This window comes from Sphingomonas sp. BK345 (assembly GCF_014193845.1).
In the GTDB taxonomy this organism is placed as follows: domain Bacteria; phylum Pseudomonadota; class Alphaproteobacteria; order Sphingomonadales; family Sphingomonadaceae; genus Sphingomonas.
Map to the genome: position 1 here is coordinate 277,934 of NZ_JACHZX010000004.1, position 56,211 is coordinate 334,144.

General features: G+C 69.9%; 50 protein-coding genes, 2 tRNA genes and 1 pseudogene (2 of these 53 only partly in view). 23 read left to right on the plus strand and 30 right to left on the minus strand.

What is annotated here, in order from left to right; genetic code table 11:
• The 7 genes from FHY03_RS14750 to FHY03_RS14780 form a co-directional block, all read right to left on the minus strand.
• Positions 1-63, minus strand: partial view of a SapC family protein gene (locus FHY03_RS14750; RefSeq protein ID WP_183919513.1) — the start only. It extends 657 nt beyond the left edge of the window; the window shows 63 of its 720 coding nt (coding positions 1-63); its start codon is at positions 61-63; the stop codon falls past the left edge of the window.
• A gap of 276 nt (positions 64-339) precedes the next feature.
• Positions 340-3,534, minus strand: coding sequence for a TonB-dependent receptor (locus FHY03_RS14755; RefSeq protein WP_409314208.1), 3,195 nt, complete (start codon positions 3,532-3,534; stop codon positions 340-342).
• Positions 3,535-3,878: 344 nt separating this feature from the next.
• On the minus strand, positions 3,879-6,098 hold the full coding sequence (gene paoC, locus FHY03_RS14760; protein ID WP_183931521.1) for an aldehyde oxidoreductase molybdenum-binding subunit PaoC: 2,220 nt from the start codon (positions 6,096-6,098) through the stop codon (positions 3,879-3,881).
• A 4-nt stretch (positions 6,099-6,102) separates the two neighbouring features.
• Complete coding sequence (locus FHY03_RS14765; RefSeq protein WP_183931522.1) at positions 6,103-7,071, minus strand: xanthine dehydrogenase family protein subunit M; 969 nt, start codon at positions 7,069-7,071, stop codon at positions 6,103-6,105.
• Positions 7,068-7,703 carry an aldehyde dehydrogenase iron-sulfur subunit PaoA gene (gene paoA / locus FHY03_RS14770; protein WP_183919505.1) on the minus strand — a complete coding sequence of 212 codons (636 nt, stop codon included), beginning with the start codon at positions 7,701-7,703 and terminating at the stop codon, positions 7,068-7,070. Before paoA ends, FHY03_RS14765 begins: the two co-directional genes overlap by 4 nt.
• 138 nt (positions 7,704-7,841) lie before the next feature.
• A complete protein-coding gene (locus FHY03_RS14775; protein ID WP_183931523.1) occupies positions 7,842-10,340 on the minus strand; it encodes an ABC transporter permease in 2,499 nt (832 codons plus the stop codon).
• Positions 10,337-11,008 (minus strand): ABC transporter ATP-binding protein, encoded by a 672-nt coding sequence (locus FHY03_RS14780; RefSeq protein WP_260159120.1) that lies wholly within the window; start codon positions 11,006-11,008, stop codon positions 10,337-10,339. The genes FHY03_RS14775 and FHY03_RS14780 overlap by 4 nt, the downstream gene beginning before the upstream one ends.
• Positions 11,009-11,028: 20 nt before the next feature.
• Here FHY03_RS14780 and FHY03_RS14785 point away from each other — a divergent pair, with 20 nt between their 5' ends.
• The gene (locus tag FHY03_RS14785; RefSeq protein ID WP_311721813.1) at positions 11,029-11,769 is read left to right on the plus strand and encodes an arylesterase; all 741 of its coding nucleotides are present in this window, start codon (positions 11,029-11,031) and stop codon (positions 11,767-11,769) included.
• A gap of 272 nt (positions 11,770-12,041) precedes the next feature.
• On the opposite strand, the gene FHY03_RS14790 is transcribed toward FHY03_RS14785, so the two are convergent.
• Positions 12,042-12,251: a DUF2945 domain-containing protein gene (locus tag FHY03_RS14790; RefSeq protein WP_183919502.1), complete on the minus strand. Its 210-nt coding sequence runs from the start codon at positions 12,249-12,251 to the stop codon at positions 12,042-12,044.
• Between the two features lie 120 nt (positions 12,252-12,371).
• Here FHY03_RS14790 and FHY03_RS14795 point away from each other — a divergent pair, with 120 nt between their 5' ends.
• Positions 12,372-12,557 (plus strand): hypothetical protein, encoded by a 186-nt coding sequence (locus tag FHY03_RS14795; RefSeq protein WP_183919500.1) that lies wholly within the window; start codon positions 12,372-12,374, stop codon positions 12,555-12,557.
• Positions 12,558-12,648: 91 nt separating this feature from the next.
• On the opposite strand, the gene FHY03_RS14800 is transcribed toward FHY03_RS14795, so the two are convergent.
• Entirely contained in the window at positions 12,649-14,661 is a 2,013-nt protein-coding gene (locus FHY03_RS14800; protein WP_183931524.1) for a TonB-dependent receptor, read from the minus strand.
• A gap of 85 nt (positions 14,662-14,746) precedes the next feature.
• Positions 14,747-15,112: a hypothetical protein gene (locus FHY03_RS14805; RefSeq protein ID WP_183919496.1), complete on the minus strand. Its 366-nt coding sequence runs from the start codon at positions 15,110-15,112 to the stop codon at positions 14,747-14,749.
• Between the two features lie 237 nt (positions 15,113-15,349).
• Between FHY03_RS14805 and FHY03_RS14810 the strand changes: the two genes are divergently transcribed.
• The 3 genes from FHY03_RS14810 to FHY03_RS14820 all read left to right on the plus strand — a co-directional run bounded on the left by FHY03_RS14810 (position 15,350) and on the right by FHY03_RS14820 (position 19,198).
• Positions 15,350-17,221 carry a methyl-accepting chemotaxis protein gene (locus tag FHY03_RS14810; RefSeq protein ID WP_183919494.1) on the plus strand — a complete coding sequence of 624 codons (1,872 nt, stop codon included), beginning with the start codon at positions 15,350-15,352 and terminating at the stop codon, positions 17,219-17,221.
• Between the two features lie 181 nt (positions 17,222-17,402).
• Positions 17,403-18,371 (plus strand): SDR family oxidoreductase, encoded by a 969-nt coding sequence (locus tag FHY03_RS14815; RefSeq protein ID WP_183919492.1) that lies wholly within the window; start codon positions 17,403-17,405, stop codon positions 18,369-18,371.
• Positions 18,368-19,198, plus strand: a complete 831-nt coding sequence (locus FHY03_RS14820; RefSeq protein ID WP_183931525.1) for an aldo/keto reductase — start codon at positions 18,368-18,370, stop codon at positions 19,196-19,198. The genes FHY03_RS14815 and FHY03_RS14820 overlap by 4 nt, the downstream gene beginning before the upstream one ends.
• 19 nt (positions 19,199-19,217) lie before the next feature.
• Here FHY03_RS14820 and FHY03_RS14825 read toward each other — a convergent pair whose 3' ends face one another.
• The 3 genes from FHY03_RS14825 to FHY03_RS14835 form a co-directional block, all read right to left on the minus strand.
• A complete protein-coding gene (locus FHY03_RS14825) occupies positions 19,218-20,210 on the minus strand; it encodes a glycoside hydrolase family 43 protein (protein WP_183919488.1) in 993 nt (330 codons plus the stop codon).
• 67 nt (positions 20,211-20,277) lie between these two features.
• On the minus strand, positions 20,278-21,546 hold the full coding sequence (locus FHY03_RS14830) for a HAMP domain-containing sensor histidine kinase (protein WP_183931526.1): 1,269 nt from the start codon (positions 21,544-21,546) through the stop codon (positions 20,278-20,280).
• 32 nt (positions 21,547-21,578) lie between these two features.
• Positions 21,579-22,238 (minus strand): response regulator transcription factor, encoded by a 660-nt coding sequence (locus FHY03_RS14835; protein ID WP_183931527.1) that lies wholly within the window; start codon positions 22,236-22,238, stop codon positions 21,579-21,581.
• A gap of 108 nt (positions 22,239-22,346) precedes the next feature.
• Between FHY03_RS14835 and FHY03_RS14840 the strand changes: the two genes are divergently transcribed.
• Positions 22,347-22,964, plus strand: a complete 618-nt coding sequence (locus tag FHY03_RS14840) for a hypothetical protein (protein ID WP_183919484.1) — start codon at positions 22,347-22,349, stop codon at positions 22,962-22,964.
• A 147-nt stretch (positions 22,965-23,111) separates the two neighbouring features.
• Here FHY03_RS14840 and FHY03_RS14845 read toward each other — a convergent pair.
• A tRNA-Gln gene (locus FHY03_RS14845) sits at positions 23,112-23,186 on the minus strand.
• Positions 23,187-23,222: 36 nt separating this feature from the next.
• On the minus strand, positions 23,223-24,308 hold the full coding sequence (locus tag FHY03_RS14850) for a branched-chain amino acid aminotransferase (RefSeq protein WP_183921344.1): 1,086 nt from the start codon (positions 24,306-24,308) through the stop codon (positions 23,223-23,225).
• A gap of 99 nt (positions 24,309-24,407) precedes the next feature.
• On the opposite strand from FHY03_RS14850, the gene FHY03_RS14855 reads away from it, so the two are divergent.
• Positions 24,408-24,896, plus strand: a complete 489-nt coding sequence (locus FHY03_RS14855) for a helix-turn-helix domain-containing protein (RefSeq protein ID WP_183919482.1) — start codon at positions 24,408-24,410, stop codon at positions 24,894-24,896.
• A gap of 233 nt (positions 24,897-25,129) precedes the next feature.
• Here the strand turns inward: FHY03_RS14855 and FHY03_RS14860 are convergent, their stop codons facing one another.
• Positions 25,130-26,644 carry a S10 family peptidase gene (locus tag FHY03_RS14860; protein ID WP_260159135.1) on the minus strand — a complete coding sequence of 505 codons (1,515 nt, stop codon included), beginning with the start codon at positions 26,642-26,644 and terminating at the stop codon, positions 25,130-25,132.
• A gap of 389 nt (positions 26,645-27,033) precedes the next feature.
• Here FHY03_RS14860 and FHY03_RS14865 point away from each other — a divergent pair, with 389 nt between their 5' ends.
• The 4 genes from FHY03_RS14865 to FHY03_RS14880 all read left to right on the plus strand — a co-directional run bounded on the left by FHY03_RS14865 (position 27,034) and on the right by FHY03_RS14880 (position 32,554).
• Complete coding sequence (locus FHY03_RS14865) at positions 27,034-29,700, plus strand: sensor histidine kinase KdpD (RefSeq protein WP_183919478.1); 2,667 nt, start codon at positions 27,034-27,036, stop codon at positions 29,698-29,700.
• Positions 29,700-30,383 carry a response regulator transcription factor gene (locus tag FHY03_RS14870; RefSeq protein WP_183919476.1) on the plus strand — a complete coding sequence of 228 codons (684 nt, stop codon included), beginning with the start codon at positions 29,700-29,702 and terminating at the stop codon, positions 30,381-30,383. Before FHY03_RS14865 ends, FHY03_RS14870 begins: the two co-directional genes overlap by 1 nt.
• Positions 30,384-30,522: 139 nt before the next feature.
• On the plus strand, positions 30,523-31,515 hold the full coding sequence (locus tag FHY03_RS14875; RefSeq protein WP_183931529.1) for a ferritin-like domain-containing protein: 993 nt from the start codon (positions 30,523-30,525) through the stop codon (positions 31,513-31,515).
• 10 nt (positions 31,516-31,525) lie between these two features.
• Positions 31,526-32,554, plus strand: coding sequence for a ferritin-like domain-containing protein (locus FHY03_RS14880; protein ID WP_183919472.1), 1,029 nt, complete (start codon positions 31,526-31,528; stop codon positions 32,552-32,554).
• A 57-nt stretch (positions 32,555-32,611) separates the two neighbouring features.
• Here the strand turns inward: FHY03_RS14880 and FHY03_RS14885 are convergent, their stop codons facing one another.
• The gene (locus FHY03_RS14885) at positions 32,612-32,815 is read right to left on the minus strand and encodes a hypothetical protein (protein ID WP_183919469.1); all 204 of its coding nucleotides are present in this window, start codon (positions 32,813-32,815) and stop codon (positions 32,612-32,614) included.
• A gap of 192 nt (positions 32,816-33,007) precedes the next feature.
• Between FHY03_RS14885 and FHY03_RS14890 the strand changes: the two genes are divergently transcribed.
• Positions 33,008-33,790 carry a DUF1080 domain-containing protein gene (locus FHY03_RS14890; RefSeq protein ID WP_221190219.1) on the plus strand — a complete coding sequence of 261 codons (783 nt, stop codon included), beginning with the start codon at positions 33,008-33,010 and terminating at the stop codon, positions 33,788-33,790.
• Between the two features lie 344 nt (positions 33,791-34,134).
• Here FHY03_RS14890 and FHY03_RS14895 read toward each other — a convergent pair whose 3' ends face one another.
• The 6 genes from FHY03_RS14895 to petA form a co-directional block, all read right to left on the minus strand.
• Complete coding sequence (locus FHY03_RS14895) at positions 34,135-35,829, minus strand: GH39 family glycosyl hydrolase (protein WP_260159148.1); 1,695 nt, start codon at positions 35,827-35,829, stop codon at positions 34,135-34,137.
• Between the two features lie 66 nt (positions 35,830-35,895).
• Positions 35,896-35,972, minus strand: a tRNA-Arg gene (locus tag FHY03_RS14900).
• A gap of 43 nt (positions 35,973-36,015) precedes the next feature.
• Complete coding sequence (locus tag FHY03_RS14905; RefSeq protein WP_183931530.1) at positions 36,016-38,454, minus strand: TonB-dependent siderophore receptor; 2,439 nt, start codon at positions 38,452-38,454, stop codon at positions 36,016-36,018.
• 196 nt (positions 38,455-38,650) lie between these two features.
• Entirely contained in the window at positions 38,651-39,493 is an 843-nt protein-coding gene (locus FHY03_RS14910) for a cytochrome c1 (RefSeq protein ID WP_183931531.1), read from the minus strand.
• 30 nt (positions 39,494-39,523) lie between these two features.
• Positions 39,524-40,810 (minus strand): cytochrome b N-terminal domain-containing protein, encoded by a 1,287-nt coding sequence (locus FHY03_RS14915; protein ID WP_183931532.1) that lies wholly within the window; start codon positions 40,808-40,810, stop codon positions 39,524-39,526.
• Positions 40,811-40,823: 13 nt separating this feature from the next.
• Positions 40,824-41,408 carry a ubiquinol-cytochrome c reductase iron-sulfur subunit gene (gene petA, locus FHY03_RS14920; protein ID WP_183919459.1) on the minus strand — a complete coding sequence of 195 codons (585 nt, stop codon included), beginning with the start codon at positions 41,406-41,408 and terminating at the stop codon, positions 40,824-40,826.
• 180 nt (positions 41,409-41,588) lie between these two features.
• Here petA and FHY03_RS14925 point away from each other — a divergent pair, with 180 nt between their 5' ends.
• The 3 genes from FHY03_RS14925 to FHY03_RS14935 are packed head-to-tail and all read left to right on the plus strand — an operon-like array spanning position 41,589 to position 43,505.
• Positions 41,589-42,047 (plus strand): tRNA (cytidine(34)-2'-O)-methyltransferase, encoded by a 459-nt coding sequence (locus FHY03_RS14925; protein WP_183931533.1) that lies wholly within the window; start codon positions 41,589-41,591, stop codon positions 42,045-42,047.
• Positions 42,048-42,081: 34 nt separating this feature from the next.
• A complete protein-coding gene (gene hemF, locus FHY03_RS14930) occupies positions 42,082-42,921 on the plus strand; it encodes an oxygen-dependent coproporphyrinogen oxidase (protein ID WP_183931534.1) in 840 nt (279 codons plus the stop codon).
• Entirely contained in the window at positions 42,912-43,505 is a 594-nt protein-coding gene (locus FHY03_RS14935) for a GNAT family N-acetyltransferase (RefSeq protein WP_183919453.1), read from the plus strand. The genes hemF and FHY03_RS14935 overlap by 10 nt, the downstream gene beginning before the upstream one ends.
• Here the strand turns inward: FHY03_RS14935 and FHY03_RS14940 are convergent.
• A complete protein-coding gene (locus FHY03_RS14940; protein ID WP_183931535.1) occupies positions 43,475-44,221 on the minus strand; it encodes a hypothetical protein in 747 nt (248 codons plus the stop codon). The two genes, FHY03_RS14935 and FHY03_RS14940, sit on opposite strands and share 31 nt — an antisense overlap.
• Positions 44,218-45,021 carry a hypothetical protein gene (locus FHY03_RS14945; RefSeq protein ID WP_183931536.1) on the minus strand — a complete coding sequence of 268 codons (804 nt, stop codon included), beginning with the start codon at positions 45,019-45,021 and terminating at the stop codon, positions 44,218-44,220. Before FHY03_RS14945 ends, FHY03_RS14940 begins: the two co-directional genes overlap by 4 nt.
• A 79-nt stretch (positions 45,022-45,100) precedes the next feature.
• Here FHY03_RS14945 and lipB point away from each other — a divergent pair, with 79 nt between their 5' ends.
• From lipB to FHY03_RS14965, 4 genes and pseudogenes are all read left to right on the plus strand, one after another.
• Entirely contained in the window at positions 45,101-45,778 is a 678-nt protein-coding gene (gene lipB, locus FHY03_RS14950) for a lipoyl(octanoyl) transferase LipB (protein ID WP_183931537.1), read from the plus strand.
• A gap of 90 nt (positions 45,779-45,868) precedes the next feature.
• Positions 45,869-46,117, plus strand: a complete 249-nt coding sequence (locus tag FHY03_RS14955) for a hypothetical protein (protein WP_132909422.1) — start codon at positions 45,869-45,871, stop codon at positions 46,115-46,117.
• 228 nt (positions 46,118-46,345) lie between these two features.
• A complete protein-coding gene (locus tag FHY03_RS14960) occupies positions 46,346-47,029 on the plus strand; it encodes a hypothetical protein (protein WP_183919445.1) in 684 nt (227 codons plus the stop codon).
• A 481-nt stretch (positions 47,030-47,510) separates the two neighbouring features.
• A pseudogene (locus tag FHY03_RS14965) lies at positions 47,511-48,125 on the plus strand (choice-of-anchor K domain-containing protein).
• A 58-nt stretch (positions 48,126-48,183) separates the two neighbouring features.
• Here FHY03_RS14965 and queE read toward each other — a convergent pair.
• The 5 genes from queE to FHY03_RS14995 all read right to left on the minus strand — a co-directional run bounded on the left by queE (position 48,184) and on the right by FHY03_RS14995 (position 53,305).
• Positions 48,184-48,816, minus strand: coding sequence for a 7-carboxy-7-deazaguanine synthase (gene queE, locus FHY03_RS14975; RefSeq protein ID WP_183931539.1), 633 nt, complete (start codon positions 48,814-48,816; stop codon positions 48,184-48,186).
• A 1-nt stretch (position 48,817) separates the two neighbouring features.
• Positions 48,818-49,516, minus strand: coding sequence for a 7-cyano-7-deazaguanine synthase QueC (gene queC / locus FHY03_RS14980; protein ID WP_183931540.1), 699 nt, complete (start codon positions 49,514-49,516; stop codon positions 48,818-48,820).
• 357 nt (positions 49,517-49,873) lie between these two features.
• On the minus strand, positions 49,874-50,785 hold the full coding sequence (locus FHY03_RS14985) for an Hsp33 family molecular chaperone HslO (RefSeq protein WP_183931541.1): 912 nt from the start codon (positions 50,783-50,785) through the stop codon (positions 49,874-49,876).
• Positions 50,786-50,985: 200 nt separating this feature from the next.
• Positions 50,986-51,903: an ornithine carbamoyltransferase gene (gene argF / locus FHY03_RS14990; RefSeq protein ID WP_183919433.1), complete on the minus strand. Its 918-nt coding sequence runs from the start codon at positions 51,901-51,903 to the stop codon at positions 50,986-50,988.
• A 208-nt stretch (positions 51,904-52,111) separates the two neighbouring features.
• The gene (locus tag FHY03_RS14995) at positions 52,112-53,305 is read right to left on the minus strand and encodes an aspartate aminotransferase family protein (RefSeq protein WP_183919431.1); all 1,194 of its coding nucleotides are present in this window, start codon (positions 53,303-53,305) and stop codon (positions 52,112-52,114) included.
• 177 nt (positions 53,306-53,482) lie between these two features.
• Between FHY03_RS14995 and FHY03_RS15000 the strand changes: the two genes are divergently transcribed.
• The 4 genes in view from FHY03_RS15000 to FHY03_RS15015 are tightly spaced (at most 22 nt apart) and all read left to right on the plus strand, a layout consistent with a single transcriptional unit that may run on beyond the window.
• Complete coding sequence (locus FHY03_RS15000; RefSeq protein ID WP_183931542.1) at positions 53,483-54,421, plus strand: DnaJ C-terminal domain-containing protein; 939 nt, start codon at positions 53,483-53,485, stop codon at positions 54,419-54,421.
• Positions 54,421-55,383: a YihY/virulence factor BrkB family protein gene (locus FHY03_RS15005; protein ID WP_183931543.1), complete on the plus strand. Its 963-nt coding sequence runs from the start codon at positions 54,421-54,423 to the stop codon at positions 55,381-55,383. Before FHY03_RS15000 ends, FHY03_RS15005 begins: the two co-directional genes overlap by 1 nt.
• A 22-nt stretch (positions 55,384-55,405) precedes the next feature.
• Positions 55,406-56,197 carry an enoyl-ACP reductase FabI gene (gene fabI / locus FHY03_RS15010; RefSeq protein WP_183921342.1) on the plus strand — a complete coding sequence of 264 codons (792 nt, stop codon included), beginning with the start codon at positions 55,406-55,408 and terminating at the stop codon, positions 56,195-56,197.
• Positions 56,190-56,211, plus strand: partial view of a GNAT family N-acetyltransferase gene (locus FHY03_RS15015; protein WP_183919424.1) — the 5' portion only. 524 nt of this gene lie beyond the right edge of the window; the window shows 22 of its 546 coding nt (coding positions 1-22); its start codon is at positions 56,190-56,192; the stop codon falls past the right edge of the window. Before fabI ends, FHY03_RS15015 begins: the two co-directional genes overlap by 8 nt.

The following is a 56,211-nucleotide window of genomic DNA, read 5'->3' on the forward strand; positions in this document are numbered from 1 at the left end:
ACCGACGCGCGGCGCCACGCGCAGCTCGGCGTGATCGACGTTGTTGAGCAGGACTCGATTCATGCGATTCTCTCGACGCGGCGACGCCGCTCTCTCCCGGGCCGTTGTGCACCAGCGCATTTCAGCACGAAAGCGACGATTTGCACCGTCGTACCGACGTAAAAACGGCCGTCATCCCGAACTCGTCTCGGGATCCACCGTGCCGCCCACTCGAACGGTGAGGCTCTCGTATCACGGTGGATCCTGGAACAAGTCCAGGATGACGGAAGACAGAGGAAGGCGGTCGCTTCCCAAGAAAGAGAAGGGGACCGCCACGGGCGGCGGCCCCTCCCCTCACCGTCAGAACTTGTAGCGCGCGCCCAGAAGGAAGCGCGGCTTCAGCTCTTGCGCCAGCACCAGGTTGCGCTCGGTACGGCCATAGGTCTTGACGCTCTCGCTGGTCAGATTGATCCCCTCCAGCGTCACCGCGATCGTGTCGTTGACGTCGTAGCTGATGTTGACGTCGAGCGTGCCGAACGGCGCCACGAACAGCGGGTTGCGGTTGCCGCCCTGGTTGGTCGCGGCGAGGTACTTGTCGCGCCAGTTATAGGCGAGACGCGCCGAGATGCCGTTCTTGTCGTAGATCGCAGTGGCGTTGGCACTGTTGCCCAGGCCGGTCAGCGCGAAGATGTTGACGGTCGGGTCGGCATAAGGATCGACGTTCACGTCCCCGCTCACCTTGGTGAACGAACCGGCGAAGCCGAAGCCCGTGTTGCCGAAGAAGTTGGTCCACGCCAGCTCGAAGCCGTGGATCTTGCCCTCGCGATTGTTGATCGGCTGCGACACCGAGAAGTTGAACAGCGGATCGTTCGCGTCGGACGAGATGTCGATCTGCGACAGCACCTGGTCGACAAAGGTCTGCTGCAGGCCGCGGCCGGCGACATAATTGGCGTTGAACTGCGTGGTCGCCGCCGTCTGGTTGCCGCCGTTCTGCACGAGCAGCGCGGTGTAGGTGAACAGGTTGACGTCGCTCAGGTCATAGCCGCTGGAACGGAGGAACGCCGCCGCGGTGCCCGACCGCGAACCCGCCGCGCCCGAGCTGGGATCGCGCAGACCGAACAGGTTCTGGTTGATCACGCCGGTGCCGAGGAAGTTGGCGACGCGCTTGTCGAAGAAGCCGACCGACACGAAGCTCGACGGCTTGTAATACCATTCCAGCGACACGTCGAAGTTGTCCGACAGCAGCGGCAGCAGGTTGGCGTTGCCGGTGCTGCCGGTCGGAATACCGCCGAGCAGCGTCGGGCGACCCGGCGCGCCCGCCGAGGCGGTGGCGAACAGGTTGCCGTAATCGGGCCGCGCCAGCGTCCGACTGAACGAGACACGCGCCTTGACGTTCGTGATCGGCTCGATGCTGAAGTCGACCGCGGGCAGCAGGTTCTCGTACTTGCCGCGCTGCCGAATCGCGGTGAACACGCCGCTGGCATCGCCACGGAAGTCGTTATCCGCGGTCCAGACAATGTTGTTGTACGTCTGCACCGCGTCAGAGACGACGCGGGTCTGCTCGTAGCGCGCGCCGATCACGAGGTTGGCGGGACGGTTGGCGACCTCGCCATTCCAGGTGAACTGGCCGAACACCGCCCAGATCTTCTCCTGTACCGTGTCGTCCGCGGGCGCCGAGGGCGCCGGCGGCTGGCCGAGACCCGTATAATAGGGGCTCAGCACGTTATAGAGGTCGATGGCGTTGCCGCGGAAGGCGATCAGCGACGAGCCTTCGGACGCCGGGTTGAAGTGGTCGAACTTGCAGGTCAGGCAATATTGCTGGACCAGATCGGGCGCCAGCTGCTGGATGATGCCCGGGTTCTGCAGGCCCCAGTCGCCCAGCGTCTGCTGGGTCTGTGTCTGCGTCGAGTGCATCTTCGAGTCGGTGTACGACGCGCCCGCGTCGAAGCGGCTGCCGCCGCCGAGATCCCAGCCCAGCCGCGCCTGGATCTGGTCGATCCGCTGCGTCTGGCGCGAGATGATCGTGCGCGCCGGCGCCGCGCCGAGATCGCCGATGTCGAGCACGCCGTTGCAATTGCCCTTCGGCGCGTCGGCCGGGGTGGCGCGGTAGCAGTCGTTGATAATCTGCGCCTGCTGCGGGAAGCCGGTGCTGAAGTCGAGCGAGTGACCCGCGATCACCGGCGCGCCGAGCGCGACCGTGGTGGCGGTGGTGCCGTTGGGATTGTCCGGCGACGACTTAGACTCGGAGTGATGCCCGTCGAGCGTCAGCGTGAAGTTGGGCGCGAAGTCCCACTTCACGTTGAGACCGACTGAGGCCAGCCGCGCCTTGGTAGCCGCCTGCTGCTGCTCGAAGCCCTCGTCCTTCGGGCTGGTGGGCAGATAGTCGCGCAGGAAGATCGCGGTCGCCATGTTCGGGTTGTCGTCGAAGCGGACCTCGCTGAACGGGCGGTTGAACCAGTTGGTCTGCTCGCTGCGCTGCTCGCGCAGGCGGTTCTGCGCGAACAAGCTGTCGACCGTGAACTCGAGTGTGTCGGTCGGGCGGAATTGCAGCACGCCCTGAAAGTTGATGCGCTCGCGGCGGTTCTCGGAGAACTGGTAGCGGCTGTCGTTGGGCACCAGCACGTACGGCGCCGTCGGCTTGTTGCCGTCGAGCACCGTGGTCGAGTTGATGAACGTGCCCGGGTTGAAGAAGTCCGCGGTCGGAATGACGTTCCAATAGTTCGGGTTCGACTGCGCCGATGCCGAGTAGCGCAGCTGGTAGCTGCCGAACACCGCGGCGCCGAACGTGCCCTCCTCATTCTTGTAGTTGAGCACGCCCGAGACCTCGGGCGTGACGCGGTGCTTGTCGCCGACCGCCTTCTCCACCGAGGTGTCGTACAGCGCCTTGGCGCCGATCGAGCCGGTGACGCCGGTCTCGCGTGAGTCGAGCGGCTTGCGCGTGTTGATGTTGATCGTCGCGCCGATGCCGCCGGTCGGCACCGCGGCGCGGCCGGTCTTATAGACCTCCAGCCCGCTTACGCCTTCCGACGCGATGTTCTGGAAGTCGAACGAGCGGCCCGCGCCGCGCGCGAACAGATTGCCGCCGCTGGTGTCGATGTTGGTCGCGGGCAGCTGACGGCCGTTGATCGTCACGAGGTTGAAGCCGCCCGAGAAGCCGCGGACCGAGACCTGCGAGCCCTCACCGTTGACGCGGTTGATCGACACGCCCGTGATACGCTGGAGCGACTCCGCGAGGTTGGTGTCAGGGAATTTGCCGATGTCCTCGGCCGAGATCGCGTCGACGACACCCGGCGAGTCGCGCTTGATCGCGATAGCGCGATCGAGGCTGGCACGGACGCCGGTGACGACGATGTCGTCGACCGCGCCATTCTCCTGATCCGCGACGGTGCCCGACCGCGCAGTGTCGCTGTCAACGGCCTGGCCCCCGCCAGGCTGGGCGTTGGTCGCCGACGGCTCACCGCCGGTGGCCTGCGCGAATGCGGGCGCGGCGGCGATCGCCAGCGCCCCGAGCGACGTGGACAGAGCAAGCTTCGACAAGACGTTAAGGCGCTTCATCATCCCCCCCTGGTGCGCTGCTGCGGAACCTTCCGCAGGCACGGCCGGTGCCCCTGTGAGGTCACCAGATGTGATAACGCTATCAAGTAGAACCGCGCTGTCAACTCGGCCTGCGGTATAATCTCATCGCCGATTGATCAGACAATCTCCTCCGACCAAGCGATTTAATTCAATCATTTTCTTTATTCTTCTGCACTGCTGCTTTCTGTTTTTACCGGCCTCGGACTGTGAACCGTAGGTATTCAAGCCACTTGCGCCTGCGAGACAGGGCGTCGCTTGTAGGATAACGCGAGAACGCGCCCGCTCTTTCGAGCAGACGCGTCCACAGGCGGCGGCATTGCGGGTCAGACGAGCGCGGGCAGCTGCGACAGATGTTTGTCGAGTGTGACCGGATAGTCACGCACGCGGACACCGGTGGCGTTGTAGATCGCGTTCGCCACCGCGGCGCCGACCCCGCACAGGCCGAGTTCGCCGACTCCCTTCGCCTTCATCGGGTTGGCCTTGTCGTCGGCCTCGTCGAGGAAGACGACCTCCTGGTGCGGGATGTCGGCGTGGACCGGCACCTCATAGGTGGCGAGGTCGTGATTGATGAACAGACCGAATCGCGTGTCGACCGCCAGTTCCTCCATTAGCGCCGAGCCGACGCCCATCGTCATCGCGCCGATCACCTGACTGCGCGCCGACTTGGGATTGATGATCCGCCCGGCGGCGCACACCGCCAGCATGCGCCGCAGCCGCGTCGCGCCGGTATAGCCATCGACACCCACCTCGACGAAATGCGCGCCGAAGGTGGAGAGCTGCCAACTCTTGTCGAGCCCGCCATATTCGATCTTGTCCTCGCCGGTCAGCTCGCCCCGCGCCGCCGCCTCCGCGAGCGGCACGGAGCGATTGCCTGAGAACACCTTGCCGTCCGCGAAGCGCGCGTCTGCGGAGTTCACCCCGACGCGCTGCGCCACCGCCTCGCGCAGCTTCACACAGGCGGCGTAGACCCCGGCGGTGGCATTGGCGGCGCCGAACTGGCCACCCGATCCGGCGGAGACCGGGAAAGCGGAATCGCCCAGCTTCACGCTGACATGCTCGATCGGCACGCCCATCATCTCGGCCGCGGTTTGGGCGATGATCGTGTAGCTGCCGGTGCCGATGTCGGTCATGTCGGTCTCAACCGTCACGCGACCGTCGCGCCCGAGCCGCACGCGCGCGCCCGAGGGATAGTTGATGTGGTTGCGGAAGGCCGAGGCCACGCCCATCCCCACCAGCCAGCGGCCGTCGCGCACCTGCGCCGGCGTGGCCTCGCGCCGCGACCAGCCGAAGCGCTGGGCGCCCTCGCGCAGGCAGCGCACCAGCTGACGCTCGGAGAAGCGCCGCTCGGGCTTCTCGGGATCGACCATCGTGTCGTTGCGGACGCGGAAGTCGACGGGGTCGAGCTTGAGCTGCTCGGCCATCTCGTCGATCGCGATCTCCAGCGCCATCATGCCCGGCGCCTCTCCCGGCGCGCGCATCGCATTGCCCTCGGGCAGGTCGAGCACCGCCAGCCGCATCGCCGTCAGCCGGTTCTTGCCGGCGTACAGCAGCTTGGTCTGGTTGACAGCGGTCTCGGGGCCGCCGCCGGGTTGGTCGCCCGAGCCGCTCTCGTGCGCGATCGCGGTGATCGTGCCGTCCGGCGTGGCGCCGATGCGGATACGCTGGCGCGTCGCGGGGCGGTGGGTGGCGTTGTTCGCCATCTGCGGGCGGGTGAGCGCGACCTTGACCGGCCGCCCCGCCGCGCGCGCGCCGAGCGCCGCCAGCACCGCGTCGGCGCGCAGGAACAGCTTCCCGCCGAACCCGCCGCCGACATAGGGCGAGATCAGCCGCACCTTCTCCTTGGGCATGTTGAGCGTGGTCGCGAGATCGCCGCGGCCCCAGTCGATCATCTGGTTGGAGGTGAATACCGTCAGCTCATCGCCCGCCCACATCGCCAGTGAGGCGAAGGGCTCCATCATGGCGTGGCTGTGATCGGGCGTGGTGTAGCGCTGGTCGAGCTTGACCGGCGCCGCGGCGAAGGCCTGCTCGAACGCGCCGGTGCGATCGACCGGCGGGGCGCCGCTGCCCTCATCGCTGTCGCCGCCGGTGAGCGGCGCGGTCTTGAGCGCGCTGTCGAGGTCGAAGCGACCTTTGGTGCGCGCGTAATCGACCCGCACCAGCGCGGCGGCGGCGCGCGCCTGCTCGAACGTCTCGGCCACCACCAGCGCGATCGCCTGATGATAATGGTCGACGTCGGGGCCGCCGAACAGCTTGACCGTGTTGTACTTGCCCTTGCCGAGCTTGCCCGCGTCGGCGGCAGTCACCACCGCGATCACGCCCGGCGCCGCCTTAGCGGCGGCGGTGTCGAGCGTGCGGATTCGGCCCTTTGCCACCGCCGCGCCGACGACATGACCATAGGCTTGATTGGCGGCGACCTCGTGATGCTCATAGGCATAGGGGGCACGGCCACTCGTCTTGAGCGGGCCGTCGATGCGATCGTGCGCGCGGCCCACCACCTTCATCGCGTCGATCGGGTTGGTGCCGGCTGGCGTGTCGAACTTCATGGCCTCAACCCTTCTTCTGCGCGGGCGTGCCCGCCTGGGCGAGCACCGCGGCGAGCGCGCGCGTCGCCAGCGGCAGCTTGAACGCATTGTCCTTCGTCGGCGTGGCGCCCTGGAAGGCGCGTGCGGTCACCGCCGCGGCGCCCTGTGGGAGCAGCGCCTCCGCTTCCTCCACACGCCACGGCTTGGGCGCGACGCCGCCGAACGCGACCCGGCCGCTGCCGTCACGCTGGATCACCGCCGCGACCGACACCAGCGCGTAGGCGTAGGAGGCACGATCGCGCACCTTCTCGTAGAAATGCTGCCCACCGAGTGGCTTGGGCAGCACCACCGCGGTTATCAGCTCGCCGGCGCGCAACGTCGTATCTTGTTCGGGATGATCGCCCCACAGACGGTGGAAGTCGGCGATGGGGATGCTTCTGCGCTGGCCGTTCGCGTCGACCGTCTCCACCACCGCGTCGAGCACGCGCATCGCCACCGCCATGTCGCCGGGGAAGGTGGCGATGCACGACGAGCTCACCCCGATCACGCCGAGCTGGCGCGAGTAGCCGCCGATCGCAGCGCAGCCGTCGCCGGGCTTGCGCTTGTTGCACGCCATGTTGGTGTCGTAGAAGTACGGGCAGCGCGTGCGCTGGAGCAGGTTGCCCGCGGTCGAAGCCTTGTTGCGCAGCTGGCCCGAGGCTCCCGCGAGGATCGCGCGGCTGAGCACGCCATAGTCGCGTCGCACGCGCGCGTCGGCGGCGAGGTCGGTGTTGGTCACCAGCGCGCCGATGCGCAGACCGCCGTCACCGGTCTTTTCGATCTTGTCGAAACCGAGGTCCTGCACGTCGACGAGATGCGTCGGCGTCTCGATCTCCAGCTTCATCAGATCGAGCAGGTTGGTGCCGCCGGCCAGGAACTTGGCGCCGGGCCGCTGCGCCACCGCGCGCGCCGCGGCGACGGCGTCCGTGGCGCGCTCGTACGTGAAGTTCCTCATGCGCGCTCTCCCGCCGCCTCGGCCACCGCCTCGGCGATATTAGAATAGGCACCACAGCGGCAGATGTTGCCGCTCATCCGCTCGCGCAGCTCCATGTTGCTGAAGCGCGCCCTGGCGGTGAGGTCGCCCTGGACATGGCTGGGCACGTCGCGCTTGATCTCGTCGAGCACCGCCACCGCCGAGCAGATCTGCCCGGGCGTGCAATAGCCGCACTGGAAGCCGTCGTGCTTCACGAAGGCGGCCTGCATCGGATGGAGCTTGTCGGGTGTTCCCAGCCCCTCGATGGTGGTGATCTCGTCGCCGTCGTGCTGGAGCGCGAGGCTGAGGCACGAGTTGATGCGCCGGCCCTGTACGATCACCGTGCAGGCGCCGCACTGGCCATGGTCGCAGCCCTTCTTGGTGCCGGTGAGGTGGAGATGCTCGCGCAGCGCGTCGAGGAGCGTCGTGCGCGGGTCGAGCGCCAGCTCGCGCTTCTCCCCGTTGACGGTGAGGCGCACCGGCATGGTTGGGGTAGCGCTCGCGGGCGTCCGCTGCGGCGCGGCGCCGGCGGGCGCGGCGGCGGCGACCGCGCTGGCAGCGCTCCCGGCGAGCACCCCGCGACGCGAGAGCGCGAAATCTGCTGTGTCCGACATCGCCGGCATCCCTCTTCCTGCCCTCCCGGGCGCAGCGTCCAAGTCCCTGTCGACTCAACGTGATCCTAACGCGCGTTGGATCGATGTGGAGCAATCGCTTCGTTCAGGAAGGTGATGAGCCGCGCTCAGCGTCGCGGCTCATAATTCGCGTAGTGCCGCCGCGGGTCGCGCGCGCAGCACCGGCAGGCTGCCGGCCACACCGATCGCCACGGTCGTCGCCACGCCCACCAGCAGCGTCGCCGCTACCGCGCCCCAGTCGGGCAGCCACTCGAAGCCGAACAGCCGGGTGACGACATACCAGCCGCCCGCGACACCGAGCAGCAGCGCCACCGCCGCCGCCACCAGCGCCAGCAGCGCATATTCGAGCAGCTGCATCACCAGTACCTGCCGCCGCGTCGCGCCGAGCACCTTGAGCACCACCGCGTCATAGGTCCGAGTCGCGCGCGCCGCGGCGATCGCGCCGACCAGCACCGCCACGCCGGCGAGCACCGCCACGCCTGCCGCGGCGGCAATCGCGGTCGCCATCTGGCGCACCACCGTCTGCACCTGCGCGAGCACGCCGCCCACCTCGATCACCGACAGCGAGGGGAATCGCGGCAGCAGCGCGCGCGTCACCGCGCCGGTTCGCGCCGCGGGCATGTCGATCGTGGCGGCGAGATTGTGCGGCACGTCGGCCAGCGCACCGGGCGAGAACACCAGCACGAAGTTGAAGCCCAACGTGTCCCAAGCGATACGGCGGAACGAGGCGATCGTGGCGGTGCGCTCCAGCCCCAGCACCGAAACCGTCAGCGGGTCGCCGACCTTGAGCCCGAGCGACTGCGCCAGCCGCTCGTCGACCGACACCAGCGGGCGTCGCGCCTCCGCCGTGCTCCACCAATGGCCGGCGCTGAGGGTACTCCCCGCGGGCAGCGCCGCGGCGAAGGTCAGCCCGCGCTCGCCGCGCAGAGCCCAGGCGCCTTCCGGTATCTCGGCGAGATCGGCGACGCGCGTCTTGGCATAGCCGGTAATCGTGCCGCGCATCAGCGGCACGGTCGCGATCGTCGCCTTCGGCGATGCCGCGACGACGGTGGCGCGGAAGTCGCGCTCGCGCTCGGGCGGCACGTCGAGCACGAACAAGGCCGGCGCGCGCTCGGGCACGCTGCGGGTGATATTGCCGTCGAGGCTGGTGCGGATCGTCGCGAGCAGCACGAACAGCGTCAGACCAAGCCCGAGCGCGACCACCAACGCGACAGTGCGCGCTCCCGGGCGATGAAGCGCGGCGAGCGCGAGCCGCGGCAGCGGTCGGCGCGGCGGCGGCACGCGCGCCGCGAGCCAGCGCACCGCATGACCGAGCGCGACGAGCAACAGCAGCGTCGCCGCGGCGGCGCCGAGGAAGCCGGCGGCGAACAGCGGCCGCTCGCTCGTCGCGAGCACCAGCGCCACCAGCGCGGTGCCCGCCGCCGCCATCCAGGCGGCGGCGACGCGCCCGCCGCGCGCCCGCCGATCATGGACGCCGCGCAGCAGCGCCGCGGCGGGCACGCGCCCCGCCGCCACCAGCGCGGGCGCACAGAAGGCGAGCGCGATCAGCAGGCCGTACAGCGCCGCCAGCGCGAGCGGCAGCGGCGCCACCACGAAGCCGGGTGCCACCGGCAGCACCGCGCCGGCAAGCGCGCCGACCAACGGCACCGCGACCAGCCCGGCGACGAGCCCCAGCGCGATCCCCACCCCCGCCACCGCGAGCACCTGGATGAGGTACACGCGAGTCACCGTCGCCGAGGTCGCGCCGAGCACCTTGAGCATCGCCACGCTCGCGCGCCGCTGCTCGAGATAGGAAGAGACGCCGTTGCCGACGCCGATCCCCGCGATCACCAGCGCGGCGAGCCCGACCAGCGTGAGGAACTCGCCCATGCGCGCGATGAAGCGGCTCGCGCCGGGGGAGGCGCGGTCGCGCGTGCGCGTCTCCCATCCCGCCGCGGCGAAGCGCCTGGCGAAGCTCGCCACCGTCGCCGCGGGATCGCGCGCGCCGATCGCGACGCGGTACTTGGTCTCGTAGAGGCTGCCCGGCTGCACCAGCCCAGTGCGCGCCAGCCCGGCGCTCGACACCAGCACGACCGGGCCGAAGCTGAAGCCCTCGCTCAACCGGTCGGGCTCGTCCGCGATCACGCCGGCGACTCGGAAGGTCGCGGCGCCGAGCCGCAGCGGGTCGCCGACGCGCAGCCCTAGCCGCTCGACCAGTGCGGGCGCGACATAAGCAGTGTCGGCGCCGGTCACGCGCACGGCTCGTTCCGAGGCGAGCGTGAGCCGACCGTAGAGCGGATAGGCCGGGTCGACCGCCTTGAGCTGCACCGGTGCGGTGGCCCCGTCGCGAGCCACCGCCATCGACTGCATCCGCACCGTCTCGGACACGCGCCCGAGCCGCGTGATCGCGGCGCGCTCGTCGGCATCGGCGGCGCGCTGCGAGATCGCGAGCTCGACGTCGCCGCCCAGCAGCACGCGGCCGCGTGCCGCCAGCTCGCCGGTGATCGCCTGCGTCAGGCTCCCGATCGCGGCGAGCGCGCCGACGCCGAGGAAGAGGCACAGCAGCAGCAGGCGCAGGCCCTTGAAGCGGAGCGACAGCTCGCGCCGAGCGAGCCGCCAGGCCAGCGCCCAGCCGCTCATCGGAGCCGCCCGTCGGCGAGCTCGACGATCCGGTCGCAGCGCCGCGCCAGCGCCGCGTCGTGCGTGATGATGACGAGGCTGGCGTCGGTGGCGCGACGCCGCTCGAACAGCAGGTCGACGATACGCGCGCCGGTCGCGGCGTCGAGGTTGCCGGTCGGCTCGTCGGCGAACACCAGCGAAGGGCGCGGCGCCAGCGCGCGCGCGATCGCAACGCGCTGCTGCTCGCCGCCCGAGAGCTGCGCGGGATAATGATCGAGCCGGTGACCGAGCCCGACGGCGGTCAGCTCGGCCTCTGCCCGCTCGCGCACGTCATCGGCGCCCTGCAGCTCGAGCGGCACCATCACGTTCTCGCGCGCGGTCATCGTCGGCAGCAGGTGAAAGGCCTGGAGCACGATGCCGATCCGCCCGCGCCGCGCCACCGCCAACGCGTCCTCGTCGAGCGCGGCGAAGTCGAGCCCCGTCACCTCGACTTTGCCCGACGTCGCGCGCTCCAACCCGGCGAGCACCGCCATCAGCGACGACTTGCCCGACCCCGAGGCGCCGAGCAGCGCCACGCTCTCGCCCGCGGCCACCGCGAGATCGACCCCGCGCAGGATCTCCACCGGCTCGGCGCCGCCAAGCGTGAGCCTTACATCGCGCGCGGCGATGACCATATGCGGCGACGACATTCAGCGGAGCCGGGGCGTAAGTGACGCGATCATATCTGACATATGCGGCGCCGGCGGCGCTTCTCCAAGCCGCGCTGATGGTGGCGGGCTGTTCGCCGCGTGACGAGAGCGCTCCCGATGGGCCGCGGGTCAGCGGCAACGACAGCGAGGCGGTGCCCGCGCCGGTCGCGACCGTGCCGCTTAGCGGACCCGAGCGAGTCGTGCTCGCGCTCGGAGACAGCCTCTACGCCGGCTACGGGCTGAGCCGCGGCCAGAGTCTGCCCGACGCGATCCAGGCGCGGCTGCGCGCCGGCGGGATCAACGCGCGGCTGGTCAATGCCGGGGTCTCGGGCGACACCACCGCCGACGGCCGACGCAGGCTCGCCTACACGCTCGATCGGCTGGGCAAGAGACCCGACCTGGTGCTGCTCGGGCTCGGCGGCAACGACGTGTTGCGCCAGCTCGATCCCAAGGTAACGCGCGACAACCTGGCCGCGATGCTCGACGTGTTGCAGGAGCGGGGCATCCCGGTGGTGCTGACCGGCATGCTCGCGCCGCCCAACCTCGGGCCGGATTACGCGGGGAGGTTCAACGCCATCTATCCGGAGCTGGCGAAGCAGCATCATGCGCCGCTGTACCCGTTCATTCTCGACGGCGTGCTCGGCGACCGGACGCTGATGCTGCCCGATGGCGTTCACCCGAATGCGCGCGGTGTGGCGCGGATCGCTGATCGGGTGACGCCGGTAGTGCGAGAGGCGCTGGCGGAGACGATCGAGGGCTGAGGGAAGGTTGAGCCGTCAGCGCCTTCCGTTGCGGCGGCTCTTGCCGTCATACTCCCCGCTCCTTCGTCCGCCCCGCTTCGTCAGGTTTACCGTTCCGGCACCCTCATTCTTTTCGTCATCCCAACGGAGGCCGGGATCCACCGTTCCGCATAGGCACCGGCCAGCAGGTGCACGGACGGGCGGATCCCGGCCTTCGCCGGTATGGCGGACAGCTGTGAAAGATGCGTGCGACACAAGCCTGCTCGCCACCTCTCCACCGTGCGCCTTACGCCTTACGCCTTCTTCAGCTCGTCCGGCTTGTGAACCGCTTCCTTGCCCGACTTGTCGCTCTTGACGCGATATTGCGGGTCGTCCTTGCTCGCCTTGGCAGTGTGGCCGCCGGCCTTGGTGGTCTTGGTCTCCTTCTTGACCACCTTGCCGCTGGTCTGGCCCTGCGGCGTGTCCCACTTCACCTTGTCGCCGGCCTTGAGGGTCTTCGTCATGGCTGCTCTCCTGTGGCTCGGCGGACTAAAGTGGGTTAACTCTACACTTGTTCCCTCGCCTTGAGGATGCGGCGATTTCCTCACTCGCGTGTTGGAGGACGCGGTTCCGAGGAGAGAGCGATGAGTGAGAGCGAGAAGATCACCACCGGCGCCAACGACCGCGCGGTCGACGAGCCGCTGGCGAGCGGCGCGCCCGGTATCCCCGACGACGCGCTGCTGCCCAGCGAAGACCTGCCCGATCCGCCCAGCGACGAGGAAGTAGCGCGCGTCGCCCGCCAGCTCGGCGCACCGCTGCCCGACGCCTGAGCGGCATCCGGAGCCCAGGGCCGCGAGGATAGCGTACGTGGCACTGGGCTTCTGCATGCGCGGGAGCACGCGCGTGTGTGACAGACGTCTCCTAGAACCGCGCCCGCATCGCCCCCGCCAGGGTGCGCGGATCGGCGGGCGTGTGGAGCCGCTGCGTGCCGTCGAACCAGACATATTCGTGTCGGTCATTCGCGAGGTTGCGCAACTGGATCGACAGCTCCACCGCGCGGGTGAGCTGATAGCCCGCCTCGGCGGTGAGCTGGACATAGCGGCCGTAGCGCCCCTGCGCGTTGGCGGGGGTGAGCTCGTAAGACGACTGCCCATTGCCCCACAGCGACCCGCGCCATCGGCCACCGCGCGGCGCCCATTCCAGCCCGGCGGTGTAGAGGTCGCGCGGGACGTGGTCGATCTCGTTGCCCGCCTGCGACGGTGTCGCCGGATCGGGTACGCGGATCACGGCTCGCTGGTGCGACCAGCTCGCCCAGGCCGACCAGCCACCGCCCGGCTGGACGCTCGCCTCAAGGTCGAAACCGCGCCGCCGGGTCGCGCCGAGATTGTCGAACTCGCCAGCGGGATCGTTGAGCCGGCGGCGCAGCTCGCCGCTCGCGGTCTGCTGCCACAGCGCCGCGCGCGCGGTGAGCCAGCGGCCGCGTGACAGCCGCACGCCGGCCTCATAGCCCTCGTTGATCGAAGGGGCGACGTCGCGCATGCGCGGCGGCACGATGAACGCGCCCGTGCCGGCGCCGATCTGGAAGGTACGGCCGTAATTGCCGTAGGCCGTCACTCCCGCGATCGGCTCGACCGCCACCGACAGCTTGGGCTGGCTGATCGTGCCATAATCGTTGACTGGATAGGCGCGGCCGTTGAGCCGGTTGACATAGTCGCCGCCGACCCGGTCGAGCCGCCACGCCGGCGTCACGCGCAGCCAGCGCAGCGGCGTCAATACCGCCTGGACGTAACCGCCGCCGACGGTCAAGTCGATGTCCTGGTCGCGCGTCGCCGCGACGACGCGACGATTGTCCGTCGTCCAGCGCTGGCTGACATTATGCTGCCACTGCACGTCGCCGCCCGCCTCGGCCATCAGCCAGGACGCGACGTGCCAGTGGAGCGCCCCGACGACACCATATTGCTGCTCCTCGGTGAGCCGCTGCTGCTGCGGCACGCCCGCGGAGAAGCGGACGTAGCGATTGTCGTCGATCGTGTTGGCATAGCCGCTCAGCGAGAGCGCCACATGCTCGCTAGGCGCAGCGTCGAGCGTCACCGCATATTGGCCGAGCTCGCGCGTGCCGCCGTCGCTCGCCGACACCGAATAGGATAGCCGCCGGTCAGTGTAGGCATCGCCGTCGGTGAGATAGCCCGGTTCGTCGGCGGCGGCGCGGCTGTGGCGCGCGATCAGACCGAGCTGCGCGTCGCCGAGATCGAGTCGCCACTTGCCGGAGAGCGTCAGCCGGTCGAACCCGGCATGGTCGCGATAGCCATCCGAGCGGCGGTAGCCGAGCGCGAGATTCTGGCTCAGCCGCCCGGTCTCGGCGCCGGCGGCGAGCTGCGCCTCGGCGGTACCGAACGCGCCCGCGCTCACGCGCGTATCGAGATAGGTGCCGCCGCTGCGCGTGACGATATTCGCGCTGCCCGCGATGGCGTGGAGCCCCCAGCGCGGATCGGAGGTGCCGCGCACGAGCTCGACCGAGCCGATCGCGAGCGGCGACACCAGGTCGATGAAGTCCATGCGCCCCGCGTTGTCGTTCGAAGGGATGCCGTCGATCAGCAGCTTGACCGCGTTGATCTCGCCCTCGCCGTTGAAGCCGCGGATCGAGAAGCGCCCCGAGGTGGTGCCCTGGCCGAAGTCGGTCAGCACCACACCGGGGAGCCGCGCGAACAGCTCCCAGGCGTTGTCGACGTTCTGCCGTTGCGTGACGTCGCCGCCGAGCACGTCGACCGAGGTGAGCACCTCGCTGGTGGCGCGCGTCATCGACCGCGCGGTGACGACCACCTCGCCGATGGTGACGCCGGTCGTGGACGCCGGGTCCGGGGCGTCCTGCGCGCGCGCCACGGCGGGAAGACAGGCGAGCGCGACCGCGCTCGCGGAGAGAAGATGACGGGACATAAAGATTCCGATCGCTCGCGCGCCGAGGGCACGCCGCCGCTGAAAGGCCCGTACGCCGCCGGGCGCCGGGCGTGATGGTGGGAGATCAGGCGAGCGCGGGCGGCGCGTGGCTCGGCGGGCGGAGGCGGTCGGCCGCGGCGATCCGGAGCGCGCGGACGAGCGGCGTCGCGGCGAGCGCGACCGCATCGGTAGGCGGCGATAGCGGCGGCAGGTCGCCCGCGGCGAGCGTGGGGAGGCCTAGGCCGGCGAAGGCGCAGGGCGGTTCGGCGTGGCGATGCGGCTCGCCATGGTCGGTGCCCTGATGCGCCGCGTGGTGCGCCGCCATCGCCGGCGTCGCGCCCCACTCGGGACAGGCGACCAGCGTGATCCCGTGCGCCGAGGCGGCCGGCATGAAGCCCGCGGGCACGACCAGCCGCAGCGCGAGGGCGAGCAGCAGCAGCCAGGCCGTCATCGCCGATCGTCGCGCGATCAGGTGCCGCAATCGCGCCATCGCCGCTCAGCTTCCGGACGCGCGCGAGCCGCCACCACGACGGGGGCGGGTCGGGTCAGGGCGTGCGGCGCGTTCTTTCACCATCGGCTAACCATCCTACGCGCCTAGTCGTAAATGCCCGGTTTAAACAACGATCCACGCTAAGAGATTAGAAACGCATCGGCCCTATCTACATCTCACCACCGTGAGGTCCGTTCCATGAAGAACATGAAGATCAGCGCCAAGCTGCTTACCGCCTTCGGCATCCTCGCCGCCGCTCTCGTCGTCATGGCCGTCATGTCGGTCAGCGCGCAGAGCAAGTTGAACGATGCCGCCGAGACGCTCGGCCGCAGCCGGCGGGAGAAGCTGGTGGCGATCGCGACAATCAACACCGGTACGTCCGATTACCGCGTTGCCGAGGCGACCAGCATACTCTCGACCGAGCCCGACAAGATCGCCGAGGCCGAGAAGGAGGCAGCGGATACCAACGCGCTGATCGATCAGAACATCGCCTATCTCGACAGGAGTCTGAGCAACCCGAAGGCGATCGAGGCCTTCCGCGTCTTCCGGCAGCACTGGGCCACGTACATCGCACAGTCGCGCGCGACGCTGCAGCTCTCGCACGCCAATCAGAACGAGCAGGCGTTAGCTTCCTACCGCCGCAGCAAGCCGCTCTTTGACCGTGGGAACGACGACGCTGCCGAGATGCAGCGTGTTCAGGTCAAGTTGATGGAGACCGAGATGGACGCGGCAAGCGCGCTGTATTTCTGGTCGCGCGATGTCACGATCGCGCTCAGCCTCGCCGCCCTGGCGCTGACCATCGTCCTCCTGATCTCGCTGATCCGCGGCATCGCCACGCCGCTGACGGCGATGACCGCGACGATGCGCCGGCTCGGCGCGGGCGACCTCAACGCCGAGGTCGCGGTCGATCCGCGCCGCGACGAGGTGGGTGAACTCGCCGGCTCGATGGTGGCGTTCCGCGATCAGCTCGTCGCCGCCGAGCGCGCCAAGCAGGAGCAGACCCGCCTGATCGTCGACAGCGTCGGAAGCGGGCTCGACTCGCTCGCGCGCGGCGACCTCACCGCGCGGATCGACGCCGAGCTGACCGGTCCGTTCGCCAAGCTCAAGGACGACTTCAACAACGCGATGCAGTCGGTCGCGGGCACGCTCACCGCGGTCAACGCCAGCGCCGAGGGAATCACCAACGGTGCCAGCGACATCCGCCAGGCGTCGGACGATCTGTCGCGCCGTACCGAGCAGCAGGCCGCCAGCCTGGAAGAGACCGCGGCGGCGATGCACGAGATCACCACCACGGTGCGCGACACCGCCGCCAACGCCACCAAGGTCAACGGCGTGGTGACCGAGACCCGCCGCGACGCCGAACAGTCGGGCGACGTGGTGCGCCGCGCGGTCGAGGCGATGAACGGGATCGAGCGCTCGTCCAACGAGATCAGCGACATCATCGCGGTGATCGACGGGATCGCGTTCCAGACCAACCTGCTCGCGCTCAACGCGGGCGTCGAGGCGGCGCGTGCGGGTGACGCCGGCAAGGGCTTCGCGGTGGTCGCCTCCGAGGTGCGCGCGCTGGCGCAGCGTTCGGCCGACGCCGCCAAGGACGTGAAGAGCAAGATCACCGCCTCGACCGAGCAGGTCGATGCCGGCGTCACGCTGGTGGCGCAGGCGGGCGAGGCGCTGAGCCGCATCACCGGGCGGATCGGCGACATCAGCGCTCTGGTCTCGGACATCGCGTCCGCCGCCGAGCAGCAGGCGACCGGACTCCAGCAGGTCAATACCGCCGTCAGCGAGATGGACGGTGTCACCCAACAGAACGCCGCGATGGTCGAGGAGGCCACCGCCGCGGCGCGCAGCCTGGCCGAGGAGACCGAGAATATGGCGCGCCAGGTCAGCCGCTTCCGGCTGGGCGACCGCCCCGTTCAGGCGAGCGCCTCGCGGCGGGAGGCGGCCGCCTCGCCGGTTCACCAGCTCCAGTCCCGCGCCGCGAACGCGGGCGCTCGAATCGCCGCGGGCGCACGCGCGAACCGCGGCAGCGCCGCGGTGGCGGTGGCGCAGGACGACTGGTCGGAGTTCTGAGCGGCTCCTGATCTTGATCCAGCGGCGTCATCTTGAACCGAGTTCAGGATGACGCCGATCTCGCACTGGTGTGCTCGTCGACGGCTCGTCCCGCGACCTCCCGCCTCACCGATCCCGCTCCCAATCTCCGGAACACCCCCGCCCCCCGTTCGTCCAACCGCGGAGCGACGGGAGACAGCGGATGGGCAAGAGCGAGCCGACACGGGTGGTCATCACCGGGGCGTCGAGCGGGATCGGTGCCGCCACCGCGATCGCCTTCGCCCGCCGCGGCGCGCGGCTCGTGCTCGCTGCGCGCGGCGAGACCGGGCTCGCCGACATCGCCGAACGCTGCCGCCACGCCGGCGGCTGGGTCGAGACGCGCGTGGTCGACGTCACCGATGCCGTCGCGGTACAAACACTGGCCGAGGAGGCGCACACCCTGCTCGGCGCGATCGACCTATGGTTCAGCTGCGTCGGCGTCGGCGTCGTCGGCCGCTACCATGAGGTGCCGCTGGCCGACCACGGGCGCGTCATCCAGGCCAATCTGCAGTCGCACATGAACGAGGCGCACGCGGTGGTGCCGATCTTCCTCGCCCAGGATCGCGGCACCTGGGTCAACATGATCTCGGTCGGCGGCTTCGTGGCGACCCCCTATGCCGCCGCCTATGCTGCGAGCAAATTCGGCCTGCGCGGCTTCAGCGAGGCGCTGCGCGGCGAGCTGTCGCGCCACCCGAACGTGCACGTCTGCGACGTGTACCCCACCTTCGTCGATACGCCAGGGATCGACCACGCCGGCAACTATTCGGGCGCGCGGCTGACGCTGCCGCCGGGCGCGCTCGCCCCCGAGACCGTGGCGAAGGCGGTGGTGCGGCTCGCCCGCCACCCGCGCGACACGACCGTCGTCGGCGCGCCAGCATTCTTGTTGAAGCTGGGGCAGTTCGCCGCGCCCAATCTGATGGCCGCGGTGATGAACGGCTTCATGGACAGCTGGTCGACGCGTGCGCCGCGCGGCGAGGACACGCCGGGCGCGATCCACGAACCGCCCGCGGGCGCGAGCGGCCCCGACGGCCACCGCCGCGACCCGCACCGCGGACGCAAGGCCGCTGCCGCCGGTGCGGTCGCGCTCGCCGCGCTGGCGGGCGTCGCACTGTGGCGCGGACGCACCAAGTGAGGACCGTGCGGCTGCGCGACGGCGCCACCGTCCCCGCGCTCGGTCAGGGCAGCTGGATGATGGGCGAGCGCGCCGACCGCCGCGACGAGGAGATCGCCGCGCTGCGTACCGGAATCGACCTCGGCATGACGCTGATCGACACCGCCGAGATGTACGCCAACGGCGAGTCCGAGCGGGTGGTCGGGGCAGCGGTCGAAGGGCGCCGCGACGACGTCTTCCTCGTCAGCAAGGCCTATCCGCAGAACACCTCGCGCACGCGACTGACCGGCGCATGCGAGGCGAGCCTCGAGCGGCTCGGCACCGACAGGCTCGACCTGTACCTGCTCCACTGGCGCGGCGGCGTGCCGCTCGGCGAGACGGTCGAGGCGATGGATGCGCTGGTCGCGGCGGGCAAGATCCTGCGCTGGGGCGTCAGCAACCTCGACCGTGCCGACATGGAGGAGCTCGTCGCCGCGGCCGGCGGCGACTGCGCGACCGATCAGATACTCTACAATCTGACGCGCCGCGGGCCCGAGCTCGAGCTGCTGCCATGGCTGGTCGCGCATGACATGCCCGTGATGGCGTATAGCCCGGTCGAGCAGGGCCGCCTGCTCGGCCATCCCGCGCTCGCCCGCGTCGCCGCGGCACGCGGGGCCACCGCCGCGCAGGTGGCGCTGGCGTGGCTGCTCGCGGGCGAGGGCGTGATCGTCATTCCCAAGGCCGGGCGCGCCGAGCACGTCCGTGAGAATCGCGCGGCGGCGGACCTGATCCTCACGCCGGAGGAGCTGACCGAACTCGACCGCGCCTTCCCGCGCCCGAGAACAGCCATGCCGCTCGAGATGCTGTAAGCGGAACGCAGAGGCTCGCCTACTTCGGCGCGGGCGCGGTCACTCCCGCCACCGTCTGCACCACGGGGCGCATCGTCCCGTCCGGATTGTAACGCAGGTATTCCACCGTCACGGCGCGGCGCCCGATCGCGCCGTTGAGGTCGCCGATCGCCAGCGTCGCGTTGTGGAGGAAGAGGTACCAGTGCTTCTTGAACTCGACGATGCCGGGATGGATCGTGAAGCTGTACTTGCCCGATCTGGTCAGCTCGCCGCGATACGTCCACGGTCCGCGGATCGTCGGCGCGGTGGCATAGGACACCTTCTCGTCGCGGTGCCTGCTGCGGTCGAGCGAGGCGTAGGTGAGGTAATAGAGCTTGCCGCGCTTGTGCAGCCACGGCCCTTCCTCGAAGTGCGGCGGCGTGATCTCGGTGATCGGCCCGTCGAGCTCGATCATGTTGGGCTTCAGCTTGGCGATATAGCATTGCCGGTTGCCCCACGCGATCCAGGTCGTGCCGTCGTCGTCGGTCAACACGGTCGGGTCGATGTCCTCCCAGCTGTGCGTGCCCTTGGGTGTCATCTCGTTGGTTATGAGTGCCGAGCCCTTGGCGTCGACGAACGGACCGGTGGGCTTGTCCGCCACCGCCACCGCGATCGCCTTGCCGGGGTGGGTCGAGTCATGCTCGACCGCGGCGTAGAACCAATATCTACCGTTCTTGCGGATCGCCTGCGAGGCCCAGGCGTCCTGCTTGGCCCACTTGAAATCCTTCACGTTCATGATCGGGCCGTGCGCGGTCCAGTGGCGCATGTCGGTGGTAGAATAGACCAGCCACTCCTTCATGTTGAACATCTCGTCACGCTGCGCCTCGTCGTGCCCGACGTAGAGATACAGCCGGTCGCCGACGACCAGCGGCGCCGGATCGGCCGTGAACCTGTCGTGGAAGAGCGGGTTGGAACCCGGCACCGGCGCGCTCGCCGCCATCGTACCGCTCGCCAGCAGCGCCAGCGCGCCCAGGCCGACCCCTCGCCATCCCATCCCGCGCTCCCCGTTTACCTCGTTCGCAGAGCAGCTTAGCTCACAGACGCGGGGCGGCAAGCCCGGTCTAGGCTGACGGCAGCGTCAGCCGCACCGCGAGGCCGCCGCCGCTCGCCTCCTCCAGCGCCAGCGTGCCGCCGTAGAGCGCGACCAGCTCGAACGCGATCGCCAGCCCGAAGCCGTGGCCGTCGCCGCGCTCGTCGAGCCGGGTGCCGGGGCGCGCGACCCGGTCGCGCTCGGCTGCGGGGATGCCCGGCCCGTTGTCGCTCACCACCACCGTGACCCAGCGCCCCTCGCGCGCGGCGCGCAGCGCGACGTGGCCGGCGGCGTGACGCGCGGCATTGTCGAGCAGATTGCCGAGCAGCTCATCGAGATCCTGCGGGTCGACCGCGACCGCCAGATCGGCGGGCACGTCGAGGCTGATCCGCGCATCACGGTGCAGCGCTCCCACCGCGGCGACCAGCCCCTCGGCCGCGGGGCGCAGCGCGGTCGCGGCGCGGCGGTCGATCGCGGCGGCGCGCGCGCGCGCGAGATGGTGGCGGATGGTTCGATCGATCCGCTCGACCTGTGCTGCCTGCTCGGGCCGGTCGCGCAGGTCGAGCGCCAGCGCCGCGACCGGGGTCTTGAGCGCGTGCGCGAGATTGGACGCGGCGCCGCGCGCGGCCGCGAGCGCGGCCGCATTGTCGGCGGCGAGCGCGTTGAGCTCGGCGGCGAGCGGGCGCAGCTCGGCGGGCTGGTCCTCCTCGACCCGCTCGCGCGCGCCGCCGCGGATCGCCGCCACCTGGTCGCGCAGCCGTCGCAGCGGCGCCAGACCGACGCGCAGCTGCACCAGCATTGCTGCGGTCAGCACGGCCGCCACGGCGGCGAGCGCGCCGAGCAGCGGCCATAACGCCCCCTCGATCGGGCGCCGCAGCACCGACTGGGGCGCCGCCGCGCTGAGCGTGACGTCGCCCCGGCCGGTCGCGATCACCAGCTCGCGCGCGTGCACCGCCCCCTTTGTCCCGGCCGCACCCTCGCGCGGGCGCGGACCCCGCGGCGCGATCGGCCCGGCCGGGGGTGCCGGGTCGAGCGGCGGGAAGTCGGCCGAGCCGAGCGTCCCGTCGGGGCCGGCGATGCGCCACTGCCACTCGGGGCCGGCGTCGAGCGCGCCGCGCACCCGCTCGAGCCGCGCGCGATCGAGCCGCCCGTCGGCGTCCACCGCGCTGGCCAGCAACGTCAGCTCGGCGTCGAGCCGCCGGTCGAGCCCCTCCACCACGAAGCGCCCCAGCAGCGCCGCCATCGCCGCGCCGGCGAGCGCGAGCGCGACCGCGGTGGCGAGCGCGGACACGATCAGCATCCGCGCCTGGATCGAGCGCGGCGCGCGGGCTGTCACTCGCCCACCAGGCGATAACCGCGCCCGCGCACCGTCTCGATCAGCGCGGCGCCGATCTTCTTGCGCAGGCGACCGACGATCACCTCGAGGCTGTTCGAGTCGGTGTCGGCGTCACCCTCATAGACCTTCTCGAGCAGATCGAGCCGTTCGATCACCACACCCTTGCGCAGCATCAGCTGCGACAGCACGCGCCATTCCAGCGCGGTGAGCTTGAGCGGCAGGCCGTCGAGCTCGAAGGTGCCGGTCGGCGCGTCGAACGAGAGCGGACCGGCGCGCAGCAGCGGCTGGGCGTGGCCGGCGGCGCGGCGCACCAGCGCGCGCAACCGCATCACCAGCTCCTCGACGCGGAACGGCTTGACGAGATAGTCGTCGGCGCCGGCCTTGAAGCCCGCCACCTTGTCGGACCAGCCGTCGCGCGCGGTGAGCACCAGCACCGGCAGGTCGCGCCCAGCGGCACGCCACGCGCGCAGCACCGCGACCCCGTCGATGCCGGGCAGCCCGAGATCGAGCACCGCGGCGTCATATTGTTCCGTCTCGCCGAGGTGCGCGGCGTCGATGCCGTCGTCGACGAGATCGACCGCGCAGCGCTCCTCGCGCAGCGCGCGCGCGATACGGGGACCCAGGTCACGGTCGTCCTCGACGAGCAGGATACGCATGGGGCGGCGCTATACACCCGGCTTAAACCGAAACTGAACCACCCGGTTCAGCGCGGGTGGCGGGGGGTGGGCGTAGAGACGGTGCATCGCAAGCAGAGGAGCTGATCGATGACCCTTCTACCCCATATCACTGCCCCGCGCCGCGTCGCTTTGGCGGGTGCGGCGCTACTGGCGATCGGCGCCGCGGGCGGCGCCGGCGCGATGGCGCTGACTCGTCCCGCGGTCGAGATGGCGCCGACCGTGCCGACCGCGGTCGCCAAGCTGCCCCAGTCGAGCGGTGTGGTCACGGTGCGCGGCCGCGTCGCCGCGGTGTACGGCGACCGCTTCGTCGTCGAGGATTCGACCGGGCGCGCGCTGGTCGACGCCGGGCGCGGCTCGGCGCCGAACGCGGGCGCGCCGGTGCTGGTGCAGGGCCGGTACGGTGACGGCCAGCTGCGCGCGCGCTTCCTGGTCGACAGCGCCGGCGCGCGCGAGGTCGGCCCGCCGCCGCGCGGGCCGGGTGCGCCGCCGCCGCCCCCCGCGCCGGGTGCCGGAGCGCCGCCGCCCCCGCCGGGCGCTGGTGCGCCCCCGCCTCCACCGCCGCCCCCGGGTGCCGGGGCGCCGCCTCCCCCAGGCGCGGGCGCTCCGCCGCCGCCGCCGCCGCCGGCCGCGGGGACCGCGCCAGCGCCCGCCGGGAGCGCACCGCCGCCTCCGCCACCGGCCGACACCGGGGCGACTCCGCGCTGAGCGCACCGGCGTGAAGGAGGGGCCCCGGAGCGATCCGGGGCCTCGCTGCCGTTCAAAGGAAGGCGATGCTCTCGCTGCTGCTCGCGCGCCGCAACCGCCGGTCATGGCGGCGCCGCCGCGTCTCACCGAGGAGGAGGACTCGCTGACTGGCTGGGGCGGCAGGATTCGAACCTGCGAATGCCGGTACCAAAAACCGGTGCCTTACCGCTTGGCGACGCCCCAACAGGCCCGCGCGCTTAGCCGCGCGCGGCGCACAACTCAACCGATACGTCGCAGCCAGCCGTGCGGGTCGGGCGCGCGCCCGCGTTGCACCGCGCTCAGCCGGTCGAGGAAGCGTGCGGTCAGCTGGCCGGTCGCGCCGCTGCCGATCGTGAACTCATAGTCCGGGCCGGCGGCGCGGCCGATCGGGGTCACCACCGCGGCGGTGCCGCAGGCGAAGCTCTCCACCAGCCGGCCGCTCGCCGCATCCGCGCGCCACTGCTCGATCGCATAGGGTTCCTCGCGCACCACCAGTCCCTCGTCGCGCGCGAGCTGGAGGATCGAATCGCGCGTGATGCCGGGCAGGATCGTGCCCGTCAGCGGCGGGGTCTGGAGCGAACCGTCCTCGAACACGAAGAAGATGTTCATGCCGCCCAGCTCCTCGATCCAGCGCCGCTCGGCGGCGTCGAGGAACACGACCTGGTCGAAGCCGCGGCGAATCGCCTCCTGCTGCGCGATCAGGCTGGTGGCATAATTGCCGCCGCACTTGGCGGCCCCGGTGCCGCCGGGCGCGGCGCGCGTATACTCGTGGCTGACCCACAGCGACACCGCGCGCGCGCCGCCCTTCCAATAGGCGCCGACCGACGAGGCCAGCACCATGTAGAGATACTCGGCCGACGGCTTGACGCCGAGGAACGCCTCCGAGGCGATCATGAACGGGCGCAGGTAGAGCGAGCCGCCCTCCACCGAGGGCATCCAGTCGCGCTCGGTCTGCACCAGCCGCTCGCACGATTCGAGGAACAGCTCTTCGGGCAGCTCGGGCATCGCCATGCGCCGCGCGGAGGCGTTGAAGCGCCGCGCGTTGGCCTCGGGGCGGAACAGCGCCAGCCCGCCGTCCTCGAGCCGATACGCCTTGAGGCCCTCGAAAATCTCCTGCGCGTAATGGAGCACCGACGAGGCCGGATCCATCGTCAGCGGCACGCGCTCGCCGATCCGCCCATCGTGCCAGCCGCGCCCTTCCGAATAGTGGAGGATCGCCATGTGGTCGGTGAAGACGCGACCAAAGCCCGGGTCTACCAGCCGCGCGGCGCGCTCGTTGGCGGGGACGGGCGACGGATGCGGCTCGAACGCGAAGTTCACGGAAATCAGCTCCCAGGGACCAGGGTCGGCGATGGCCGGGCGTCGCGACAAGAGATCGCATTGCCGGGTTGCGGTGGCCTAGGGCCGATGGCAAAGCCGGTCAACATGGCTGCCTCAACCCAATCCGCCTCGCCGCTTTTCCTGCGCGAGACCGAGATCCGCCGCGGGATCGAGCTGCTCTATTTCGGCAACAGCCACATCACGCGCTCGATCGATCGCGGGCTCGCCAAGCAGGGCCTCGGCCGCGCGCATCACCGCGCGCTCTATTTCATCGCGCGCAAGCCCGACATGCCGGTGAGCGAGCTGCTGGCGCTGCTCGCGATCACCAAACAGTCGCTCGGGCGCGTCCTCAACGAGCTGATCGAGCGCAACATGGTCGAGACCCGCCCGGGCGAGCGCGACCGTCGCCAGCGGCTGCTGCGGCTCACCGCGGAGGGCACCGCGCTCGAGAGCGAGCTGTACGACTCGCTGCGCGAGAAACTGTCGGCGGCCTATTCGCGCGCTGGCCAGGGCGCGGTGACCGGCTTCTGGGCGGTGCTCGAGGGGCTGATCCCGCCCGAGGAGATGGGGCGGGTCGAGGCGCTGCGCGGCTGAAGCGGATCGCGATGGGGCGCGGCGCGTCCGCTGCGCCGCGCCCAGAGTGCCGTGTCCCCGCTTGGTCGAACCGGGCTCGGTCGGCGAGTCGCCGTTCCACATACACGTCGGCGATAGAGTGTGCGGCGCGGTGGATCCCGGACCAAGTCCGGGATGACGGATGTGAGGAAGGTACGCCGGCAACAGTGCAACGCTACGCGCGCCGAAAGTCTTCTCTCACATGGCCCCGTCTCTCACCCCGCCCCGTATAGCCGCAGGGCGTCGGCCTTGAACGAGGCGCCGCTATCGTTGCGCGAGTAGAACATATGCCCGCCCGGGTAGACGCGTAGCTGCACCCGCTCGGCCGCGCCGAAGGCCGGCATCTGGTCGACGATCAGCCGCGACGCGAAGAACGGGCAGGACAGATCGTCCCAGCCGTGCACGATCATCACCTTCATCTTGGGATCGTTGGCGATCGCCTTGCGCAGGTCGGTCACCGGCGTGTCCGCCGGCTTGCCTCGGTCCCATGCCTCGTTCACCTTGTACGACAGCGCGTTGTAGCGCGCGTCTGTCTTCCAGCCGACCTCGCGCGTAACGAAATCGACCATCGCGCTGGTGGTCGGCGCGATCAGCGCGTCGAGGATTGGGTCGTTCGACTGCTGCTGCGCCGACCAGGGGAAGGGATCGAAGGCGGTGACGTTGGAATCGTAGACGCTGCCGATCGTCCCCTCGGCGCGATGAACCTCGCGCAGATAGGTGCGGCTATCGACCCGCCCGCCGAGCTTCTGCACCAGCGCCTGGTCGAGCCCGGTGAGCTGGGTGACTCGGCCGACGATCCGCCCGGTCGCCTCCGGGTCGGAGCGGCCACGCAGCAGGTCGCGCGCGAAGTCGCCGCGGGTATAGGCCTCGACCTCGGCCATCGCGGCGGGGGTCAGCTTGCCCTCGCGCTCGAGGTTCGCCGCCGCCATCGAGGGCAGGTCGATCATCCACGGCAGCGGCGACAGCGCGGTGGCGTCGTCGCCCGAGGCGGGATCGAGGTACGGCGAGACCATGATCAGGCCGTTGATCCCGACGCCGATCTGCGACTGCAGCTCATAGGCGATGCGCGGCGCGCGATAGCCGCCGTAGCTCTCGCCCATGACATATTTGGGCGAGCGCAGCCGCTCCTCCTTTACCAGCCAGTCATACACGACCTTGGAGAGGTATCGGATATCGGGATCGTTGGCGTAGAAGGCCTTCTTGGTCGCGTCGGCGTCGACCAGGCTGCGGCTGAAGCCGGTGCCGATCGGATCGATGAAGACCAGGTCGGTGAAGTCGAGCCAGCTGTTGGGATTGTCGCGCGCGACCGGCGCGTCGGACGGTGAGTCGCCCTGCGCCCCGAACTGGACCCGCTTGGGCCCGACCGCGCCCATGTTGAGGTACACCGAGGCGGCCCCCGGACCGCCGTTGAAGGCGAACGTCACCGGCCGCGACGGATCGCGCCCCGGCACGACATAAGCGGTGTAGACGACCTGGCCGATCTCCTTGCCGCTGTCGTCGCGCACCGCGATCGTGCCGACCGTCGCCTTGTAGCTGATCGCACGGCCGTTGATCCGCGCGCTCTGCGTGATCGTCTTGTCGGCCGGGAGCGGCGGCAGCTTGAGCGCCTCCTCCTCCTTCTTGCTCTCGACCTTCGTGATGGTCTTGTCGGTCTTGTCGGACTGGGCGTGGGTGAGGCCGCTGGTGCCGAAGAGCAAGGTGGCGAGCAGCAGGCGGAACGGTCTGGCCAAGATGTACGATCCCTGTGTGGCCGCGATTGCGCCGCGGCTCATGTCGCTGACGGTGTAGTCCCCCACGCGCGGCTGGCAAGCCGCGCGAGAGCCGAGGTGGCGCGTCGCGGCGCCGAGAGCAAGGCCACTCTCCTCACTATATGTCGGCGCTATGCGTTTGGCCCCTTTCGACCTGGCATTCCTATGCCGGGTCCGCCAGATCGTGCCGGTGCGCAGGCCTCCGAAGCAACCGCGTCGGGCGGCAAGGTCTCCCTGCCCTCCGACCGTCGCGCCGCGACGATCCTGCTCCCGCTCCCGCGCATTCTGGTCTATCTCAACGCGATGAACGAGGTCGCGCCGTCGTCATCCCTCCCGGCGCGCGGCGCCGGCGCGCCTATGGGAGGCGGCTGATGGCGCCGGGCAGCGATCGCCCTGATCCGGACGCGCTGCTGCGCGCCGCCGCGCAGGAGGGCCGCGGCCGGCTGAAGATCTTCCTCGGCGCCGCGCCCGGGGTCGGCAAGACCTATGAGATGCTGTCCGAAGGTGCGGCGCGGCGGCGTGACGGCGTCGACGTCGTCGTCGCCGTGGTCGAGACCCACGGGCGCGTCGAGACCGAGGCGCTGGTGCGCGGCCAGGAGGTCGTGCCGCGCCGCGCCATCGCCTATGAGGGGCGCACGCTGCACGAGATGGACCTGGACGCGGTGCTCGCGCGCGCGCCTCGCCTCGCGCTGGTCGATGAGCTGGCGCACAGCAACGCGCCCGGCAGTCGCCACCCCAAACGCTATCAGGACGTGGAGGAGCTGCTCGCCGCCGGGATCGACGTGTACAGCACCGTCAACATCCAGCACGTCGAGAGCCTCAACGACGTCGTCGCCAGCTTCACCCGCGTTCGAGTGCGCGAGACCGTGCCAGACCGCATCCTGGAGGCGGCCGAGATCGAGGTGGTCGATATTCCGCCCGACGAGCTGATCGAGCGGCTGAAGGCGGGCAAGGTCTACCTGCCCCAGGAGGCGACGCGCGCGCTGTCGCATTTCTTCTCCAAGTCGAACCTGTCGGCGCTGCGCGAGCTGGCGCTGCGCCGCGCCGCACAGGCGGTAGACGCGCAGATGCTCGACGACGTGCGCGCGCTCGGGCTCGGCGGCACCTGGGCGGGCGGGGAGCGGATCGTCGTGGCGATCAACGAACTGCCCGGCGCCGACGGGCTGGTGCGCGCCGCCAAGCGCGTCGCCGACGGGCTGCGAGGGCCGTGGACCGCTCTGTTCATCGAGACGCCGCGCGCCGCCGGCTTCACCCCGGCACAGCACCAGCGGCTCGCCGCGACGATGACGCTCGCGACGCAGCTGGGCGCGGCGGTGGCCACGGTACCCGCGCCCGACGTCGTCGACGGTATCCAGCGCTTCCTCGCCGACGCGCGCGCGACCCAACTGGTGATGGGCAAGTCGCAGCGCTCGCGCTGGTTCGAGCTGCGCCACGGTTCGGTGGTCGATCGGCTGATCCGCGACACGCCCGGTGTCACCGTCCACGTCCTCCCCGTCCCCGCCGCCGCCGGGCGGGAGCCGTGGACGCGCGCCGCACCGACCCCGGGGACCACCGCGGGTTATGCGAGCGCCGCGGCGATGGTCGCGGGCGTCACCGCGGCGGGCAGCGCGCTGGTGCACGTCATCGACCTCGGCAACATCGCGCTGCTCTACCTCCTGCCGGTGATGGCGGCGGCGAGCCTGTTCGGCCTGCGCTGCGGATTGTTCGCCGGCGTGGCCTCGACGCTCGCCTATAATTTCTTCTTCCTCCCGCCGGTCGGCACGCTGAGCATCAGCAACCCCGAGAACGTGATCTCGGCGATCGTGCTGCTCGGCGTCGCTGTGGCGACCAGCCATCTCGCGGCGCGGGTGCGCGCGCAGGCCGATCTCGCCGCGGCGAGCGCGCGCACCAACGCCACGCTGGCGGGCTTCCTGCGCGAGATCAGCGGCGTGACCGACCGTGACCGCGCCGCCCAGATGATCTGCGACGACGTGCGCCGACTGCTCGACGTCCAGGTGGTGCTGCTCACCCGCTCGCCCGCGGCGGGGCTCGACATCCTCGCGGCGAGCGATCCCGGCTACCGGCTGGAGACGATGGACAGCGCCGCGGCAGGCTGGGCGTTCGACACCGGCGCCACCGCGGGCAAGGGCTCGGGCACGCTGGCGGCGTCGGAATGGCTGTTCGTGCCGCTCAAGGCGGGCGAGCGGGTGCTGGCGGTGCTCGGCGTCGCGCGCGCCGCCGGCGGTGACCCGGTCCGCGCCGACCAGCTGCCGCTGCTCGCCAGCCTGGTCGATCAGGCCGCGCTGGTGCTCGAGCGGCTGCGGCTCGCCACCGAGATGCGCGACGTCGAGGAGGTGCGCACGCGCGACCGGCTGCGCGCGGCGCTGCTCTCCTCGGTCAGCCACGACCTGCGCACCCCGCTCACCGCGGTGATGGCCGCCGCGGCGCAACTTCACCACGGTGCCACGCCCGAGCTGATCGGCACGATCGAGAGCGAGGCGGAGCGACTCAACCGCTTCGTCGCCAACCTGCTCGACATGGCGCGGGTCGAGGCGGGCGCGCTGCGGCTGCGGGTCGACGCGGTCGACCTCAGCGACGCGGTGACCGGCGCGGCACACGACGCGCGCCGCGCGCTGGAGGGCCATGCCGTTCGGCTCGACGTGCCGCCCGACCTGCCCTTGGTGCGCGCCGACCCGCAGCTGCTCCATCACTGCTTGCTCAACCTGCTCGACAACGCCGGCCGCTATGGTGACCCGGGCAGCGCGGTGGTGATCGAGGGACGTCACCGCTTCGGCGAGCTGCGCCTCGCCGTGCTCGACGAGGGGCCGGGGCTGCCCGCCGGGAGCGAGGTCGAGGTGTTCGAGACGTTTCGCCGGCTGGAAGGCTCGGATCGTGCCACGGGTGGCACTGGGCTGGGCCTCGCGATCGTCAAGGCATTCGCCGAGGCGATGGGGATGACCGTCACCGCCGCCAACCGCGAGGACGCGTGCGGCGCCGTCTTCGCTTTGGTCTTCCCGCCCGCGCTGATCGTGCGTCCCTCGACCGGCGAGGCGGCGTGATGGCGCGCGTGCTGGTGATCGACGACGAGCCCGCGATCCGGCGGCTGCTGCGCAACACGCTGACCCGCGCCGGTTATGACGTGGTCGAGGCGGGCAACGCGCGTGACGCCTTGCAGCAGCGCGCGACGACGCACCCCGACGCGATGCTGCTCGACCTCGGCCTTCCCGATCGCGACGGGCTGAGCCTGATCCCGCTGCTGCGTGACCACAGCGACGCGGTGGTGCTGGTCGTCTCGGCGCGCGACGCGGTGGAGGAGAAGGTGAGCGCGCTCGATCTCGGCGCGGACGACTACGTCACCAAACCGTTCGACAGCGAGGAGCTGCTCGCCCGTCTCCGCGTCGCGTTGCGCCACCGTGCTGCCGGTGCGGCCGCACCGCGCGAGATCCGCCGCGGCGACCTCGCCATCGATCTCGACCGCCGCGAGGTACGGCGCGGCGGCGCCGAGGTGCATCTCACCCGCAAGGAATATGACGTGCTCGCCGAGCTGGCGCGTCACCTTGGCAAGGTCGTCACCCACCAGCGCGTGCTCGCCGCTGCCTGGGGCGGCGACGAGGAGGCGCGAATCGAATATTTGCGCATCGTCATCCGCAACCTGCGGCAGAAGCTGGAGGCGCCGGCCGAGGTGGGCAGCGTGATCGCCAACGAGCTCGGCGTGGGCTATCGCCTGCGCGGGGATGGCTGAACGGCTATTCCTGAGCTTTATCAAAAGCTTTCGATCAAGAAGCCAAGCATCCTTTTCTAACCTGCTTCGTATCTGAGGTCGGCGGTCGGAACGACGGGCGCCCGGCGCCCCGCTGATCATCGGGGCAGGAGAGAGATCTATGCCCGGGAGTGAGCATCTCATCGATGCCCTGGAGGCGCGCGTCGAGCGTCGTCACCAGCGGCGCGACTTCTTCAAGACCGCGATCGCTGGTGTCGCGATGGGCACCGCCGGGCTCGCGCTCGCCGGCCGCGCCGAGGCACAGTCCGCGCCGAGTGACACCGATATCCTCAACTTCGCGCTCAATCTCGAGTATCTCGAGGCGCAGTTCTACAGCTACGCCTATAGTGGCGAAGGCCTGCCCGCGGCGCAGCTGACCGGCACGCAGACGCAGGGCGCGGTGACCGGTGCGCGCAAGGCCAATCTGACCGACCGCGCGGTGATCCAATATGCGCGCGAGATCGCGGCCGACGAGGTGGCGCACGTCGCCTCGCTGCGCCAGGCGCTGACCTCGGGAGCGGTGGCCCAGCCGGCGATCGACCTGTCGGCGACGGTCTTCACCGCCGCCGCCGTCGCCGCCGGGGTCGATCTCAGCGCCAGCGGCGGCGTCTTCGACCCTTATGCCAATGACGACAACTTCCTGATCGCCGCCTATATCTTCGAGGACGTCGGCGTCACCGCCTACAAGGGCGGGTCGCCGCTGCTCAGCAACCCCGATATCGTCGACGCCGCCGCCGGCATCCTCGCCGCCGAGGCGTTCCACGCCGGCATCATCCGCGGCGCACTCTATCGCCGCGGCGTCGACGTGCCGGCCGTCTGGACCATCACCGAGCAGATCTCGGGCGCGCGCGACCTGCTCGACGGCACCGCCGTCTCGGCTGGTCCGCCGCAGCGCGTCGCCGACGACGACCAGGGCGTCACGCCGGTGCAGAACCAGTTCGGCCTCGCCGCCAACATCGTGCCGACGGACGAGAACGGCATCGTGTTCAGCCGCACTGCCGAGCAGGTCCACAACATCGCCTATCTGACGCGCCAGGCCGCAACGTCGGGCGGCTTCTTTCCCAACGGCACCAACAACCCCAACGCGGCGCTGCGGCGCTCCGGCGCGAACTGAGGAGGCGGCGATGAGCGACCAGACCGAGTTTCTCGACCTCATGGAGCGCGCCGAGCATCAGCGTCGTGCGCGCCGCAACTTCATCCGGCTGTGCGGCGGCGCGGCGGCGATGACCGGCGGCCTCGCGCTGCTGTCGGGCTGTAACGACGATGATGACGGCGAACCCGCACCCACCGTCTCACCCACGCCGACGCCGACCGTGAGCGACGCCGATGTGCTCAATTTTGCGCTCCAGCTGGAGTATCTCGAGGGCAATTATTATTCGTACGCGGTCTCGGGCCAGGGCATCGCAGCAAACCTGCAGACCGGCGCCGGCGCGCAGGGTGCGGTGGTGACGGGCAGCGGCGACGGGGCCGCGCGCGCGGTGACCTTCACCGACCCCGTCGTGCAGCAATATGCGCGCGAGATCGCCTTCGACGAGCTCGGCCATATCGGCTTCCTGCGCGCCAATCTCGGCAGCGCCGCGGTGGCGCAGCCGGCGATCAACCTGTCGGGCAGCGCGAGCGTGACGATCGCGGGCGCGACCGCAGTCGGCGCCTTCACTGCCGCCGCGCGCGCCGCCGGCGTGATCGGCGCGACCGACATCTTCGACCCGTTTCTCAACGACGAGAACTTCCTGATCGGCTCCTACCTGCTCACCGACGTCGGCGTGACAGCCTACCGCGGCGCGGCACGGCTGATCAGCAACAAGACCTTCTTGGAAGCATCGGCGGGGATCCTCGCGACCGAATGCTATCACGACGGCGTGATCCGCTCCGAACTGTGGCGCCGCGGCCTGACGGTGCCGAGCATCTATACCCGTATCACGCAGATCTCGAACACGCGCGACGGGCTCGACGGCTCCACCGAGAATGACCAAGACATCGGTGACGCCACCACCGCCAACCTCGTGCCGACCAACGACGGCGGGCTGGTGCTCGGCCGCAACGCCGCGCAGGTGCTGAACGTCGTCTACCAGAACAAGGCGGCGGTCTCGTCGGGCGGCTTCTTCCCCGCCGGACTGAACGGCACGATCAAGACCAGTCAGGCCAACGCCTGACATGCCCGCTCACCGCACTCTCGCGAGCGAGGGTGCGGTGAGCGGCGAGGCGCTCAATCAGGCGGGCCAGAGTCCACTCGGCCAGGGCTCGAGGTCGTAGCGCTCCTCGATCGACCACGCCTCGTCGGAGAGGCGCTCGCCACGCATCCAGTGGCGATCCTGGTCGTCGCCGGGTGGCAGGTCGCGCGCGAGCGCTTTCTCGCGCTCCTCCTCGGCGTGTAGCGCCCTCACCTTCTGCTCGGCAGCTTCGCGATTGGTCATGGTGACACTCCTCGGCAAAGGCAGAACGAACCATGCACGATTTCCGCCGCGCCGAATCGCCCTGATCTCTGTCAGTCGTCGCGCGCGGATCGATGAGGCGACGCGAAGGCTAGGAGGTTGCGCGCGGACGCGTTACCAACGGCGCGGATGCGAACCGCATTGCGATCGGGAGTATCGAAGAGGATGCGAGCTATGAAGGGTATCGTGCTGGGCGTCGGGCTGTCGCTCGCCTCGTCCGCGGTGATGGCGCAGGGGCAGCAAGGTGATCCCAAGGCGACCGAGCAATGGTCGCCCGCGGTGCCGGTGGTGACGCCGGGCGCCTTCGCCGGCTGGACCGCGCCCGCCGACGCGGTGGTGCTATTCGACGGCAAGGGGCTGGACCGCTGGGCTTCGGTGAAGACCGGCGGCGCCGCCGGCTGGACCGTCGCCGACGGCGCGGTGACGGTGAAGAAGGGCACCGGCAACATCCAGACCAAGCAGTCGTTCGGCAGCTACCAGCTGCATCTGGAGTATCGCATTCCCGCCAACATCACGGGTGAGGGCCAGGCGCGCGGCAACAGCGGGCTGTTCCTCGCCTCCACCGGGCCGGGCGACGACGGCTACGAGTTCCAGATCATGGACAGCTACAACAACCCGACCTACGTCAACGGGCAGCTCGGCGCGATCTACAAGCAGACGCCGCCGCTCGCCAATCCGGCGCGCCGGCCGGGCGAGTGGCAGACGATCGACGTCACGTGGGAGGCGCCGCGCTTCGGCGCCGACGGCGCGGTGACCCGGCCCGCCTTCGTGACCGGCTATGTCAACGGCGTGCTGGTGCAGGATCATACCGAGGTGCGCGGCGGCACGGTCTACATCGGCAAGCCCAGCTACAAGCCGCACGGCAAGGCGCCGATCAAGCTGCAGGACCACGGCGACCCCAGCCAGCCGATCAGCTTCCGCAACATCTGGGTGCGCGAGCTGCCCGAGCGGGGGTGAGGCCACGAGGGTTGGGGGTTGGAAGGGGCGTCGTACCCCCTTCCCTTCAGGGGATCATCGCATAGATGTGTTTGCGCTCCCCACCCTCGTTATCCCGGCCTTTGAGCCGGGATCCATGGTTCCGCAGGAGCAACGACATCGTCGTGCGCGGCGCGATGGATCTCGGATCAAGTCCGAGATGACGAAAACTTCGCAACGATCCCTGTCAGGGCAAAAGGTCTCGGCGCCGATCAGGCCGACATCATCACTCTTGGAGGTCACGAATCACGTCCGGCATGACGGTGAGCGGCATGGGGAAGGCCTGAACCACGCCGAGACCAGCCGCCGATGTGGCGCGGCCGAGCTCAGCGCGCATCGTCACTCGCCCGGGCCGGCGTCAGCACCAGCAGCGACACCCCCTGGCGCGGCAGCGTGAAGGCGATCTCGCCCGCTCCCCGCCGCACCACTACACGCTCCGCCGGCGCGATCGCGTCGAGCGCCGCCGCCTGCTTCAGCGCGGTGCGCTGCGCATCGCTCGGGGCCAGCGGCGAACCCATTTTCTGCCATGCGGCGAAGCTGTTCGCGCGACTCTCGTCGACGCGATATTGAGTCAGCGTCGCGCCGCCGCCATAAGCGCGCGGCAGGTCGCGCAGCCGGAGGCGCACCGTTGCCGCGGGACCGGCGATGTCGTCGTCGTGGTAATGCCACACCAACACCGCCACGCGGGTGCCGTCGCGCGTCGCGACGGTGCCGACGTCGGCGTCACCGCGCACGCCGTCGCTCAGCGCCGAGTCCAGCGACACCTGATGGTCCGACCGGGCGCTCACGTAGCGCCCGCTCATCTTGGCAAAGAGCTTGAACGTGTTGATTACCGGCAGGTCGATCCCGCCCGAGTTGAGCTGACGGAAGCCGGCGAACGGCGCCTGATCCTCGAATTCGAACGCCCAGGTCAGCACGCCTTCCAATGTGAGCCCGCGCCGTCGCGCCAACGCGCGCAGCCGCGGGAAAGAGGCGGCGGTGTAGCTCGAATACATCGTACCGTTGCGGTAGGCGTTCGCCGGCCCCTGGCAGGCGGCGCAGCCCTCCGGATCCGACTCGCCGATCACGATCGGCTTGGTGCGGAAGACCGGGTCGGCCGCGATCGCGGCGAACTCGTGGTCGGCGGCTTTCAGGTGGGTGTTGAGCCCCATGCGGACATGGCTGCCCCCCGCCCCCTCGACCACCTTGGGCTGGCCCTTGGCGTGGAACGAGAGGAAATCGGTCGGCGTGCCCGCGGCGCGCGCGTGCGCCATGAAGGCCGCCAGGAAATCGTCGCCCGCGCCCGCGCTGTCCGGCCCGCCCACGCGCGCCTCCGGTAATGCGCGCCGCACCCCGCGTACCGCGGCGTCGTGCAGGCGGAAGAACTCCTCGCGCGTGCCGCCCCAGTAATATTGCGGCAGGTTGGCCTCGTTCCACGTCTCGAAATACCAGCTCGCCACCTCGGATCGGCCATAGCGCTCCACGCAGTGACGCACCCACTGATGGATCAGCTCCTCCCAGCGCGCATAGTCGCGCGGCGGATAGGCCCAGCCGGTGCGCAGCTCGCCGCTGCCCGGCCGCCAGTCGTGCTGGTAGGGCTGTGGCCTGGTGGACAAGGCTTCCGGCATGAAGCCGAGCTCGACATAGGGCTTCACCCCGCGCGCGCGATAGGTGTCGAAGATGCGGTCGACGATCGTCCAGGTATAGATCGGGCGCCCCTGCGTGTCCTCGCGATAGACGCCGGTCGAGCCCCATTTCAGCGCGGGCGTGCCGTCGCCCGAGGTGAGCAGGTTGTGCGCGCGAAAATAGACCCGGTCGGGCGCGAGCGCGCCGAGCGTCGCCAACGTGGTGCGACCGTCCTTCATCGTCGCATAGTTGGGCTCGTCGGCGCCGAAGAAGCGCCACTCCTGCACCACCGGTCCCTCGTCCCGCCCGGCGTCGACGTCGATCGTGACCGCGAAGGGCGCGTCGTCGGGCGCCGCTCCGGCGGGCGCGGCGCCGGCCACCGCGGCGATCACCAGGCCCTGTCTCCACATGCGCATCGCTTTGCTCCCCTTTTACAGGATGATGCGAGCGCACGCGCGACCGCGCAAGCGCGTCGGGCGCGCTGGTGCCCCCGGCGAGATTCGAACTCACGACCTGCGGTTTAGGAAACCGTCGCTCTATCCTGCTGAGCTACGGGGGCGCCGCTCGCCCCCGTAGGTTCTCGCGCGGAGAGGGTCAATCACTCACCAGCTCACCCCGGCTCGGACATACAGGTAGCGCCCGTTGAAGCCGAACGGCGAGTAATAGGGGAAGCCGATCACCCCGGTCGAGTTGTTCCCGGGGACGGTGCGATCGGGATAGACGTCGAACAGGTTGCTCACGCCGAGCGCGACCTGGCCGCCGGGCAGCGCCTGATAACGCAGCTCGAGGTCGGTCACGGCGTGACGCCCCGTGCGCACGTCGGCGGCGGGAGTCGTGCCCGGCTGGTTGACGTCGCCGTAGTAGGTCACGCGGGCGAGCGCGCCGAGCTGGTCGAGCGACCAGTCGATCGTGCCCGTCACCTTCTCGCCGGGCGTACCCTGCTCGACCGTCAGCACGCGGCTGCGCGCGAACAACGTCGGCGCCGGATCGAGCACCGCGGTCGAGGTCGGCACGTCGGTCACCTCCACCTTGTTGACGTTGCCCGCCACGGTGAGATCGAACGCGCCCGCCCGCTCGGTGCGCAGGCGGTAATGCGCGACCGCGTCGATCCCCTTGGTGGTCGAGCGCACACCGTTGATGAAGAAGCGAGCCGCGGTCACGCCATAGGGCGACAGCAGCGAAGCGACCGCAGGACTGAACGAGGCGTTGATGTTCTCGGAGAGCGCGAGCTGGTCGCGCAGCTTGATGTAATAGCCGTCGACCGAGAGATCGAAGCCGCCGAAGCGGATCACCGTACCCGCCGAGAAGTTGGTCGACTTCTCCGGGTCGAGCGCGACACCGCCGAGCGCGGCGCCGAGCCCGCTGGTCGAGGGCGTCGTCGCGGTGAGGAAGGGAACGCCGTTCTGCACCACCGAGGCGGTCGAGGTGAAATATTGCTGCTGCAGCGACGGCGCGCGGAAGCCGGTCGAGACCGTGCCGCGCAGCGCCAGCCACTCGGCGATGTCGTAGCGCAGCGATGCCTTGCCATTGGCGGTCGAGCCGAAATCCGAATAATCCTCGAAGCGCCCGGCGAGACCGAGCAGCAGCGCGTCGGTGAGCTGCGCCTCGACGTCGAGATAGGCGCTGCCGTTGCGGCGCGAGCGCTCGAGCGCGTTGGCCTGGGTCAGCGCCGGGAAGCCCTGCGCGCCCGCCGACACGCCCGATACCGGCTGGCCCGCCGCCTCGCCCGCCTCGATCTTATAGCCCTCGCGCCGGCCCTCGAGCCCGAAGGCGATGTTGAGCGACTGGAACACGTCGAACTTGCGCGTCACGTCGAGCCCGGCGACCCACTGGTCGTAGATCAGCCGCCCGTCGTAGAACGCGGTCGGCGAGGCGTTGCCCGCGGCGAAATTGGCGGTGCCCAGCGTGCGGAACGACAGGCGGTTGCGGCCATAGCTCAGGTTAAGATCGACGTTCCATCCCGCGACCTCGCCGCGCACGCCCAACGCCGAGTTGAGGTCGGTCGACTTGGTGTTGATGATCGGCAGGAATCCGTCGGGATACAGCTCGTCGACGGTGTAGCCGCTGGTCACGCCCGGCAGCCGCGGGAAGGCGGCGCCGCGCACGTCACGGTCCTGATAGCCGACCCAGCCGTAGACGCTCCACCTGTCGGTGAGCGAGGTGCCCGCGTTGGCGAAGAGCGTATATTGCTCCAGCGCCGGATCGCCGAAGCGCCCGGTGAGACGCGTGGGCGAGACGCGCGGGTCGAAGTCGGCGCGGTTGGTGGGCTGGCGGCGGTTATACTCGCCCGAGAGCGTCAGGAAACCGTCGCTGCCGAAGCCGATCCCCTGCCACGCCGAGGCGGTGACGTTGTTCTCGCCGGTGACGTGCCGGCTGCCGCGCGCGGTGTCGACCTGAGTGTCGTAGAAGCCGTAGGTCACGGTCGCGCCGCCGCCCGAGCGCGCCTCGCGCAGCCGCAGGTTGACCACGCCCGCGATCGCGTCCGAGCCATATTGCGCGGCGGCACCGTCGCGCAGCACCTCGACCCGGTCGAGCGCCGCCACGGGGATGGTGTTGAGATCGACCGCGGACGAGCCGCGCCCGACCGAGCCGTTGGTGTTGAGCTGCGCCGAGGCGTGGCCGCGCACGCCGTTGATCAGCACCAGCGTCTGATCGGGCGAGAGGCCCCGCAGCGTCGCCGGGCGCACGGCGTCGGTAGCGTCGGTCGCGGCGGCGCGCGGGAAGTTGACCGAAGGTGCGACATTGGCGAGCGCCGCGGCCACCTCGGTGGTGCCCTGGCGCTGGAGGCTCGCGCCGCTCAGCACGTCGACCGGCGCGGGGCTGTCGAGTCGGGTACGCCCCGCGGCGCGCGTGCCGGTCACGACGATGTCGTCGCTCTCCGCGGGCAGCGCGGCGCTGTCCTGCGTCGGCGCGGCCTGCGCCTCGGTCGCGGGCTGCGCCTGCGGCAGCTCGCCCTGCGGCTGCAGCTGCTGCGCGAGCGCGGCGGGCGCGACCATGGTCAGCGCGCTGGTGACGAGGAGGCTGGCGGCGAGGCGATGCATGGCGAGGATCCCTGTTCTACCGCGCCCGCACGTTGGCGCGCGGCGCGTTGGTTGGGATCGCTTTACGCCGGTTCGGCGCGCCGCGGCTCAAATCTGCATTGTGAACGGCCAAGCATTTCTACCGAAGATCCACCAGGCCGATGTGGATTGCGGCGCGAGCGGACGGGGACGGGCGCGGCGCCCGTCCCCGTGAGGCTCAGTGCTTCACCTCGCGCCAGACGTTCTGGTACGCGCCCCAGGTCAGGTAGATGAAGATCATCAGGAAGATCACCGCCGCCAGCCCGGCGGCGTGGCGCGCCTCGAGGTTGGGCTCGGCGGTCCAGGTGAGGAAGGCCGCCACGTCGCGCGCCATCTGGTCGCGCGTCGCCTTGGCGCCGTCCGAATAGGTCACCTGCCCGTCCGACGTCAGCGGCGGTGGCATCGCGATGTTGAGGTTCGCGAAATACGGGTTGTAGTGCAGCCCCTCGGGCGTCTTGGCGTCGGGGAACTTCTTGAGCAGCTCGGCCGGCTGGTCGCGGTAGCCCGTGATCAGCGCGTGCACATAGTTGCTGCCGTCCTCGCGCGCCTTGGTCATGAGCGAGAGATCGGGCGGCAGCGCGTTCGCGTTGGCGGCGCGCGCCGCGACCTCGTTCGCGAACGGCGACGGGAAGTGATCCGACGGCAGGTTCTTGCGCGTCGCCGCCTCACCCGTCTCCGGGTTCACGCTGGGCTGCTCGATCACCCACTGGTTGGCGATCGCCTTCACCTCGGCCTCGGAATAGCCGATCTTCTGCAGGTCGCGGAACGCGACATACTTCAGCGAGTGGCAGGCCGCGCAGACCTCCTTGTACACCTGGAAGCCGCGCTGCACCTGCTGGCGGTCGAACTTGCCGAACCAGCCGGCGGACGACAGCTTGATGTCCTCCGGATGCAGGTGGAACTCATGCTCGGCGGTGTGCGGCGCCGGATTCTGGATCGCGTCCTTCGCGGTGAAGAACAGCGCCAGTGCGAGCACGAAGACGAACCCCGCACCGATCACCAGTGAAATGAGACGAACCATTGCCTGTCAGATCCCCTCTTCGTCTCGTTCTCAACCCGCCAGCGCGGTCTTGGTGGGCGCGGTGCCGCCGTGCTTCGCCAGCACCGCCTCGGTGATCGAGTTGGGCAGCGGCCGCGGCCGCTCCGCCGCCGACACCAGCGGCAGGATGATCAGGAAGTGCGCGAAATAATAAGCCGCGGCGATCTGCCCCATCATCACGTTGCGCGCGGTCGCCTCGGCGCCGCCGACATAGCCGAGCACCAGCACGTCGACCACCAGCACGATCAGGAACCAGCGGTAGGTCGGCCGGTAGTTGGCCGAGCGCACCGGCGAGCTGTCCAGCCAGGGCAGGAAGAACAGCAGCAGGATCGAGCCGAACATCGCCAGAACGCCCCACAGCTTCGCCGGCAGGATGAAGTCGGCGGTGAAGCTCTTCAGGATCGCGTAGAACGGCAGGAAATACCATTCGGGCACGATGTGCGCCGGCGTCGAGAGCGGGTTCGCCTCGATGTAATTGTCCGGATGTCCCAGCAGGTTGGGCGAGAAGAACACGAAGGTGGCGAAGATCAGGAAGAAGACCGCCACGCCCACGCCGTCCTTGGCGGTGTAATAAGGGTGGAACGGCACCGTGTCCTGCTCGCCCTTCACGTCCACGCCGGTCGGGTTGTTCGAGCCCGGGATATGCAGCGCCCAGATGTGCAGGATGATCACGCCCGCGATCACGAACGGCAGCAGATAGTGGAGCGAGAAGAAGCGGTTCAGCGCTGCGTTGTCGGGCGCGAATCCGCCCAGCAGCCAGATGCGGATGGTGTCGCCCACCAGCGGGATCGCCGAGAAGAAGCCGGTGATCACCTGCGCGCCCCAGAAGCTCATCTGCCCCCAGGGGAGCACATAGCCCATGAAGGCGGTGGCCATCATCAGCAGGAAGATGACCACGCCGAGCAGCCACACCATCTCGCGCGGCGCCTTGTACGAGCCGTAATACAGCCCGCGACCGATATGGATGTAGACCACGGCGAGGAACATCGAGGCGCCGTTGGCGTGCGCGTAGCGCAGGAACCAGCCCGCGTTGACGTCGCGCATGATGCTCTCGACCGAGCCGAACGCGACCGCGCCGTTGGCGGCATAATGCATCGCCAGCACCACGCCGGTGACGATCTGGATCACCAGCGCCGCCCCGGCGAGCACGCCGAAGTTCCAGAAATAGTTGAGGTTGCGCGGCACCGGATAGCCCGCGCCGATGGCGTTGTAGACGAGGCGCGGCAGCGGCAGCTTCTCGTCCAGCCAGCGCATCAGCGGCTGCTTCGGCTCATAATGCTTGGCCCAGGGAAAGCTCATCTCTCGTTCTCCCTCAGCCGACCGTCACGACGGTGTCGGACGTGAAATTGTAATCGGGCACGTGCAGGTTCTGCGGCGCCGGTCCCTGGCGGATGCGGCCGGCGGTGTCATAGGCCGAGCCGTGGCACGGGCAGAAATAGCCGCCGAACGGGCCCTTGTTCTCGCCCTCGCCCGCGCCCAGCGGCACGCAGCCGAGATGGGTGCAGACGCCCAGCGTGATCAGCCAGTTTTCCTTGCCCGGCTTGGTGCGCTCGGCGAGCGTCTGCGGGTCGCGCAGCGAGCCGACGTCGACCGCATTGGCCTCGCCGATCTCCTTGGGCGTCAGATTGCGCACGAACAACGGCTGCTTGCGGAACGACGCCTTGATCGCCTGACCCGGCGCGATCTTCGAGATGTCGATCTCGGTGGTCGACAGCGCGAGCACGTCCGCGGACGGGTTCATCTGGTTGATCAGCGGCAGCACGATCGCGACCGCGCCGACGCCCGCGAAGGACACGGCGGCGATGTTGATGAAGTCGCGGCGGCGCGGGTCGTGGGCAGTCTCGTGATAGGGCGCGGGGTCCTCGCCCGGCGGAATATTGTTCTCGACCGTCGCCATTCGCGTCAAACCTCTACCCGTTTCATTCTCCCGCCGGGTCGATCCGATGCCGTCGCGACATGCCGCCTCCCCGCGCGACCTGCCCGTCCCCGAGGCGGTCTGGCGGGGTGATAGCCGCGGGCCCCGCGCTTTGCCAATCCCATTTTGCGGTCGCGCAACAACCTGCGTAGAGCGGCGGCGATGCGGATCGCGCTGTTCCAACCCGATATCGCCGGCAATGTCGGCACGCTGCTGCGGCTCGGCGCCTGCCTCGACGTCGCGGTCGACCTGATCGAGCCGATGGGTTTCCCGTTCGGCGAGCGCGGGCTGGCGCGCGCCGCGATGGACTATGCCGCGCACGTTCAAGTGAAACGCCACGCCGACTGGGACGCTTTCCTCGCCACGGTCGCCGGCCGCGTCGTGCTCGCCACCACGGCGGGCGCGGTGCCGCTGCCGCAGGCGCGCTTCGCCGCGGACGACGTGCTGCTGCTCGGCAGCGAGGGCGCGGGGGTGCCGGCGCATGTCCACGACCGCGCCGACCTGCGCGTGCGCGTGCCGATGCGCGCCGGGCTGCGCTCGCTCAACGTCGCGGTCGCGGGCGCGCTGATCCTCGGCGAGGCGCTGCGCCAGACCGGCGGCTGGGACAGATTGACCGATTGACCCGGGCCCTCCCCGTGGGCGAGAGCACATCTCCATGATATTGGACGAACAGCAGACCGCCGCCCGGACCTGGTTCGAGCAGCTGCGCGACCTGATCTGCGCCGAGTTCGAGGCGATCGAGCGCGAGGCCGGCTCCGACGCGCGCTTCGACTATCTCGCCTGGGACCGCGCCGATCCCAGCGGCGCGCCCGGCGGCGGCGGGGTGCGCGGCGTGATGAAGGGTCGCGTGTTCGAGAAGGTCGGAGTCAACGTCTCCACCGTCGGCGGCACGTTCGAGGGCGATTTCGCGCGGACGATCCACGGCGCGAGTGACGACCCGCGCTTCTTCGCCACCGGGATCAGCCTGGTCGCGCACATGGCCAACCCGCACGTCCCCGCGGTGCACATGAACACGCGCTTCCTCGCCACCACCAAGCGTTGGTTCGGCGGCGGCGCCGATCTCAACCCGCCGCTGCCGGTCGCGGAGGACACCGAGGATTTCCACGCCACGCTGCGCGATGCCTGCGACCGCCACGATCCGGCGCACTACCCGCGCTTCAAGCAATGGGCGGACGAGTATTTCTACATCCCGCACCGCGGCGTGCACCGCGGCGTCGGCGGCATCTTCTACGACCACCTCGAGCGCGATTTCGCCGCCGATCTCGCCTTCACCCAGGATGTCGGCCGCGCCTTCCTCGACGCGTACCCGCGGATCGTGCGGCGCCGAATGCACCTGCCCTTCACCGACGCGGACGTGGCGCAGCAGCGCGAATGGCGCGGGCGCTACGCCGAGTTCAACCTCGTCTACGATCGCGGGACCCTGTTCGGGCTGAAGACCGGCGGCAACGTCGACGCGATCCTGATGAGCCTGCCGCCGGTGGCGACATGGGGCTGACCCACCTTCCCGCCGACCAGATCGCCGCGGTCGTGACCTCGCTGGAGATGCGCCGTCGTCCGCCGCTCCGTCCGATACCCGACTCGCCGCTGCGGCTGGTGCGCTGGGCACGGCCGGAGCCGGAGAAATATCGCGCGCTGTTCCGCCGCGTCGGCGCGCGCTGGCTGTGGTTCTCGCGGCTCGTCATGGACGATGCCGCGCTCACCGCGATCATCCACGACACGCAGGTGCAGGTGTTCGCCGCGCTCGACCGGGCCGGCGTCGAGGTCGGCATGGTCGAGCTCGACTTCCGCTCGGCCGGAACCTGCGAGGTCGGCTATTTCGCGCTGGTGCCCGAGCTGACCGGGCAGGGCCACGGCCGCTGGCTGATGGCGGAGACGCTCGCGCGCGCCTGGGTGGCGGGGGTCAACCGCGTGTGGCTCCACACCTGCACGCTCGACCATCCCTCGGCGCTGGGCTTCTACCGCGCGCAGGGCTTCACCCCGGTGCGTCGCACGATCGAGACCTTCACCGACCCGCGCGTGACCGGCGCGCTGCCCGCCGACGTCGCGCCTCAGCTGCCCCTGCTCGCCCCGACGCGGTAGACTACCACGCCCATCAGCAGCACCGCGATGGCATAGGCCGCGGGCACCGCGGCGAGCAGCGCGTCCACCAGCGCGAGCAGCACCGGGTCGCCGCTGCCGGGCGCGCGCAGCGCCTCGTCCGCGCTCAGCAGCGGCGACACGACGACCCATTGCGCCAGGAACAGCGTGACGAGCGCGCCCGTGATCGCCCAGTCCTGCCCCTTCGTCAGCCTCCAGCTCAGCCGCAGCGCCGGCCCCGCGCGCAGCGCCGGGTGCCGCGCCAACGCGGGCACCGCCGCGATCAGTCGCGCCTGGACGTAGAGCCCGGGCAGGACGAGCAGCCACAGGCCGAGTCCGACCGGCACCGCCACCGCCACGCTCACCAGCACGAACGACCACAGCCGTGCCAGCGCCTGGCCCAGCGCCTGGCCCACCGTCAGCCGATCGGGATCGAGCAGCAGCAGCGCGATCGCCGCCACGCCGTACGCGGCGAGCAGGTCCGCGAGCACGTAGAACAAGGCGTTGCCCTGCCCCCAATTGCCTACCGCGGCGAGCCAGGCGCGCATCATCAGCTCGTCGCGCGGCGCGGGCGGCAGCGGCGGCAGCGGGTCACACAGCAGCAGCGCGGCGAAGGCCGGGAGGAAGACGAACAGCGCGGCGAGCCGCAGCACCAGCGCGCGGTCGCGCCGGAACAGCCGCCACGCGACCGAGAGCAGGCCGGCGAAGGTCAGGCTCATGCGGACGGCGCCGCCTCGTCGCGCTCGCGCGCGGCGGCGTAATATTGCGCGTAGAAGGCGTTCTGCACCACCGTGGCGCCCGCGCTGACGATCGCCAGCGCCACCGAGGTGCCGAACAGCACGGCAGCGTCGCTGTCGAGCAGCAGCCGCAGCACGACGCCGACGACCGAGCGCACCGCGACGCTGAGCACCGTCACCAGCACGGCGTAGAGGATCAGCACCGCGATCAGCCGCGCCGCGGCACCGCGCGTCAGCGCGAAGGCGCGGCGGATCGCGCCGAGTCCGAGGCGCTCGTTGACCACCACCGCGAACAGCGGCGCGAGCCGCGCGCCCAGCCACAGCAGCAGCGCGGCAGCGACGAGGATCAGCCCGGCCGAGAGCGCGAGCGGACCGGCCGCGGCGCGCTGCATCTCCACCATGCCCGTCGCGGTGACGGTCGCGCCCGCCGCGATCAGCGCGAGCGTGCCCGGCACGAAGGTGAGCGACAGCGCGATGACCAGCACCAGCGTGACGCCGACCGCGGCGGGAAGCCGGTTCGCGGCGAGCCGATAGGCCGCGCCGCGATCGACGCGCGGGTCGCTCGCCACCGCGGTGATCGCGAGCATGCCGAACAGCATCAGCACGGCCGAGACCAGGCTGGCCAGCAGCCGCGCCGCCTGGACGTCACCGACGAAGCTCGTCACCGCCGCGCTCAACACCGTGGGCAGGAACAGCGTGACGAAGGCGATGCCGGCGAGGATCGCGGCGCGCCCGCGCAGCACGTCGACCGTGCGCTCCCACACCGTGGCCATCCTGATCATCGCGTCGTCCCCTTCCCGCGCCGGCCTAGCGATCCGCCGACGGCTTGCCAACCGCGCCGAGGGAGCACATCTGGCCAGGATGCAGCAGCGCGCGACGATGATCGAGGACGTGGAGTGGCGCGTGTCGCCGGGGCTCACCGACTATGCCGCCGCGCTGCAGGCGATGGAGGCGCGCGCCGCCGCGATCGCCGCGGGCGAGGCGCGCGAGCTGGTGTGGCTGCTCGAGCACCCGCCGGTCTACACCGCGGGCACCAGCGCCGACCCGCGCGAACTGGTCGACCCGCGCTTCCCGGTCGTGCCGGCGGGGCGCGGAGGGCGCTACACCTATCACGGCCCGGGTCAGCGCGTCGGCTACCTCATGCTCGATCTCAATCGGCGCGGCCGCGACGTGCGGTGCTTCGTCCACGCGCTGGAGGGCTGGCTGATCGCGGCGCTGGCCGAGCTGGGCATCGCGGCGTTCCGCGCGCCCGGCCGGATCGGCATCTGGACGCGCGACCGCGCCGGCGCCGAGGCCAAGATCGGCGCGATCGGCATCCGCGTGCGCCGCTGGGTGACGCTGCACGGCTTCTCGGTCAATCTCGCGCCCGACCTCGCGCATTTCGGCGGCATCGTGCCGTGCGGTCTCGCCGACTATCCGGTCACCAGCGCCGCTGCGCTCGGTTCACCGCACGAATTTGCAACTTTCGACGCAGCGTTGACGTTGACCGCCGACGCCTTTCTGCAAAGCCTGACTTGCGTCGGTGAAAACGAGGCTTGAGAGGGCGGTCATCTGCGATTAATGTCTACGCCGGTTTGGGATAAAAAACGGCCGGGTGGTCGCCAAATCCACAGTCTAGGGAGCAAATTCATGCGTGCAGTCATCACCAAGATCCTCGGCGGTTCGGCGCTCGCGGCAGCCGCTCTCGCCGTCTCGGCGTGCGGTTCGAAGACCGAGACCAGCGAGAACACCATGATCACCGACATGAACGCCACCGAGGGCATGGACACCATGACCGACAACATGACCGCCGTTGACGGCGCGATGAACGGCGGCATGATGGCGAATGACACCATGGGCAACGACATGATGATGTCGAACATGTCGAACGCGATGTAATCTGCCGCACACCGGCGATTGTGTTGACGGGGCCGCGCGGGAAACCGGGCGGCCTCTTCTTTTGTCTTGCGAAGGCGCATGTCGTTACGCGAGGTCAACAAGCAACCTCGTGGCGGCGACGCCACACGCCGGAATGAATCATTTGCGCGACAGAATGTTCTTGGGCCATTTACCCAGTCTGACGTAAAAGGACGGCGCGGCCGTAGCCGTGACGAGGAGTGTTGGGGAATGCTGAAGGTGGGGATCGTCGGAGCCTGGGTGGCGCTGGCGGCTGGGGTGCTGGCGACGACGCCGGCTTCTGCGCAATTCTTCTTCAAATCGAAGGATTTGCGCGGCGAACCGATCATCGGGAACGAGGACGGCATGGGGCATCCGCTGCCCGGCGCCACGCCCGCGGAACTGCGCGCCGGCGTGGTGTGGAACATGCGCGCCGCGCTCAACGTCGCCGCGCTGCAATGCCAGTTCGAGCCGACGCTGCTGACGGTCCAAAATTACAACGCGATCCTGGCCGACCATCGCGTCGAGCTGCAGAATTCGTTCGACACGCTGGGCAAATATTTCACCCGGATCGCCAAGACCAAGAAGGATGGTCAGACCGCACTCGACCAGTTCGGTACGCGCACCTATTCGGGCTTCGCCACGGTCGCGGCGCAATTCAACTTCTGCGCCACCGCGGCCAGCATCGGCCGCGACGCGCTCTACGCGCCGCGCGGCGGCTTCGGTGACGTCGCGATGGCGCGCATGCGCGAGCTGCGCAGCAGCCTCAAGCCGTACGGCGAGCAGCAATTCCCCTCGCTCCAGGTGTTGCCCGCGACGCTGCCGCGCTTCGATGAGGCGTGCTGGAAGAAGGGGCTGTTCGTCGAGCAGAAGTGCGGCGCGCCGCTGACCCCGGTGGTCTACGCCGCGCGCTGATCCACGAGGGCGCCGGCGCGGCGCCCTCCCTTCCGCACGGTCCGCTCGGAAGGCCAGGTCCAGGCGCAGCTTTTCAACGAGCGGACGATCCATCTCAGGCGAGGCGCTGGCGTGCTCCTGCACAAGCAGGAGCCAAGAGCCACGAGCGCCTTTCCCGCGGCCCTGAACTCCGGCGTTCGCCGGAGCACGCTTCGGTGTCGACGGATCGGACCTTGGGAGCGCCTGCCACCGTCGCGCCGGGAATGACACCGGCGCCGACTTTGTTGACGGCGCGGCTGCCATCCGCCGACACCCGGCGTCTTAGCTGGCGTCGCCGCACCTCGATCGCGATGTCAGCGGCGGCCGGGAAGCCGAACTCGTCGCTTCAGCAAGAAAACTATGCAAGAGATGCTGCCTGACGCCGGCAAGTGCCGGCTGACCAACACTGCAGGCAAATCGCCGTAACAACCTACCGCATAAAGGTTTTTCCGGCGGCCCCCACTTGCTGGTGACGTTCCCATCCGGAAAGGCCGGCGTGTCCACCGGCATCGGCAGCGATCATGTCATCTGGGGCACGCCCCAGACGGGCTACAAGGCGAACGCGCTGAGCTTTCAGTCGAATACGCCCCTCTACGCGCTGCTCGGCGAGCAGTCCAAGGTCGGCTCGATCTCCTATTATAACGGCACGATCCTCGACGGCACCGAGCTGACCGGGCTGATGCTCAACCTCGGGCTCAACTTCGCCAACCCCGCGATCGGCTTGTTGGCGAAGAGTTTCGCGCTCAGACTGTACAGCACGCCCAACACCGGCAGCGCGGACGCGAACGCCTATTATGTCTATCTGCCCTCGCTGCAGAGCAGCAACAATTTCGTGGTCGACGGGCAAGCGTATCAGTTCGAGCTGCGCGGTTTCGACAATGTCCGCGGCGACGGCTACCTCAACTCCTCGGCGAGCGAGTTCCACGTCCGCGAGGGCTAGAGCGCGACCGCCGACGTGTTCGGCGTGCTCAGTGCCGTGCCCGAGCCCGGCACCTGGGCGATGATGCTGATCGGCTTCGCGATGATCGGCGTCGCGATGCGCTCGCGCCGGCGCGACATGCCGGCGGCCTTGGTCTGATCGACGATTAGCGGCGCGCGGGTCGTCGGGTTGCACCGAGGACCCGCGTTCCGCGCTGTCAGCGCAGCCCCAGCAGCTTGTGCGTCTGGAGCGACAAGCGCCAGCGCGGACGCGCCATCACCAGCGCCATCGCCGCCGCGACGTTCGCCTCCCCCGCGGCGTCGTCGAGCGGCTGGAGCAGGAAGTGGCGGAAAGCCCAGCCCTCCACCGTGTCCAGGTTGGTGCCGGGCTGCGGCCAGACGAGCTTCAGCTCGTCGCCCGAGCGCTGCACCGTCTCGCTACCGGCTTTGGGGCTGATGCACACCCAGTCGATCCCGGGATGGACCGGCAGCGTGCCGTTGCTCTCGATCGCGATCTCGAACCCGGCGGCGTGGAGCGCGTCGACGAGGGCATCGTCGACCTGGAGCATCGGCTCGCCCCCGGTCAGCACCACGAAGCGACGCTCACGCTCCGGCCCCCAAAGGCCCGCCGCCGCCGCGACCAGCGCCGCGGCATCGGCGAAGCGCCCACCGCCCGCGCCGTCGACACCGACGAAATCGGTGTCGCAGAAGCGGCACACCGCGGTCGCACGGTCCTGCTCGCGCCCGCTCCACAGATTGCAGCCGGCGAAGCGCACGAACACCGCGCGCCGCCCCGCCTGCACGCCCTCACCCTGGAGCGTCAGGAACATCTCCTTGACCGCGTAGCTCATCTCAATCGACCGGCGGGGTCACCGCATAGCCGGTCGGGTCAGGCACGCCGGCCTCGACGAAGCCTTTGTGACGCAGGCGGCAGCTGTCGCAGCGCCCGCAGTGCAGCCCGCCCGGCGCGGGATCGTAGCATGACCAGCTCATCCCCATGTCGAGCCCGAGCCGCGCGCCCTCGCGCACGATATCGGCCTTGGTCATGTGCTGGAGCGGCGCCTGGAAGCGGAACGGCTGGCCCTCGACGCCCGCCTTGGTGGCGAGCTCGGCGAGCCGCTCGTACGCCGCGATGAACTCGGGGCGGCAGTCGGGATAACCGGAGTAATCGAGCGCGTTGACGCCGAGATAGATGTCGCGGGCACCCGCCGCCTCGGCCCAGCCGAGCGCCAGGCTGAGGAAGATCGTGTTGCGCGCAGGCACGTAGGTGACCGGGATGGAGCCATCGACGCCGTCCTTGGGAACGTCGATGTCGCGATCGGTCAGCGCCGAACCGCCGAAGGCCGAGAGGTCGATCGGCAGCACGACGTGGCGCGTCGCGCCGAGCGCGTGCGCGATGCGGCGCGCGGCGGCGAGCTCGACCTGGTGGCGCTGGTTATAGTCGATCGAGAGCGCGAGCAGCGGGTGCCCCGCCTCGCGCGCGAGCGCGGCGGACACCAGCGAGTCGAGCCCGCCCGAGACGAGCGCGACGGCGGGGGTCAAATGGGTCATGATGCGGCGCCAGCTAGGCCTTCGCGCGCACGAGCGCAAGAAAAAGGGCCGCCCGAGGGCGGCCCGTGAGGAGCTTGAGCGGTCAAGCTAGGGAGAGAGCGTGCCGCATGAACAGCACGAGGTCGCTTATGGGGGAAGAAGGTTAAGATCAGGATAACGGTGTGAGCTGCCTGAAGTCGCGGATCGCGACGTGCGTGGCAGCGCTTCGAGACGAGGCTTCGACGGGCTCAGCCTCTCCTCAGCACGAGAACGGGGTGAAAAAGGAGATGCCGTTCGTGCTGAGGAGGCACTGAGCTTGTCGAAGGGCCGTCTCGAAGCATGCCCCGCGCCACAAGGCTCACGCACACCGCACCCCCCTCACCCCACCAGTTCGTCCGCGCGCACCGGGAAGCTGGTCGAGCAGAAGGCGCAGTCGACCGCGATCACGCCGTTCTCGTCCGCCATCGCCAGCCGCTCCTCGAGTGGGAAGCGCGCCAGCACCGAGCGGATATAGTCGACGTCGCAGCGGCACCCCTTCACCAGCGCCTGGCCCGCGAGCACGCGCACCTCGGCCTCCTCGTTGAACAGCCGCCACACCAAGGTCTCGAGCGGCACGGCCGGGTCGGCGAGTTCGTCCTCCCCCATCGTCCGGCCGAGCGCCTCGACATGCTCCCACTCGGGATGATCGAGCTTGGTATGGAGCCGCTCGCGGCCTTCCTCGCCCTCGGGCAGGTGCTGGAGCAGCAGACCGCCCGCGACGCAGCGCCCGTCCGCGCTCTTGCGCAGGCCGACGCGCACCAGCGTCGGGATCTGCTCCGACTGGTAGAAATAGCTCTGTGCCGCCTCGCTCAGCGTGTCGCCGTCGAGCGGGACGATTCCCTGGTAGCGCTCGCCGGTGGTGGCGAGATCGAAAGTGATCGCGAGATACCCCTTGCCGAAGAGCGCGAACAGTGACGGCTCCGCGGGTGCCTGCGCCAGCCGCTCGGCGTCATACTGGATATAGCCGCGCACCTCGCCGCCGCGATAGTCGCACACCAGCAAGGTGACGACCCCGGCCTCGGTCTGCGTCTGCATGGTGAGCTGGCCCTGCGGGTCCTTGAGCGTGCTGCCGATCAGCGCGGTGAGCGTCAGCGCCTCGGCGAGCAGCTTCTCGATCGCGGGCGGATAGGCGTGCGCGGCGAGGATGGTGTCGAGCGTCGGCCCGAGCCGCACCACGCGCCCGCGCGCGTGCTGCGCGGGGATGGTGAAGCCGAGCGCGCGGTCGAGGTCGGGGGCGTTGGTATCGGTCAAGGCTGCCTCGTGCTGGCGAACGGTGGGACCGGCTCACCACCCTCCCGCGTCGCCCCGGACGTGTGCCGGGGTCCATCGTTCCGCGAACGCTGCGGCCGGTCGCGCGTGCGGCACCATGGATGCCAGGTCGAGGCCGGCATGACGGAGAGAGAAGAGGCGGCGGTCGAGTTCCGACTATCTGGGAAGCCGCGCCGCGCCGATCAACCGATCTGGCCGAAGCACCAGCGCAGCACCGATTTCTGCGCGTGAAGCCGGTTCTCCGCCTCCTGCCAGATCAGCGATTGCGGGCCGTCGATCACCTCGGGCGTGACCTCCTCGCCGCGGTGCGCGGGGAGGCAGTGGAGGAAGGCGGCGCCGGGCTTGGCCGCCGCCATCAGCGCGGCGTCGACCTGATAGGGCATCATCGCGCGCAGCTTGGTCTCGGCCTGCGCCTGGCCCATCGAGATCCAGGTGTCGGTGACGACGACGTCGGCATCGGCGACCGCCTCGCGCGGGTCGGCGACGACGCGCGCGCGACCCGAGGCGCGGACGATCGCCTCCTCCTCGGGCTGGAACCCCTGCGGGCAGGCCGCGACCACGTCGAAATGAAGCAGCGCCGCCGCCTCGACGATCGAGGCGAGCACGTTGTTGCCGTCGCCGAGCCACGCCACCTTGAGCCCCGGCAGCTGCCGCCCGCTCTCCACGATGGTGAGCAGGTCGGCCATGATCTGGCACGGGTGCGACTCATCGGTGAGGCCGTTGATCACGGGCACGCTGGCGTGCGCCGCCATCTCCTCCAGCTTGGCGTGGTCGTCGGTGCGGATCATGATCGCGTCGACATAGCCCGAGAGCACGCGCGCGGTGTCCGCCACCGTCTCGCCGCGGCCGAGCTGCATCTGCCCTGCCTCCATCACGATCGACTGGCCACCGAGCTGGCGGATCGCCATGTCGAAGCTGACGCGGGTGCGGGTCGAGTTCTTCTCGAAGATCATCGCCAGCACGCGGCCGGCGAGCGGCGCGTCGGCGTCGGCGCGGCCCTTGGGCCAGCCCGCGCGCGCCTGTTTGCGCTCCAGCGCGTCGGCCAGCATGGCGGCGATCGCGTCGCCACCGGCGTCGCTGAGGCTCAGGAAATGGCGCACTTAAATCCTCCCCGAATGGAGTGGCAGGGCGACGTGCCCCCGACAAGTCGAGATCATGCCGGGGGCATGATCGACCTGCCACGGGGGACCGCTCGCGTAGCGAGTGGTGGAGGGGGCCTCCACACAGAGCAGCGTTCGCGGAGGTCCCCCTCCACCACCGCGCTGACGCGCGGCGGTCCCCCTCCCCGCGAGCGGGGAGGAGCTTACATCACTCGTCGGCCACCGGCACGTAGACCCGCGCGGCCTCGCTCAGCTTCTCGACGCACTCGGCGATATGGCTCTCGTCGATCACCAGCGGCGGCAGCACGCGGACGACATTCTCACCCGCCGCGACCAGCAGCAGCCCGTGCTGGTCGCGGCAGTGCGCGACGAAGCGGCGACTGTCGCTCTTCAGCTTGATGCCCAGCATCAGCCCGTGGCCGCGGACGTGATCGAACAGGTGATCGTGGTTGGGGATCAGCTGCTCGAGCGAGGCGCGCAGCCGCTCGCCCATCCGTGCCACCTGGTCGAGGAAGCCGTCCTCCAGGATCACGTCGAGCACGGCCTCGCCCGCCGCCATCGCCAGCGGGTTGCCGCCATAGGTCGAGCCGTGCGTGCCGAACACCATGCCCTTGGCCGCCTCGGCGGTGGCAAGGCATGCGCCGAGCGGGAAGCCGCCGCCGATCCCCTTGGCCACCGCCATGATGTCGGGCGTGATGCCATACAGCTCGTGCGCGAAGAACTTGCCGGTACGGCCATAGCCCGCCTGCACCTCGTCGAGCACCAGCAGCAGCCCGTGCTCGTCGCACGCGGCGCGCAGGCCGCGGAGGAACTCCTCCGACGCCGGGCGGATGCCGCCCTCGCCCTGGATCGGCTCGACCAGGAAACCGGCGGTATGGTCGTCGATCAGCGCGAGCGCGCCCGCGAGGTCGTTGAACGTGGCATACTTGAAGCCGGGCAGCAGCGGCTCGAAGCCGTCGCGCATCTTGGCCTGGTTGGTCGCCGAGATCGCGCCGAGCGTGCGGCCGTGAAAGGCCGTATCGAAGGTGATCAGGTCGTGCCGCTGCGGGTTGCCGTTGGCATAGTGATAGCGCCGCGCGGTCTTGATCGCGCACTCCACCGCCTCGGCGCCCGAGTTGGTGAAGAACACCGTGTCGGCGAAGGTGTGATCGACCAGCCGCTGCGCGAGATGCTCGCCCTGCGGGCTGCCGTAGAGGTTGCTGGTGTGCATCAGCGTCGCAGCCTGGTCCGCGATCGCCTTCACCAGCTTGGGATGGCCGTGGCCCAGCGCGTTGACCGCGATGCCGCTGGCGAAGTCGAGGTACTGCTCGCCGTCCTCGCCGTAGAGATAGACGCCCTCGCCTCGCACCGGGCGCACGCCGCACCGCGGATAGACGGGCATCAGCGCAGGGGTGGACGACACGGGGCCTTCTCCTCGGAAAGAACAAGGGCGGCCCGACCGGACCGCCCCGGCCCGTCTTCTACGGTGGCCCGCCGCAGCGGGTCAACACCGCGCGCGAGAGCGCTTGCGCCGACGCGGCGATTGCGCTCGTGCCGCGACTATCCCACATAGGGAAGTAATACACCATTCGGGGAATCCATGGCCGATCCATATGCGACGCTGGGCGTGGCGCGCGGCGCCAGCGAGGCGGACATCAAGAAAGCCTATCGCAAGCTCGCCAAGGAGCTGCATCCCGACCGCAACCAGGGCAATCCCAAGGCGGCGGAGCGGTTCGGCCAGGTGACCTCGGCCTATGACCTGCTGACCGACAAGGACAAGCGCGCGCGATACGACCGCGGCGAGATCGACGGCGACGGCAATCCCACCGCGCCGTTCGGCTACGGTGCCGGCGGCGCGCGGCCGGGCGGCGCGGGAGGCTTCCGCTCTCAGCAGTTCGACATGGGCAGCGGCGAGGCGCCGGACATGTCCGATATCTTCGAGGGGCTGTTCGGCGGCCGGGGCGGCGGCGGTGGCGGCTTCGCCAGCGGTTTCGGCCGGCGCAACGCCGGTCCCCCGCCCAAGGGCGGCAATGTCGCCTACCGCCTCCAAGTGCCCTTCGCCGACGCCGCCGCGCTCGCGCCGCAGCGCGTGACCCTGGCCGACGGCAGCACGATCGATCTCAAGCTGCCTGCCGGGGTCGACACCGGCACGCAGATGCGTCTCTCCGGCAAGGGCGATCCCGGCGCCGGCGGCCCCGGCGACGCGATCGTGACGATCGAGATCCAGCCGCACCGCTTCTTCACGCGCGAGGGCGACGACGTCCGGCTCGACCTGCCCGTCTCGCTCAAGGAAGCCGTCGAGGGCGGCGCGGTCAAGGTGCCGACCGTCGACAAGCCGGTGATGCTCACGGTGCCGCCCGGCTCCACCTCGGGCAAGACGCTGCGACTCAAGGGCAAGGGCTTCCACCGCAAGGCTGGCGGTCGGGGTGACCAGCTCGTCCGCCTGGTGATCGACGTGCCCGCCGACGACGCCGCACTGAAGTCGTTCGTGGCGGGCTGGACCGGCGGGGGGAACCCGCGCGCGAACATGGGAGTCTGATGTGGGTGAAGGACGCCCCTCCCACGCTCACGCCTGAGGATCGCGCGCGCCATCACGGTGCCGCGCGACGGCGCCTCGACCGCCAACTCTCGCACGTCCGGCCCGGCAGCTACAGCTGGACGGTGGTGAAGCGCGCTGCCGTCGGCGTCTACACCGACGGCTTCATCCACGCCGGCAACCTCGCCTATCTCGCGCTGATGACGGTGTTCCCGTTCTTCATCGTCGCTGCCGCGGTCGCCTCGCTGTTCGGCCAGACCGACGAGGTGCAGCGCGGGGTCGCCAGCTTCCTGTCGGTGCTGCCGCGCGACGTCGGCGCGATCCTTCGCGAACCGATCCGCAACGTGCTCCAGGCGCGCACCGGCTCGCTTCTGTGGTTCGGCGCGCTGGTGGGATTGTGGACGGTCGGCAGCTTCGCCGAGACGATCCGCGACATCTTCCGCCGCGCCTATGGCACGCGCTCGTCGCAGTCGCTGTGGCGCGCCCGGCTCGGCCTTAGCCTCGCGATCGTGGGCTCGATCGTGATCGCGCTCTTCTCCTTCCTGGTTCAGGGTCTGCTGATCGCGGCCGAGCAGTTCATCTACCGCCTGCTGCCGGTCGCGCAGCATGTCGCGGAGTGGCTCAACCTCGCGCGGCTGGTGCCGGCGGTGGTCATGTTCGGCGCGCTGTACATGCTGTTCTACTCGGTCACGCCCGGCCGCTATCGCCGCAGCGAGAGCAAGAAATGGCCCGGCGCGCTGTTCACGACATTGTGGTGGGTGAGCATGACCGCCGGCCTGCCCTGGGTGCTGTCGCAGCTCGGCGGCTATGATCTCACCTATGGTAGCCTCGCCGGGGTGGTGGTGATGCTGCTGTTCTTCTATCTGATCGGCCTTGGCCTGGTGTTCGGCGCTCACCTGAACGCGGCACTGGCGGAGCCGCCCGCAGCCGTTGTAGAGGGGCCCGACGATAATGATGAACAATGATGGTGGCTTCGTGAACGGACTGATGGGGGGCAAGCGCGGGCTGATCATGGGGCTCGCCAATGACAAGTCGCTGGCCTGGGGGATCGCCAAGCAGCTCAGCGAGGCCGGCGCCGAGCTGGCCTTCTCCTACCAGGGCGCGGCCATGGAGAAGCGCGTGCGCCCGCTCGCCGAGCAGCTCGGCGTGGCGCGGCTGTTCGACTGCGACGTCTCCGACATGGCCGCTTTGGACGACACCTTCGCCGCGCTGGCACAGGAATGGCCGACGATCGATTTCGTCGTCCACGCCATCGGCTTCTCCGACAAGTCGCAGCTGCGCGGGCGCTATTACGACACCACGCTCGACAATTTCCTGATGACGATGAACGTCTCGGCCTATTCGCTGGTCGCGGTGGCGCAGCGTGCGCGCCGCATGATGCCCAACGGCGGCGCGATCCTGACGCTGACCTACTACGGCGCCGAGAAGGTGATCCCGCACTACAACGTGATGGGTGTCGCCAAGGCCGCGCTGGAGACGAGCGTCAAATATCTCGCGGTCGATCTCGGGCCCGAGAACATCCGCATCAACGCGATCTCGGCAGGGCCGATCCAGACGCTGGCGGCGCGCGGCATCGGCGACTTCAACTACATCCTCAAGTGGAACGAACTCAACGCGCCGCTGCGTCGCACCGTCTCGATCGACGAGGTCGGCGGCGCGGGTCTGTACCTGCTCAGCCAGCTCGCCAGCGGCGTCACCGGCGAGATCCACCATGTCGACGCGGGCTACAACGTCATCGGCATGAAGGCGGAGGACGCGCCGGACATCGCGCTTGCCTGAGGCGGGCGCCCCGG

Coding starts and splice junctions, on each gene's coding strand:
- FHY03_RS14755 (WP_409314208.1), bottom strand. CDS start 3,534: ATGAAGCGCCTTAACGTCTTGTCGAAGCTTGCTCTGTCCACGTCGCTC.
- paoC (WP_183931521.1), bottom strand. CDS start 6,098: ATGAAGTTCGACACGCCAGCCGGCACCAACCCGATCGACGCGATGAAG.
- FHY03_RS14765 (WP_183931522.1), bottom strand. CDS start 7,071: ATGAGGAACTTCACGTACGAGCGCGCCACGGACGCCGTCGCCGCGGCG.
- paoA (WP_183919505.1), bottom strand. CDS start 7,703: ATGTCGGACACAGCAGATTTCGCGCTCTCGCGTCGCGGGGTGCTCGCC.
- FHY03_RS14775 (WP_183931523.1), bottom strand. CDS start 10,340: ATGAGCGGCTGGGCGCTGGCCTGGCGGCTCGCTCGGCGCGAGCTGTCG.
- FHY03_RS14780 (WP_260159120.1), bottom strand. CDS start 11,008: ATGTCGTCGCCGCATATGGTCATCGCCGCGCGCGATGTAAGGCTCACG.
- FHY03_RS14790 (WP_183919502.1), bottom strand. CDS start 12,251: ATGACGAAGACCCTCAAGGCCGGCGACAAGGTGAAGTGGGACACGCCG.
- FHY03_RS14795 (WP_183919500.1), top strand. CDS start 12,372: ATGAGTGAGAGCGAGAAGATCACCACCGGCGCCAACGACCGCGCGGTC.
- FHY03_RS14800 (WP_183931524.1), bottom strand. CDS start 14,661: ATGTCCCGTCATCTTCTCTCCGCGAGCGCGGTCGCGCTCGCCTGTCTT.
- FHY03_RS14805 (WP_183919496.1), bottom strand. CDS start 15,112: ATGACGGCCTGGCTGCTGCTGCTCGCCCTCGCGCTGCGGCTGGTCGTG.
- FHY03_RS14810 (WP_183919494.1), top strand. CDS start 15,350: ATGAAGAACATGAAGATCAGCGCCAAGCTGCTTACCGCCTTCGGCATC.
- FHY03_RS14815 (WP_183919492.1), top strand. CDS start 17,403: ATGGGCAAGAGCGAGCCGACACGGGTGGTCATCACCGGGGCGTCGAGC.
- FHY03_RS14825 (WP_183919488.1), bottom strand. CDS start 20,210: ATGGGATGGCGAGGGGTCGGCCTGGGCGCGCTGGCGCTGCTGGCGAGC.
- FHY03_RS14830 (WP_183931526.1), bottom strand. CDS start 21,546: ATGCTGATCGTGTCCGCGCTCGCCACCGCGGTCGCGCTCGCGCTCGCC.
- FHY03_RS14835 (WP_183931527.1), bottom strand. CDS start 22,238: ATGCGTATCCTGCTCGTCGAGGACGACCGTGACCTGGGTCCCCGTATC.
- FHY03_RS14840 (WP_183919484.1), top strand. CDS start 22,347: ATGACCCTTCTACCCCATATCACTGCCCCGCGCCGCGTCGCTTTGGCG.
- FHY03_RS14855 (WP_183919482.1), top strand. CDS start 24,408: ATGGCTGCCTCAACCCAATCCGCCTCGCCGCTTTTCCTGCGCGAGACC.
- FHY03_RS14865 (WP_183919478.1), top strand. CDS start 27,034: ATGGCGCCGGGCAGCGATCGCCCTGATCCGGACGCGCTGCTGCGCGCC.
- FHY03_RS14870 (WP_183919476.1), top strand. CDS start 29,700: ATGGCGCGCGTGCTGGTGATCGACGACGAGCCCGCGATCCGGCGGCTG.
- FHY03_RS14875 (WP_183931529.1), top strand. CDS start 30,523: ATGCCCGGGAGTGAGCATCTCATCGATGCCCTGGAGGCGCGCGTCGAG.
- FHY03_RS14880 (WP_183919472.1), top strand. CDS start 31,526: ATGAGCGACCAGACCGAGTTTCTCGACCTCATGGAGCGCGCCGAGCAT.
- FHY03_RS14885 (WP_183919469.1), bottom strand. CDS start 32,815: ATGACCAATCGCGAAGCTGCCGAGCAGAAGGTGAGGGCGCTACACGCC.
- FHY03_RS14890 (WP_221190219.1), top strand. CDS start 33,008: ATGAAGGGTATCGTGCTGGGCGTCGGGCTGTCGCTCGCCTCGTCCGCG.
- FHY03_RS14895 (WP_260159148.1), bottom strand. CDS start 35,829: ATGCGCATGTGGAGACAGGGCCTGGTGATCGCCGCGGTGGCCGGCGCC.
- FHY03_RS14905 (WP_183931530.1), bottom strand. CDS start 38,454: ATGCATCGCCTCGCCGCCAGCCTCCTCGTCACCAGCGCGCTGACCATG.
- FHY03_RS14910 (WP_183931531.1), bottom strand. CDS start 39,493: ATGGTTCGTCTCATTTCACTGGTGATCGGTGCGGGGTTCGTCTTCGTG.
- FHY03_RS14915 (WP_183931532.1), bottom strand. CDS start 40,810: ATGAGCTTTCCCTGGGCCAAGCATTATGAGCCGAAGCAGCCGCTGATG.
- petA (WP_183919459.1), bottom strand. CDS start 41,408: ATGGCGACGGTCGAGAACAATATTCCGCCGGGCGAGGACCCCGCGCCC.
- FHY03_RS14925 (WP_183931533.1), top strand. CDS start 41,589: ATGCGGATCGCGCTGTTCCAACCCGATATCGCCGGCAATGTCGGCACG.
- hemF (WP_183931534.1), top strand. CDS start 42,082: ATGATATTGGACGAACAGCAGACCGCCGCCCGGACCTGGTTCGAGCAG.
- FHY03_RS14935 (WP_183919453.1), top strand. CDS start 42,912: ATGGGGCTGACCCACCTTCCCGCCGACCAGATCGCCGCGGTCGTGACC.
- FHY03_RS14940 (WP_183931535.1), bottom strand. CDS start 44,221: ATGAGCCTGACCTTCGCCGGCCTGCTCTCGGTCGCGTGGCGGCTGTTC.
- FHY03_RS14945 (WP_183931536.1), bottom strand. CDS start 45,021: ATGATCAGGATGGCCACGGTGTGGGAGCGCACGGTCGACGTGCTGCGC.
- lipB (WP_183931537.1), top strand. CDS start 45,101: ATGCAGCAGCGCGCGACGATGATCGAGGACGTGGAGTGGCGCGTGTCG.
- FHY03_RS14955 (WP_132909422.1), top strand. CDS start 45,869: ATGCGTGCAGTCATCACCAAGATCCTCGGCGGTTCGGCGCTCGCGGCA.
- FHY03_RS14960 (WP_183919445.1), top strand. CDS start 46,346: ATGCTGAAGGTGGGGATCGTCGGAGCCTGGGTGGCGCTGGCGGCTGGG.
- queE (WP_183931539.1), bottom strand. CDS start 48,816: ATGAGCTACGCGGTCAAGGAGATGTTCCTGACGCTCCAGGGTGAGGGC.
- queC (WP_183931540.1), bottom strand. CDS start 49,516: ATGACCCATTTGACCCCCGCCGTCGCGCTCGTCTCGGGCGGGCTCGAC.
- FHY03_RS15000 (WP_183931542.1), top strand. CDS start 53,483: ATGGCCGATCCATATGCGACGCTGGGCGTGGCGCGCGGCGCCAGCGAG.
- FHY03_RS15005 (WP_183931543.1), top strand. CDS start 54,421: ATGTGGGTGAAGGACGCCCCTCCCACGCTCACGCCTGAGGATCGCGCG.
- fabI (WP_183921342.1), top strand. CDS start 55,406: ATGGGGGGCAAGCGCGGGCTGATCATGGGGCTCGCCAATGACAAGTCG.